We start from the raw sequence: 57,671 nt of genomic DNA, 5'->3' as shown, positions 1-57,671 counted from the left end.
TGCGCTCACAGGACTTGTCTGTCAGAAGCGACGTACCTTGATCTCGTGCTTGCGCAATGCGTAACCGATCTGCCGCGGTGTGATATCGAGGAGCCGCGCGGCTTTCGCCTGCACCCAGCCACAACGCTCCATTGCCCAGACGAGCCGTTCACGCTCGCCCTCCGGCTTGCCGTCACCGCCAGGGAAGTCGAACCGGCCGCCGTTGAGATCGGCGGCGTGGCCGCTTGCCATCGCGTTCGGCGCTTCGCTCGCAGCAAACTCCGACGGGGGACCGGGACGTACGGCATCTTCCCGCTCGATGTGATGCAATACCTTCGTCAGGCACTGGTCGATCTCACAGAGGAAGGAAAGGCGATCTATCGTGTCATGGTGTGTCATCGTCGCGGTGCGCTCAACGCAGTTCTCGAGCTCGCGCACGTTGCCGGGCCAGTAACAGCTCGACAGCACGCGCAACGCTTCGTCGCTGAAGCGCAATGAGCGACCGTTGTCGCGGTTGAAACGATCAAGGAAATACTGCGCCATCACCGGAATGTCCTCGCGACGCTCGCGCAGCGGCGGCAAAAGAATGCTTACGACGTTGATGCGGTAATACAGATCCGCGCGGAACTCGCCGTCCCTCACCATTCGTTCCAGATTGCGATTAGTTGCAACAATCAGCCTCACGTCCACTTTTACCGGTATCGCGCCACCTACCCGTTCGAACTCCCGCTCTTGCAAAACGCGCAAAAGCTTCGCCTGGAAGGTTGGCGAGATATCGCCGATCTCGTCGAGGAAAAGTGTCCCGCCGTGCGCCAGCTCGAAGCGCCCCTTGCGTTGAGATTGCGCCCCAGTGAATGCGCCCTTCTCGTGGCCGAACAACTCGCTTTCAAGCAGCGTTTCAGTGAGCGCCGCGCAGTTCACCGCGATGAATGGTTGCTCCTTGCGCGGGGACAGACGACAGATTGCACGCGCGATTAATTCCTTTCCCGTGCCGCTCTCGCCGCGCAAGAGCACCGTCGTTCTCGCTGGCGCCACTTGATGGACCTGCGCAAATACCTTCTGCATCGACGCCGACCCGCCGACCGTGTTGTCGAGCTGATGCACAGGAATAGTCGTCTTACGCGGCCGACTGATTCGCTCTGTGCAGTCGCGCATGGGCTTCTCGCCGCGATGAAGCAGCAGCGCCTGTGCCATCGGCGCAGCTACAATTTTCATAAGCTGAAGGTCATCGGCGAAAATGCGCTTGCCATCCGGATTCTCGCAGAAAGCCACAAGTACGCCGAGCGGCCGCCCTTCGTGCCGGATCGGAGTCCCGAGCAGAGCGACATGTTCACCGTCGGATCCACCGACGGCTCCGATGTCGTCCGCGAAAAGCGGTTCGTCATGCAGCTCGGGCACAACCACAGCCGCGTCGCTCGTGTGTACCCGTCCTACGATCCCTTCCCCAGACAGAAAGCGCGCACGGTCGCGCCAGCCCTCTGGCAACCCAGTGCTGCACAGACCGCCCAGATGTCCGTCCGGCTCCGTGACGGCGATGAACGCAGAACGCCATCCGAGCGCATATGACAGATAACGCAGCGATCTGTCCAACGTCTGCTCGGCATCACGGGACGAGACTAGCGTCTTTACTACTTCGTACACTACATCGAAATCTCGAGGACTCTCGTTGACATGAAAATGCTGCATGGATTTAAGCTCCGGCGCTAGCACGCCAAGCGCCGCCGGAAACGCGGCTCGACCACAATGGCGATACTGTGCTCGCGTCGGCGATGGCAAATTTGCACGCCACAACTAGGCGCGTGTCGACAACGCCGACAAAACGAACAAAGTCGCAACTGCGATATCGAATAGGTGCGACAAAGACAACAACATGCCTGTATGCGCGCCTAGGATACTAACGGAAAATATCGCAGGTTTTACGACAAATTCACGTCAGCGTCGGATAACTTATCAGCCATACTGATTAATTCCCATCGACGTTCGAAAGAAAGAGGACAGACCTTGTTTTTCGGGAACGCGACAAGCCCGGGTGACGCCATGGTCTGAGAACTGCGCCTCGCTCTGCATTGACGACATCGCTCACTTTTTTCGGCAAAAGGCCATTTTCTCAAGCACCGTGTGTGGCAGACAGTCGACCTTGAGCGCATGGATCAGCCAATTGAGCAGTCGTTTCCCGTTCGACTGCACGATTAACATGAACCGCCTGTATCAGAGAAGATAATGCGATTGCATCTTCGACAAGACTTTTCAATGACATTAGTCAAAGTTCATTCACCGGCTTGTTGGATTCTCGCCGTTGCATCCAGCGAGCTGCCCCGCCCCCGGGCGGTGGCAGCTCAGCGCATTTGTCTCGCGCATATACCGCGAGTTCTAGTGCGTCGAAAGCTCGACCCGTTCGACGCAACCCACCGGAAGACGCGATAACATGGAAACGCGTAGCGGCATGCGGGTACGCCCTTAGTTGAGTGCGCCGTCGTCTGTGGAACCGAGTTGCAACGAGCGAAAGAGGAATCGCTGCAGGGCCGTTGCAGCGGACGTGCTGTCGTTCGAATTCGCGGGACTAAACAGGCCGAACTCCGCCACTGGCGGCATGGGCAGCCCAGCAGAACACGGATCGATTGCGCGCATTGTATCGTGGCGCACATGCCAATCGAGTAGTACGGCAATACCGAGCCCGGCCTCAACGGCCGACTGGATCGCAGACAAACTGGTGCTCGTGCAGGCGACGCGCCACGCGATGCCGGCTTCAAGCAATGTCGCAAAGAAGTTCTCCTGCCATCGACATGCTCCGCCGAATGCGACGATAGGCAGGGGTCCGCCTCGCAGGTCAGCGTTTCGCGTGCGTGCGGTGGCCCAGCGAAGCGGATGCCGCCAGGTCACGAGCGGCTCGGCGTGAATCAGCGCAGGATCGCCAATCGCAAAATCGAGCGTGTTGCTTGCGAGCCGCTGCGATAACACAGGGCTGGCGTCAACGACGATCTCCAATGAGACATCGGGAAACGATGCCGAGAACTGCCGGAGTGCATGGCGGAGGTGACTCATTGCGATGTCTTCCAGAATGCCAATCCTGACGGTACCTGAAACGTCGCCTGCATTGAGTGCGGAGCGGGCGGCAAGCCCAATTTCGAGCAGCTTGTGCGCATACGGCAGTAACACGCTGCCCGCCGAAGTCGGCTTCACGCCGCGCGGCGAACGTTCGAGCAGGCGTTGGCCGACTTCGTCTTCAAGACGACGAAGAGCCATGCTGACGGCAGCCTGGGTGCGATGAAGTGCCATTGCAGCATTGCTCACGCTGCCGGCTTCGACCACCGTCACGAACGTACGCAGCAGCGTGCTGTCGAGATCGCGAATCATCAATTTCCCTCATGCAGACATAAAGATTATCAGCTTATACCACGCATACGCCTGCGGTTAGTATCCTTCCGTCACTCGCGCGGAGAGCATGCGCGAGCGAGAACTTGAACGTAAAACACGTCGAGAACCTTCATTTCGTTCTCGCGCGCCATCGCGCCGATGTCCGCCGTCACGTCCATGCGCAGGGTCCAGCTAGGGACTGCACCACTGCCGGTTATTAGGGTGTACGGCACGATTCGCACAACCTGGCTGCGGCTATGCTCCGAGGCGTTAGCACTCTTTCCATCATGCGGCCGCCAATTTAGAAGGAGTTCCGTGTATGGCTGCGCTACTAGCAGGAAGACCTAGGCAACTCGCTTCAGTCGACAAAAACAAAGATTCGAGGCGAGATAGTTCGCAGAATTCCCGACGAGAATCCTCTCGCAAAGGCCAATCTGATCAAAACATGATCGAGAAGTATTTGAAAGTCTTGCGTCTCACCGTGCAACGACTGCGGCCCGGCATCGAACTCCAAAGAAAAAAGAGCCTCTTAAGTCCCGAGGTACATATTGCTTCCCTCAAAAAGCAGCCGGCGTCTTTGGCTGGTCCCGCCGGCGCATAAAGAGCGGTCTACTGCGCTGTTTTCCCGTTTTTGTTTTTTTATTTTACCTGGAGGTTACATGTCAACAAGCAACGATCGAATTCATCTAGAGCAAGTCGCTGAGCAGGCAATGAAGCAGATGTTTGCCACTTCTCCGGAAACCGCGGCGTTCCACCGGGGCGATTGGATCGACAGTGAATACTATCGCCGGCATCTCATCGAAACCGTGTTGCGGATCCGGCTCAACAACGAAGTCGACGCGTTCGCACTTTACAAAATCAGCTACAAGGACAACATGCTCGCGCAGATTCTCGCGCGATACCTCGCAGAAGAATACGGGCACGATGGGCTATTTTTGCGTGACATCGAGAAATTCGGCCTCTCTGCAGCCGACGTCGACCGCATCGCGCCTTTTCACAGCACCGACAAGCTGATTGGCTACCTCTACCTGAGCATCGGCCGCGACGGGCCGCTACCGACGATGGTGTGGAACTGGTTTGTCGAATGGTATTCGGATCGCTACAACAAGGTCATCACTGAAGCGGCAGCGCGCGCGTTCGGGCACGATCATGTGAAGGGTTCGCTCGGCCACATTCACTACGACGAATCGCACGATCATGATGACCTGATGTGGGCCGCCCTGCAGCGGGCAATCGACGGCTGGGGCGGAACCGAAAAAGCGGAGACCTATTTGCGCCACTTCGTCGAACTGATCCGCGAATACTTCGACGAATTACTTGTGGCAACGGTGCCCCAACCCGAACCCGTTGCTGTATAAGGAGCATCCCATGACCGCCGTCATCGTGATTGAACCGGCATCGTCGGGCACGGCGCTTATCGCCGCCGCTGCGCACCTCGGGGTCGCGGCGCATGTGTTCTCCGCCGACCGTGACGAGCGCGTCGTGCCACCTGCACTGCGCAATGCCGCCGCATCGTTCACCGCGGTGGACACTGCTTCGCCAGATGCGGTCGTCGCCGCCGCGTGCGCCATGCGCGTCGACGCAATCGTGCCCGGGTTCGAATACTCAGTCGGCGTAGCCGCGCAAGCGGCGGCCCGGCTCGGCCTCCCGCATCTGCCACCTGAAGCGGCAGCGCTAACGCGCGACAAGTACCGCAGCCGCTCACGCCTCGCAACTGCGGGACTGGCGGTGCCTCGGTTCGCCCAAATCGCAGATCCCCGCGACATCGCGACGGCTGCGTCACAGGTCGGCTTCCCAGCCGTTCTCAAGCCTGTGGACGGCTGCGGCAGCCAACTCGTGACGCGCGTCAACTCGCTTGCCGAGCTGCAGCTCGCGGTCGAGCGCGCAATGCGCCACGGCGTTGTAGATATGGGCCGCGAGATTGGCAAGGTGTTGCTGCTTGAGCAATATCTCGATGGCCCGGAGTACAGCATCGAAGGTTACATCGACCAGCGCGGACCACGCGTAGTCGCGGTAACCGAAAAGCTGCTGAGCGCCGAGCCGTATTTCGTCGAGATGGGGCACATTGTCGAAGCGGCGCTGATGCCGGAGCACCGAGCAACGCTGGTCGCGTACGTCAAAAAAGTCGCAGGACGAATCGGCCTCACGCTCGGTGTTTTCCATGCGGAGGCACGCATCACGCGCGACGGTCCGGTGCTCATCGAGATTGGTGCACGGCTCGGAGGGGACCGCATCTACCGCCTAGTTGAACTCAGCAAGTCAATCTCGTTGCCGGAAGTGATGATACGCAGCCATCTCGGCGATGCCAATCCAGCGCCCGGCTACGACACAGAGGTTGCAACGTGCGTGAGCGGTGTGCGGTTCTTCGCGCCTGTATCGGGCCCCTTCGCCGGTGCCGCCGCGGTCGAACGCGTGCGCGCAATGCCCGGCTTCCAGGAGATCGAAATCCATTCGCACATCGGCGGTACCGTGTCACAACTGACGGATTTTCGCGGCCGCGTCGGACATGTGCTGTTTACCGCCGCCGATCGCCCGACGCTTGACTTCCGACTCGCCGAAGCGCTAAGCACGCTCAGATTTGAGCACGCCCATAAAGATACCTGAACAAAATTTCCAACGTGACAATCGACCCATCTTCCAAGGCTAGACGCATCGTCGTGCTCAATCGTTGGTCCGACGACTTCGCCGCCTATCATCGCTACATTGACCATGCCGTGCACAACGTAGCATACGTCTGCACGCCGAACGGTGCGGCAGCGCTGCGCGCGCCGTGCACCACGCACATCGTACCCGATTTCCTCGATGAAGATGCGCTGCATGCAGCCGTGCGCGCCTGCGGCGCGACGCTCGGCGGCATCGACAGGCTCGTCGCGCTGTCCGAATTCGATCTTATGGCGGCCGCGCGGCTTCGCAATTCGTTCAGTATTCCTGGTGACCTGCCCGATCAAGTCGTGCGGTTTCGCGACAAGGCCGTCATGAAGTATGACATCGCGGCAGCCGGCCTACGTGTGCCGCGCTTCGCAGCGCTGGAAGATCTGGGCTTTCCCGATGCGGAGGAGATCAATGCGATGCGTTTTCCGGTCATCGTGAAGCCACGCACCGGTGCCGCAAGCGTAGGTGTACGGCGCGTCGACACGCGTGCGCAGTTCGATGCGCTGTGGCCGACGCTACCAATCGCTGGGTACGAATGCGAGGAGTACATCGAGGGAACGATTTATCACGTTGATGGCTTCGTTCTTGACGGCGCATTTGTGATCGCCCGCGCGTCGCGCTATGTCAACACTTGCCTCGAGTTCGCGCAGGGCAAACCGCTCGGCTCCGTGATGCTTGATCCAGGACCGCTGAATGATGCGCTGCTCACCTTTGCAGATGCCAGCCTACGCGCGCTCGCGTTGGTCAATGGACCGTTCCATCTTGAGATCATTCGAGGTCGCGACGGCCTGTATTTCCTCGAGATCGGTGCGCGCGTGGGCGGGGGAGAGATTCCTTTCCTGTTTCGCGATCTGTACGGCGTTGACCTGTTCGCCTTGTGGGTCGCACAGCAGTCAGGTGACGAGGCACGTTTCACCGCGCAAACGCAAGCCGCGTTCGCTGCATCGACGTCGTGTGCGCGCGGCGGATTCCTGATGCTGCCGGAGCCAATCGGCAAGGTGTTCGTCGATGCGCAATTGCCGCAAGGAATCGCAGCGCTCTACGAAACCGTCTTGCCAAAGCAACATCATCTCTTCGACGGTGCCGGCGGCTACGATACGATCCTCGCGCGCTTTCGCTACCGGGGTGCATCGGAGCACGAAATCGCCGTGGCAATTCACGCGACGCTGCGCGATTTTCGCTTCACACTCGCGGAGCTCGCAACGCTCGCGATCTTTGAAAAAGAGACTCTGGCCGCCCCGCATTCGCCGTGAGGCCATCGATACTAGTCTCCGCCCGCCGTACCCAGGCGGCGGGCGGGGCCCCGAGCACGCCTAGTCAAGGCTTTGCGCCTCCTGTAATAGAAGCTCGCGCATCCAGATGCTTGCAGGGTCACCGTTATGCAGCGCAGGCCATTGGATCGTTTGAGTGAACGAGGCAAGGGGCAGTGGTACCTGAACGATCCGAAGGGGAACCACTTCCGCGAAATGCCTGGCCAGCCTCAAAGGGATCGTTGCTATACGGTTGGTACGCGATAGCATGGACGGAACCAGACCAAAGGTCGGTACCACAACCTCTTCGCGCCTCTTGAGACCGAGATCGAGTAGGAAAAACTCCTCGATCGAGGGCCTGCGCGCCCGCCCGAACCTCACTGTCACGTGTCCCATTGACATGTACTTCTCCAACGGGAGCCGCCGCGACAACTGTTTGTTCGTCGGACATCCGACACATACGAGCTTTTCCTCAAAGAGCGGCGCTTTGGGATGGGTATCCGCCAGCAACAGCTCCGGCAGGATCAGAAAATCGGCGTCACCTCGCCGAAGCAACTCACCAGGGTCGTCGTCAGGAAAAAGCAATTCGAAACTCACCGAGGGAGCTTCGCGCGCGACGCGTTTTACGACCTTCTGGAAATAGATAAGCGTCATGAAATCGGAAAGGCAGACCCTAAAGCAGCGATTCGACTTGGCCGGTTGGAATACGTCGCGCGAAATGATCGAAAGCTGGATGTGTGACAGAGCCTCCCGAACCGGACCGGCAAGCTCCATCGCCCGAGCTGTCGGGACAAACTCGCGGCCCCGCATCACGAACAGGTCGTCATGAAAATAGTCTCGTAACCGCCCGACGGCTGCACTCATGGCAGGTTGACTCAGATTGATGTTTTGCGCCGCGATCGTCAGATTGCGTTGCGTCATCAGCGCATCCAGCGCAACAAGAAGATTGAGATCGAGGCCTTTGAAGCGCATGTTCAAGTATCCGCTTTATGGATGTGACGTATCGAAACAATCGATTGTACAAATTAATTGCCGTCCCGCAAAGTCACGACAACCGAGATGAAAGACGCAAGAAGTCGAATGACGCTTCTCTTCGAATTACTGACCGATCTTTTCCGTCAACTCCCACATTGTGAGTTATACGCAGCATTTCGCCGCACCACCGGGACATTTTCGGCACACCACTATGAATAGTCGATGGCTGATCAGATGAAGGATGACATACCACAACGGGACGGCGCGAGTGTGAAGCGGTTCGATTACCTGTCGGAAGTGTCGTGCAAATTTGGTCGACACCACCAACCTCGTAAGGTTTACCTTACTTTTGACGACGGTCCAGATTTAATCTGGACACCAAAGATACTTGACGTATTAGCGCGGCACCGGGTCCCGGCAACGTTCTGCGTCCTTGGCGCTTACGCGGCGAGTCATCCACAGTTGATAGAACGGATCATCGTTGAAGGTCACGAGATCGCCAATCACACGATGACGCATCGGGATCTATCAAAATGCGAACCGGAACAGACACGACTTGAAATATTGGAAGCGAACGCGATAATCAAGAGGACGTGCCCTGCCGCAGCGGTGCGTTATGTGCGTGCGCCGTACGGAATATGGACGAAAGAAGTAATTGCCGAATCGGCAAAGGCAGGGCTGACGGCACTTCACTGGTCGATAGACCCGCGAGATTGGTCTCGCCCCGGTGTCGACGCGATTGTCCACGCTGTGCTGGCGTCCGTCCGGCCAGGCTCGATTGTTCTGTTACACGATGGAAGCCCCCCTAGAGAGTGGGACCCGAATGCTGACGCCACATCGCGCGAGCAGACCGTTATGGCGCTTTCGCGCCTGATTCCAGCATTGAAGGAACGCAAGTTTGTGATCAGTTCACTGCCGCAATGTCGACCGACAAACTGAACCGATGACCACCACTGGAAAAACCAGCACCAGCTATTGAGCCGGTGCGCCTCATTACAAGAGGTTTCTCCAATCAGGCGCATTAAATCGTGAACGGCTTCGACACGGAACAATCAACGGTGAGCGCGTCAGGAAATCCTGACGCAATAAACAGGAATTACTGACCAAGCTTTCTGCTTCGGCCGATGGATGCGTTATTGGCCACCTCGCTATCATGGCTGTGCGCTGGGCCGAGGATTCGAGCGACGAGAGAACGCCAAGATTCCGCGAACTCGCCAAGAAGTGGCGAGACTCCACATATGTAGGCGGATTGGAGAGACACCGTTGCCCACTACCGACAGGAACTTAGCAAGCAAATCTCTTGGTATTTTTCCGTCTGTTCCTTCTCTGGATCACGGCAGGCCTGTAATCAGATCATTTCTTAACACCACTTAGCAAACTGACCTCGATGAACATCCCTGCCACAATCAATACGACCTCTATTTTATTATACGCATTGCTTTCGACCATTTATAAAAGCGCGCAGGTTTTGCACGCCCTGCCGGCTAGCGGGCCGCCTGTGAGAAGCAACTCGTCCGACTCCAACTCTCTGCCCGACGTCGATGTTATTGTGCCGTGCTTCAACGAAAAGCCGGACACGCTGCGGGCGTGCCTCGCTTCCATCTCGACTCAGGAGTATGCCGGATCCTTCAAAGTCCACGTGGTCGATGACGGTTCAGCCAACCGCGATGCGTTGAGAAAGGTGTACCGCGAGTACGAGCACGACCCAAGATTCAATTTTGTTCTCCTTCCCCGGAACGTGGGAAAACGCAAGGCACAAATCGCTGCGATCCGTTCTTCGTCCGCGGAACTGATACTTAACGTCGACTCAGATACGACCCTAGCGCCCGACGTCGTGAAGAAACTCGTACTAACAATGAGCGACACGGCGATCGGGGCCGCCATGGGTCAATTGACGGCAAGCAATCGCAGCGCCACATGGTTGACCCGTCTAATCGATATGGAATACTGGCTCGCCTGCAACGAAGAGCGTGCCGCTCAAGCCCGTTTCGGTGCCGTTATGTGCTGCTGCGGTCCATGTGCCATCTATCGGCGCTCCGCGCTTCTTTTGCTGCTGAACCAGTACGAGACTCAGATGTTCCGCGGAAAACGCAGTGACTTTGGCGAAGATCGCCATTTGACAATTCTTATGCTGGCGGCTGGTTACCGAACGGAGTATGTTCCAGACGCGATCGCAGCTACGGTTGTACCAGACAAGCTGTGGCCATATCTGCGTCAACAACTACGTTGGGCGCGCAGCACTTATCGCGACACGCTGCTTGCGCTACGCCTCCTGCCTCGTCTCGATCGCTACCTTACGCTGGACGTGATCGGGCAAAACGTAGGGTCGTTTTTGCTTGCCGTGTCAATGCTTGCCGGGTTCCTGCAGATCGTTCTGACGGCCTCGGCACCTTGGCAGGCATGCTTCCTGATCGCCTCAATGACTATGATCCGCTGTTCCGTGGCCGCAGTTCGGTCTCGCGAACTTCGATTTCTCGGATTTTCCGCGCACACATTCATCAACCTTTTGTTCTTGCTTCCCGTAAAAGCCTACGCGTTGTGTACGTTGAGTAACAGCAACTGGCTTTCCCGAGGCTCGGCTGCCGACGACTGTGGCGAACACGTCGATCCGCCAGGACACGCCGCGACAACAGACGCTGCTACATCGACGGGTACAGATGCTCAGTGCGACCGGCAGTGCAAGGCACGTCATTCAGAACGTCCGACACAATGTAGTCCGCAGTGAGTGATGCGTAAGATCTCGCGCGCGGAACGGGATCTTCTTTTAACGAAGCCACATTTTGACTTCTCATTCAATGGCTGCTGCAACGATAACGCTTACTAGCGTCAGAAAGTCATATAACGGCAAACAAGTCGTTAACGGACTTTCATTTCGCGTCGAGCACGGTGAGTGCTTTGGCCTACTGGGACCCAACGGCGCAGGCAAGAGCACGACCGCGCGCATGGTCCTCGGTATGGCCTCGCCTGACGCAGGTACGATCACTGTTCTTGGAGAGCCCGTGCCCGTACGCGCGCGCCTGGCACGGCGGCGTATCGGCGTAGTTCCGCAATTCGACAACCTTGAACCCGGGTTTACGGTGCGCGAGAACCTGCAGATATTCGGGCGCTACTTTGGCATGAGCGCCGGCGAGGTTGAAGCGGTGATTCCGTCGCTGCTCGAATTCGCGCACCTGGAGAGCAAGGCTCACGCGCGCGTCGCAGAATTATCCGGCGGCATGAAGCGTCGGTTAACCATCGCCCGGGCGCTTATCAACGACCCACAACTGCTGGTAATGGACGAGCCCGCGACCGGTCTTGATCCGCATGCGCGCCGCCTCGTCTGGGATCGCTTGCGCTCTCTGCTTGCACGCGGGAAGACAATTCTTCTAACTACTCACTTCATGGAAGAGGCCGAGCGATTGTGCGATCGACTCTGCGTGATTGACAAAGGACGCAGCATTGCGGAAGGTGCCCCTCATGCGCTAATCCAAGAACAAATTGGGAGCCACGTGCTGGAGATATACGGCGGCGATTCGCACGAACTGCGAGCATTGCTCGAGCCCTACGCGCAGCGCACGGAGGTGAGCGGCGAGACGCTGTTTTGCTATGCAGCCGATCTGGAACAAGTGCGCATGCAGTTGTGCAAGCGAACCGGTCTGCGCGTTCTGCAACGCCCCGCAAACCTGGAAGACGTGTTTCTGCGATTGACTGGACGAGATATGAAGGACTAAATGATGCGTGAAGTATTCGTGATGGCTATGCCCACCCACACTTGGAACTGGCGCATGGTATGGCGCCGAAATTATCTGGCGTGGAGAAAAACTGCACTTGTTTCGCTTATCGGGAACCTTGCGGATCCGATGATGTATCTGTTCGGATTAGGTTTCGGCGTAGGAATAATGATAGGCCGCATCGAAGGCACTTCTTACGTAGCCTTTTTGGCAGCTGGAATGGTCGCGACAAGCGCAATGACTTCTGCGACGTTCGAAACGATTTATGCGACTTTCGCTCGCATGCACATTCAGCGCATGTGGGAAGCAGTCCTGTGTACCCAACTCACGATCGGCGACGTCGTTCTCGGTGAGTTGGCTTGGGCAGCAACAAAAGCCCTTTTGGCCGGCACGGCTGTTACGATGGTTGCCGCGACGCTCGGCTATGCGGCGTTTCAAAGTATTCTTTATGTCATTCCCGTCGTTATCCTAACTGGCCTCGCCTTCGCGAGTATTGCGATGGTGCTCATCGCGATCGCGCCAAGTTACGATTACTTTATCTTCTATCAAACACTTGTTCTGACGCCCATGCTCTTTCTGAGCGGTGTCGTCTTCCCGGTCGCCCATCTTCCAAGCGCCTTTCGACAGCTTGCGCGATTTTTGCCGCTCACACATTCCGTTGAACTCATCCGCCCGGCGATGCTTGCACGCCCACCCGCCGGAATCGGTCTGCATGTGACTGCGCTTTGCGTCTACACAGTACTGCCATTCTTTCTGTCGGCAGCACTGTTTCGCCGACGTCTCTTATCTTGACGCAGATGATTGCAAACCGATCAGGATCCTTGTAACGAACTACGCAGGAAGCAGCTTTCGAACCATCGCTTTCGATTCTGTTAAAGATACGCCATGACCCACTCCATGCCGACAATTGAGCCATTTGTGATCCTCGGGATGCCCAGGACGGGCACACATTACCTTGAAGAATTGCTGAATGAGCATCCGAACGTATCAAGCAATGGCGAGTTGCTCAATCCTTACGACGCGATCTGGCACAATCGCAAGCGCCTGCTACTTAGTGATCACGAACTTCTCGAGCTCGCCTATCTGCACTACCCCGCCAGAGCCGGAAAGAAAGCGGTCACACACGTCGGTTGCAAGATCAACCAACCTCAGTTTCAGGAACGTCTGGAGTTCTTTGACGAGTTGGCCAGATGGCCACGCCTCAAGGTGATGCTTATGATTCGCAGAAATACGTTGGAATCACTACGATCCTTGGTGCAGGCAAGGCAAAGTGGTCAATGGTTAAAGTTTGGCGCAGGCAACGACTCCGGTCCGCCTCCTCAAGTAACCTTGAAAATTCAAGACTGCGAGGACTATCTCAAAGCTGCTGACGATTTCCACCGACTGGTGATGGACTCATTCGCGCCAACGAACATTCTTACCGTCGAGTATGAAAGTCTGCTGGACAATCCCGCTTCATGCCTACATGCAGTTTGGGCTTTCCTCGAAATTTCAGCGCGTCCATGCTCTGGCAGCACAGTCCTTCAGCGTCAGGAAGTGCGGCCACTGGAACAAACGATACTAAATTTTGAGGAGTTGAAGCGTCACTTCACAGGCGGGCGGTACGAGAGCTTCTTTGAAGCTGGGAAGATCGGATCTTCGCCACCCCCTGCAAATAACGCGACGGTATAAACCACCTTTTGATAGATCATCTTACAGATATCGTCGTGTCTCTAGGCGCGAGCTGTTCAGCTAACGAATGATCGGTTTGATTAATCCATGCGTTCCCTTATAGCCATAAAAAGCTGATGCGCACCATTCGGTATGTCTGGCCGCTCGCGCAGCAGGCGATGAACGCGTCAAAATGAGGTGACTGTGCATGTCCTCAAAAGTGCAGTGGAGATTGTGCTGGGAAAATGAGCTGGATCTCTCCGATCACGTTGAATTGGCCCGGTTCTTCCGAACGACGTATGGGCCTACCGGGGCTTTCAACGCAAAGCCGTTCGAGGGTGGTCGAAGTTGGGCCGGTGCGCGGCCCGAACTCCGCGCCATTGCCTACGATTCGAAAGGTGTTGCAGCTCACATGGGATCGCTCCGTCGTTTCATCAAGGTAGGCTCGGTCGATGTGCTTGTAGCCGAATTGGGACTGTATGGGGTGCGTCCGGATCTCGAAGGATTCGGAATCGGTCATTCAATCCGCGCGATGTATCCAGTGCTGCAAGAGCTCCGCGTCCCATTCGCGTTTGGCACAGTCCGGCACGCCTTAAAGAATCACTTTTCCAGATTGTTCCGGAATGGAATGGGGACGATCTTGCATGGGGTGCGCGTGCGATCAACGCTCCCAAACGTTCACCTTGACTTACCTCCTACGCGCATTGAAGACGTGCTCGCTGTGATTTTGCCGATCGCCAGCCCGCTGAGCGAGTGGCCGGACGGCGCCGCCATCGAGCGCAACGGACCCGAGCTGTGACGCACGCCGGGTTCTGTCCGGAAAGCGACGCGTCCCGCATGGCGCGTCGTACAACGACGTTGTAGCGGACTACTAGTAAGGTAGACCAAATTGAGAAATGTAACGAATTTCGAATTACTGCGTCGAGAATTGGACGCGGACGACCCGTGGCAACTCGACAGTAATCCCTTCGAATTCCAACGCCATGAGCAAATGCTTCGAATGTCACTCGTCGACGGATCTGTCTCCAACGCGTTAGAAGTCGGATGCGCGGGAGGAGCGTTTACGGAAAGATTGGCACCTCACTGCCAACGGCTCACCATCATCGACGTCATGCCACAAGCGATCGCGAAAACACGCGAACGTCTGAAGGCGCCACCGAACACGGTCTGGATTGTTTCAGACGTGCAGCATTTTTCGATCCACGACAAGTTCGATCTGATCGTAGTGGCGGAAGTTCTTTATTACCTCAGCAACATCGCGGAGGTGCGCGCCGCTATCCGCAATCTGGGACGGATGCTTGTACCTGCTGGCCGGTTGATATTCGGGTCGGCGCGTGACGCCAGTTGCCGGCGATGGGGGCACCTTGCTGGTGCGGAAACGGTCTTGGAAATTCTGAAAGAAGAACTGACCGAAGTCGAGCGCGTGGAGTGCGTCGGTGAGTCGCCCAATGAAGATTGTCTGCTCGCGCGCTTCCGGAACCCGGCTTTCCTTTCACCTCAACCCAATTACCCTGTTTGAGTAGGGGATACTATGCGCATTTGTGGCCTCAAGCTGACACACGACGGGGCAATCGCCGTTGTCGAGGATGGAAAACTGGTTTTTTGCATCGAACAGGAGAAGCGGGAAAACAACCCGCGATATCAGGAAATCGAGAACCTGGACGCAGTTGCGGCCGCATTGAGCGAAGGCGGCTTGCGTGTCGAAGATATAGACCAGTTTGTTGTCGACGGCTGGGACGGCGAAGTGGAGTCACAGTTTCGGATGGTCAGTGGCTCCACGCTGGTCAGCCTAAATGGCGCTCCCTATACCGAACGCAAAGCGGACCATCTTCTTGCTTCGGTCGACGGCACCGGGCTGCTAGTCGGTGGAGAGTCACGTCCGTATAAGAGCTATCCTCATGTGTCAGGCCATGTTGCCTCCGCGTACTGCACCAGCCCGTTCGCGCGAAGCGAGCAGCCCGCGTTCTGCCTGGTCTGGGATGGTGGAATGGTGCCGAGGCTGTACCACGTACAACGCCACGGAGCGCGCCTCGTTGACTGCCTGTTTCCGGTCATCGGCCAAATATACGCTGCGGCGGGTCATCATTTTGGGCCCTATAAGAAGTCGGGCGGCGCGGAGTGGGATCTGGGCGTGGCCGGCAAGCTTATGGCATATATCGCGCTCGGGTCCCCCGATGAAGACATCGTCGCTGAGTTTCGTCGGCTTTACCAGGAACGCTTTGCCGGCGATACGGAACTTGCGCGAAACTACCGCGAAAATGTCCATATTCCGGAAACATCGCTCGCAGCTGTACGCGACTTCTTCGAAGCAAGCCTGCCACAACTAGAGACCAAGCCTCACGAAGATGTACTCGCCTCCTTTCATGCATTCCTTGAGCGTCTTCTCGTTCACGAAATGGGAATAGCGCTCCAGCGCCATTCGATTCCGGGGCCGCGAAATTTGTGTATCTCTGGCGGATGCGCACTCAACATCAAATGGAATAGCGCATTACGTGCGAGTGGCTTGTTCGACGCAATCTGGGTCCCGCCCTTTCCGAACGATAGTGGATCGGCGATTGGCGCCGCTTGTTGCGCGATGGCAGCGGACAAAGGCTTCGTACCGTTGGAATGGTCGGTCTATAGCGGACCAGCCGTGAAAACTGGCGACGTGCCGGCCGGATGGACGGCGTCTCCTTGTTCCATCGCGGAACTCGCCCGGATACTCGCGGATAATGAACCCGTCGTTTTTCTTGCCGGCCGCGCCGAGCTGGGGCCTCGGGCATTGGGTGCCAGAAGCATCCTGGCCGCTGCGACTTCGCCCGCAATGAAGGCTATTCTCAACGACATCAAGCATCGCGAGCATTTCCGTCCGGTGGCACCAATCTGTCTCGAAGACCGTGCTCCTGCCGTATTTTGCCCCGGCACTCCAGACCCCTACATGCTGTTCGATCATCAGACGCGCGCGGAATGGCAGGACAAGATTCCTGCCGTTGTGCACCTCGACGGGTCGGCTCGATTGCAGACTATCGCAAGAACTTCCGGGCATCCGGTAGCCCAACTGCTGATCGAATACGAAAAGCTCACAAGTCTTCCATTGCTCTGCAACACCAGCGCCAATCATCACGGGCGAGGCTTCTTCCCGGACGCTGCTTCAGCATGTAAATGGGGACGCGTCGAACATGTATGGTGCGACGGTCTTCTATTGAGCAAGGCATGCGGGACCGGCCTGCCATCGTCAACCGACGAACCCGCGTGCTATGCACCAGTATGAGTGGGAGACGACTGCACCGCTCGGAATATTCCGATTCGCTGCGCTGCGGCCTTGACTGATAGGCGGCAACCTGCCGCGTCGACGGGAGATCCGTGGATGTCTATTTCCTGATCTTCCACGCAAAACTGCCGTCACGCTGCCGCAATGCTTGAGCGCGCGTACCCGAATTCCAGCAACCATCCCAACCCGCTTACGTAGGCGTGTATGACGAACGAGGCATCGACTTCACATCTTTACGCACACGACTTTCGCATTGATCCTGAGTCGAGACGACGGTTGCTACGACAAACGCCCGCCATTCTGTGGTTCACCGGTCTATCCGGGTCCGGAAAATCGGCTATCGCCGACAGGGTTGAGGCACGTCTTCATGCGTCCGGCCGCCTCACCTACACTCTCGATGGCGACTCCGTCAGGCTCGGTCTTTGCAAGGACCTCGGCTTTAGCGATGAGGATCGACACGAAAACGTACGGCGCGTTTCGGAAGTTGCAAAATTGATGGCTGACGCCGGCATCGTGGTGCTGGTGTGCCTCATCTCACCCTTCCGCTCCGACCGAGAACTCGCCAAGTCCATCGCAGGGAAGCATAGCTTTGCTGAAATTCATGTCCACGCATCTTTGGCAGTAGCCGAGGCTCGCGATCCCAAAGGGCTGTATCGGCTCGCGAGACGTGGCGCAATCCAGCATTTCACCGGCGTCGACTCGCCATATGAACAGCCGACGGCACCAGACGTCTTCATCGACACTTGTTTGCTGTCCATTAATGAGGGCGTCGAAATTGTGTTGAACTGGCTTGACAGGCATTGACCATGCGAGGCGGATGTTCGTAACCTGTTGATATCAGATCCGCGCGCCTGAAGTTCCGCTACGGAAGCGAGCCAAATCTCGCTCCAAATCATTCATGCCTTACATTGGCCTCCTCACAGGTAGACCGGAGCAGCGGGGGACAGGTAAGTTCTGCATCCGCAATTTTGATAACACGCCGCTCACGCAAACTAAGGTGGATAGGTGTTCGATGACGTCAACCGCAGTTGGTCGCAGCCGTTTGCATCGGCCGTTTAGTGGCGCATTTCGGCGCCGCATAGCGCATCACGTTTGCGCGCGCGCCGCACTGATTACAGTCATGCTTCCACAGTTTTGTTCGCTGTCGGGTTGCGTGGTCGGCCCCGATTACCAAACGCCCGCGCCGCCCGCCGCCGACACCTACACGCCCACGCCGCTGCCCGGTCAAACGGCGTCGTCGCCGGGCACATCGGGCGTTACGCAACAGTTCGTGGCCGGCGAGGACATCCCCGCGCAGTGGTGGACGCTCTTTCATTGCGAGCCGCTCGACGCGCTGATCCGCGAAGCGCTCGCCAACAGTCCCAACGTCGCCGCGGCGCAAGCGGCGCTCAGACAGGCCGGCGAGAATCTACGCGCGCAAATGGGCACGACGCTGTATCCGTCCGTCGATGCAAAGGCCAATGCAACACGCGAGAAATTCAATGGCGTCACGTTCGGTCAGCCTAGCCTACATAGAATATTGAATCTGTACAACGCATCGGTAAACGTATCGTACAACCTCGATGTGTTCGGCGGCGCAAGGCGCGAACTCGAATCGCTGCGCTCGCAGGTCGATTACGAGGGCTTTCAGTTGCAAGCTGCGTATCTCGCCTTATCGGCGAACATCGTGACGGCGGCCGTCAAGGAAGCCTCGCTGCGCGAGCAGATCGAAGCGACCGAGCGCATCGCCACCGACGAAGACGCGCAGCTCGGCGTGTTGCGCAAGCAGTTCGAGCTTGGCGGCGTGAACCGCGCCGCCGTGCTCTCGCAGGAAACGCTCGTCGCGCAGACGCGCGCGACGTTGCCACCGCTGCGCCAGTCGCTCGATCAGACGCGTCATCAGCTCGCCGTGCTTGCGGGCAAGCCGCCGAGCGACACGGGCGTGCCCGAGTTCACGCTGTCGATGTTCACGCTGCCGCAGACGTTGCCCGTCAGCGTGCCGTCGTCGCTCGTGCAGCAGCGGCCCGACATCCTCGCCGCCGACGCCACGCTGCATCGTGCGAGCGCGCAGGTGGGCGTGGCGACGGCGAACACGTATCCGCAGCTCACGCTGTCGGCGAGCTACGGCCCGCAGGCGCTGACGCCCGCTGGCCTTCTCAAGTACGCCGACATGATCTGGAGCATCGGCGCGGGCGTCACGCAGCCGATCTTTCACGGCGGACAGCTGAGCGCGCAAAAGCGCGCAGCCGAAGCCGCCTTCGATCAGGCCAACGCGCAATATCGGCAGACGGTGCTGCTCGCGTTCCAGAACGTCGCCGATACGTTGCGCGCGCTCGAACACGATGCAACCGGCCTGCGCGCGCAAACGGAAGCATGGCGCGCGGCCCGCGATTCGCTCGATCTGACGCGCGGCCAGTTTCGCATCGGCGGCGTCAGCTATCTGGCGTTGCTCGATACGCAGCGTCAGTACCAGCAGACCGTCGTGAATCTCGCGCTGGCTCAGGCCGCGCGCTATGCGGACACGGCGGCGCTGTTCCAGGCGCTCGGCGGCGGCTGGTGGAACGACACGGCGACGAGCCAGGCAGCTCAGGCCACGCCGGCGGCCGCTTCGGCGTCTGCCTCGCCGCAGTGAATCCGCCGTGAATCTTTACGCAACAGCCGCGCGTCGCATGCGATCAGACGGCAGCGCCGCCGGACGAGTTTGTGCTTCATCAGTTTGCCGTGCAAGGACGAGACGATGACAACGAAAAGACCGATGACCAGGCGGATGATCATCATGCTGATCTGCGTGGGCGTACTGCTCGGCGCGCTCGTCGGCTTCAATCTGTTCAGGGCGCACATGCTCAAGAAGTTCATGGCGAGCAATGCCGTGCCGCCCGCGACCGTCACGGCCGCTGTCGCAAGCTATCAGACGTGGCAGCCGCAGCTTGCCGCCGTGGGCAGCCTGCGTGCGGTGCGCGGCGTCGACGTGACGACGGAAGTGGCCGGGCTCGTGCGGGACATCGCGTTCAGCTCGGGCCAGGAAGTGAAGGCAGGCCAGGTGCTCGTGCGCCTGAACGACGATTCGGACCGCGCGCAGCTTGTGTCGCTGCAAGCCGCAGCGGAACTCGCGCAAACCGTGTACAAGCGCGACAAGGCGCAGTACGACATTCAGGCGATTGCGAAGGCACAGCTCGACGCCGATGCCGCCGACCTGAAGAGCAAGAAAGCCCAGGTCGACCAGCAGGCCGCGCTCGTCGAAAAGAAAACGATACGCGCGCCCTTCGCGGGCCGCGTCGGCATCACGACGGTCAACCCCGGCCAGTACATCAATCCGGGCGATGCGATCGTCACGCTGCAAGCCATCGATCCGATCTACGCCGACTTCTACCTGCCGCAACAGCAGCTCGGACAATTGCAGGTCGGCCAGGCGATCGTCGTCGATACCAATGCGCTCAGCAACCGCACCTTCGACGGCAAGATCCGCTCGATCAATCCGCGCGTGGACGCCGCGACGCGCAACGTGCAGATCGAAGCGGCCGTCGACAACCGCGAGCGCAAGCTGCTGCCCGGCATGTACGCGAACGTGAAGATCGACGCGGGCGGCGTGCAGCGCTATCTGACCTTGCCGCAAACGGCGATCACCTATAACCCGTACGGCGCGACCGTGTTCGTCGTGAAGCCCGGCGCGCAAAAGAATGCGCAAGGCAAGGTCATGCCCGTCGCGCAGCAGGTGTTCGTCACGCCGGGGCCGACGCGCGGCGATCAGGTCGCGATTCTCAAGGGCATCGGCGAAGGCACGCAGGTCGTGACGAGCGGACAGCTGAAGCTGAAGAACGGCACGCCGCTCGTGATCGACAACCGCGTGCTGCCTGCGGACAACCCGAACCCGACGCCTCAGGAACAATAAGAGGCCACGCGATGAAATTCACCGACACCTTCATTGAACGCCCGGTGCTCGCCTCGGTGGTGAGTCTGCTGATACTCGTGCTCGGCTTGCGGTCGCTATCCGCGCTGAAGGTCGGCGAATATCCGCAGACCGAAAACGGCGTGGTGACGATCATGACGTCGTATTACGGCGCGAGCGCCGACACGATGGCCGGCTTCATCACGCAGCCGCTCGAAGCCGCGATTGCGCAGGCCCAGGGCATCGACTACGTGTCGTCGACGAGCAGCACGGGCGTTTCGACGATCACCGCGACGCTGCGCCTGAACTACGACTCGAATCGCGCGCTGACGGAGATCAACACGCAGATCGCATCGGTGCGCAACCAGTTGCCGCCGCAGGCGCAGCAGCCGGTGCTGACCGTGCAGGTGGGCCAGACCACCGACGCCATGTACATGGGCTTCTACAGCGACGTGCTGCCGAGCAACAACGTCACCGACTATCTGCTGCGCGTCGTGAAGCCGAAGCTCGATTCGATCCAGGGCGTGCAGACGGCGGAAATTCTCGGCGGGCGCCAGTTCGCGCTGCGCGCCTGGCTCGATTCGAACCGGCTCGCCGCGCACAACGTCACGGCCGCCGACGTCTTCACGGCTCTCGGCAGCAACAACTATCTGGCGACGCTCGGCACGACCAAAGGCCAGATGATCAGCGTCGATCTGAATGCGGGCACGGACCTGCATTCCGTCGACGACTTCAGGAAGCTCGTCGTCAAGCAGAAGAACGGCGCGATCGTGCGCCTCGAAGATGTCGCGAACGTCGTGCTCGGCGCGGACAACTACGATTTCAACGTCGCGTTCAGCGGCAAGCGTTCGGTGTTCATCGGCATCAAGGTGGCGCCCGATGCGAACGTGCTCGACGTCGCGAAGCGCGTGAAAACGATCTTTCCGGACCTGCAGAAGCAGTTCCCCACAGGCATGACGGGCGACATCGTCTACGACGCGACCGACTTCATCAACACGGCCATCGATGAAGTGGTGAAGACGCTCGTCGAAGCGCTGCTGATCGTGACGGTCGTGATCTTCCTGTTCCTCGGCAGTTTCCGCGCGGTGATCGTGCCCGTGATCGCGATGCCGCTCTCGCTGATCGGCACGTTCTTCGTGATGCAGCTGCTCGGCTATTCGATCAATCTGCTGACACTGCTTGCGCTCGTGCTCGCGATCGGGCTCGTCGTCGACGATGCGATCATCGTGGTCGAGAACGTCGACCGGCATATGAAGGAGGAAGGCAAGCAGCCCTTCGAAGCCGCGCTGATCGCCGCGCGCGAACTCGGCGGACCGATTCTCGCGATGACGGTCGTGCTGGTTGCCGTGTACTTGCCGATCGGTTTTCAGGGTGGACTGACGGGCGCGCTCTTCACCGAGTTCGCATTCACGCTGGCGGGCGCCGTGACCGTATCGGGCGTGATTGCGCTGTCTCTATCGCCGATGATGTGCTCGCGTTTTTTCCGCATGGACCAGGAGTCGGGCCGCTTCGCGCGCTTCGTCGACCGGCAGTTCGAGCGCGTGCATCGCGGCTATGGGCGTCTTCTGCATGCGATGCTCGACACGTGGCCCGTGTTCATCGTGATGGGCGCGCTGCTTTTGTGCGGCACCGTGTATCTCTTCATGACATCGCAATCGGAGCTTGCGCCGCAGGAGGACCAGGGCATCGTGCTGTCGCAGATCCAGGGGCCGCCGAATGCGACGATCCAGCAGATGCAGACTTACGCAGACCAGGTCTTCGACATCTCGAAGCAGTTGCCCGAGTACTCGCAGATGTTCCAACTGACGGGCGCGCCGACGCTGAACCAGGGCTTCGGCGGCGTGCTCTTCAAGACGTGGGACAAACGCAAGAAAGGCGCGACGCAATTGCAGCGGGAATTGCAGCAGCAGTGGGACGGCATTGCGGGCGCGCGCGTCGCCGCGTTCCAGTTTCCGCCGCTGCCGGGCGCGCAAGGGTTGCCCGTGCAGTTCGTCATCAGCACGACGGAGCCGTTCGAGAACCTCAACGAAGTGTCGCAAGCCGTGCTGCAGAAAGCGCGCGAAAGCGGCATGTTCCTCTTCGTCGACAGCAATCTGAAGATCGACAAGCCCGAAACCGTCGTGATGGTGGACCGCGACAAGGTCGCTTCGCTCGGCCTGTCGCAAAGCGATGTCGGGCACACGCTGGGCGCGGCGCTGGGCGGCAACTACGTCAATTACTTTTCGATTGCGGGCCGCTCGTACAAGGTGATTCCGCAGGTGCTGCAAACGGACCGGCTGAACCCGTCGCAAGTGCTCGACTACTATTTGCGCACGCCCGATGGCAGCGTGATTCCCGCATCGACGGTCACGCGTCTGAAGCAGACCATCGTGCCCGAGTCGATCAATCACTTCCAGCAGCTCAATTCAGCGACGATTTCCGGCGTGCTCGCGCCGGGCATCTCGCAAGGCGAAGTGCTCGACTTCCTGCGCAAGGCCACCACCGACGTCGCGCCGACAGGCTATACGGCCGACTACTCGGGCCTGTCGCGCCAGTTCGTGCAGGAGTCCGGCGGCTTCGTGATCACGCTGCTGTTCGCGACGATCATCGTGTTTCTCGCGCTCGCCGCGCAGTTCGAAAGCTTCCGCGATCCTGTCGTGATTCTCGTGTCGGTGCCGATGGCGCTGTTCGGTGCGCTCATCTTCATCAACATGGGACTCTCGACGCTCAACATCTACACGCAGGTGGGTCTCGTCACGCTGATGGGCCTCATCAGCAAGCACGGCATTCTGATCGTGCAGTTCGCAAACGAGCTGCAACGCGCGGGACGCGGCAAGCGCGAGGCGCTCGAAGAAGCGGCCGGCGCGCGCTTGCGGCCGATCCTGATGACGACGGCGGCAATGGTGCTGGGCGTGCTCCCGCTCGTGATCGCGTCCGGTGCGGGCGCGGCGGGCCGCAATGCGATGGGGCTCGTGATCTTCACGGGGCTGTCGATCGGCACGCTGTTCACGCTCTTCGTCGTGCCCGCAATGTATATGTTGCTGGGTGCAAACCATCACCCGAAGTCGAACCAAACGGGTGCAGTTTGATCCGACGATCTGCACACGTGGGAACGATTCGCGCACAATCCGATGCTGGACATCGATCCTTACTGGTACGAGCCGCTCGATACAGATGTATTGCAGGACCAGGCCTTCCGCGCCCCCTGAGTCTTCGCCGCCCCGAACGGCGGCGGCTGGCACATGGTGTTCACTGCGCAAGAGACTGCGGGCCCAGCGATCGGACGCGGCGTGCTTGGGCATGCGGTATCGCGCGATCTCGAAGACTGGTCGCTGCCCCGCCGCTGTTCCGCTCGAAGGTGTTCGGGCAACTGGAAGTACCGCAGGTCTTCGAACATCAGGGCCGCTGGTACTGCCTGTTCTGCACCGCGAAGGACCATAGCGAGCCGATGTATTGCCGCAAGCGCATGTCCGCGCCCATGAAGGGCACGCACTATCTGATTACCGATTATCCGCTTGGCGAACGGAAGCTGGTCGAGGAAGACTTTCTAGTCGGCGATGCAGCGGATCGCTCTATTCCGGCCGGGTGTTGCACGCACCGGACCGTACGTTGCGCTTCATGGCACTCCTGAAATTCGGCAAGGACGGCCAGTTCATCGAGGAGATCTCTGACCCGATGCCCGTCCATGTACTTGACGATGGCAGGTTGCAGGTTGACGCGTCGCGCTACGGGGTCGGTGGCCCCGACAGGTTGGCGGGGCAGCGGCAAGACCGGGACACACGATGAAACTGAAAGATCTTGCGCACAAGCTTGGGATGTCGCGGACCACGGTCAGCCGTGCGCTCAACGGCCACCCGGAAGTGAGTGAGCGCACCCGTGAGCGAGTCATTGCGGTTGCGGCTAGCGTCGGCTACCGCCCCAATACGATCGCGCGGCACCTGGCAACCGGGCGCGCCGATGCTATCGGCATCATCTGTCCGCTCACGGCGCATGATCTTGGAGATCCATACTTCCTCGAAGTCGTGTCCGGCATGACTAAGGCCATCGAGCGCACCGACAAGGATCTGATCATTGCCTCGTCCTCTAACGTCGACGAACTCCGTACCTACGAGCGGATGACTGAAGGGCGCCGCGTCGACGGCATGATCGTCACGCGTACCAAACTGAATGATCCCCGGCTGCAGTATCTTGTGAAAAAGTGCATTCCGTTCGTTGCGTACGGCCGCAGCATCCTTCCGGGCCCGTACTCCTGGTTTGATTTCGACACCGAAGCCGGAGTGCGCCAGGCAGTCGAGCGGCTGGTAAACCTTGGCCACCGCCGGATCGCGTTGCTCAACGGACCATTGGAGTTGCATCTCACAACACAGGCGCGTAAGGGCTACATTGACGCGATGGCCGCCGCCGGTCTGCCCGTAGACGCGCGCTACATGATCGAAGGTACGCTCAGCCGCGCCGGCAGCTACGAAGCAATGACGTGTATTCTTTCATGCAATCCGCGACCGACTGCCGTGATCGTGGACAACCCTCCATACGGCGCCGGCGCAGTGCGTGCGCTTGTTGACGCCGGGGTTACGATCGGCAGCGCAATGTCGATCATCGTCAATGGTGGCCTTCCTCCAGACACGCTCATGGGTTACAACTTCACGACCCTGCAATCGGCCGCTCCGCATGATGTTGGTGTGACGATCATTGAGTTAATGCTCGCAGTGCTCAACGGCGAGCCACCCGAGAAGCTGCACGTTCTTTGGCAGCCTAGCCTCGAGATCGGCAATTCGGACGGGCCCTGCATCGACTAGATATAGGTATTCGCAAGGTTGGGGACACAGAAATTACTCGGATTCGTCCATTATCTGGTGCTCGAGGTGATTCTGTAGCATCTGCCCGAGAATGGGTCCGCTACTGCAACGATCTTCCTTACCTCGCTCAACGTCACGAACGATACTCCTGCGCCGCCGGACACCTTCGGCACGGCGATGGCCCACGGGCCTGAACGAGAAAACAATTCGATCTTATTGTGCGGCAGGCGTTGTTCGCGGTCGCGTAGCACGGCTTCCTCAGCGACGCGCCTCGCAAGCTCCGGCGATTGTCCTCGATGACACTTGCCGTGCCAGCGGCCTGGTGTCTGCTCCCGCAGTACGGTGGATTCATAGAAGTGCTGTCATCCATTACTTCACTTTCCAACAATCAATCTGCATTCCGAAATCAAACAAAGCGACGCTTTGAACAACGACAACGTTACTACTTCGAATACTAATCTGACAGATTGATCGCTTATCCGCCAAACCAACGATGGTTACTACCATCGGTTCTGTACCGGCTCACCCAGGCATGTGCGGCGTGCCTGGGTGAGCCGGTAGACCTTCGGCGGTCTCTGCCGTCGCCGGCCCCATATGCCGGCGGCGTCATCAGCTTCCGCCCCCTTCCTTGGCAAGCCGAATATCGTGGCATTCATAGAACTTCTCGCAAGCCAGCGTTGGCGCCAAAATCGACGCAGCGATCGCGGATGATCGAAATTGCACGATCGGCAACCGCGGTGTCCAGTCGGTTGCTGCCGGGTTTCGGGCGCCGCTGCGACACGAGGTCCTGCGGACCCCGCTCACGCGGATTGGCAACCAGCTGGCGAATCCGTTGTGTCGTCAACCCGCACGCTGTCGCCCAGCATCTCGATGGGTGAGATAGCGCACTTCAAGGACACAGCTCGCCCTTCTCGCCGACCGCCTCAACGTTACCGTCGGGATCGACGCGAATTCAGGTTCGGCTGCACGCGGCCACCCGTTGTCACCCGCTTGACGAGCGGGTCGTTGGTGCAGTTCTGGAACGATACCGGGGAGGTCTCGGTCATCCTGTACGTGAACGTCACCTCGCGGAGATGCATCTGCGACACGACGCGCTTCATCGTCTCGACCGGGCATTGTTCGAACCCAAGCGCGCCATGAAGCACTGTCGGAAATCGCGCTCGAAGCCGAGGCGACATTGTGTCGCAAATGGATGGTTTTTGGTGGCGATTATGATTCATATTCACAAATTGCTTTAGGGTGATTCGGAATGTGTCATAAAGATATGCATGCCGGGGCCATATTTATATCATTTGACGCTGTCGCCGTATCAGGCATCACAGTTGAAGCGTCAAAAATGGCCAAAATTCTTGCGCAGAATCAAATCAAGTCTTATCTCGACCTGGGCTACGACATAAAAATAGATAAAGGAAAATTCGGCAAACCTTACGATCACGAGAAGGAGATTTATAGGGATATATTCGATCTGGTTCGTATTGATGATATCGATTCTATTCCCCACTACAGCGTCGATTTCCTAGCGCACTCGCACAATGTTCTGATGGGTCGAGTTCCATCCGCTTTTTCCAGAGAGCAGGAAGAACTCCTGCTTGCAATTAGCGAATCTTCTCTGCGACTGGCACATCGAATCGTTCAGCTATGGGAAAAGCTGAGTATCAGTTATGTGATTGTTGAGAATGGAACGCTTCCGGAAAATCTTACCTATACCAAGGCGCTGTATATGGCGATTGAAGATTACGGGAAACGTCATTGCCTAGGCAATTTCGTCATCTGGCGCGATCACGATCTAATGTGGAACAGTGAAAAAAATGTGATGAAATACGGCGCAGCGCCTTATCCTCATGCCATTAAGCCTGTTAAATCCAGGTATATAACATACGTCACACTCAATAATCACCTAAAGAATGAGCTCGAAAAGTGGTGTGATTACGAAGTGGAAGTCAAGGTTAAAAAGAATACCTATAATTTCACCGGACATGGCAAATATACAAGTATCAGGGAGAACCTCCTTATCCGCGACAGCGACATTTTGATCGCCCGCACCACCCGCATTATTCCGCAAAAGCGTTTGGACAGGGATGTTTATCTGGTCCATCGGCTGAACCAACTTTTCAGTCAGAACGATATCGACCGGAAGGTTTTTTTGGTTGTGGCAGGCGATCCTGATGAAAACCATCCTTACCATCAGGAACTGAATGCATTGGCCAAAAAATTAAACGTCGAGTCATTCATCAAATTTATTGGCCCACTTCGGCACGAATACATGCTTTCATGGGAAGAGGCGATTACTATTGAGGATTTATACTACTCCTGCGATCTGGTCTCTTTTCTTACTTCGTGGGATTATGACAGCTATGGGAATCCTGTTGGAGAAGCGATTAGCAGCCAGCGCTGCTACATCACTACCAGCTACGAATATTATTGGGAGGTCTATGGTCAATATGGATTTGAAGCGCCGGTTATGAAGATATCAGAAGAGCAGGATGGTTTGCCTGATGAAGTATTTGTTGGGGACTTGTACAAACTCCTTAATAATAAACAGTTGATGAATGACGTTGCTCGGAGGAATTTTTCTATTGGCAAGCGATTACTTTCTGATAATGCAACTTGCATCCTCGACTTGAATTGCTCCGGAGGAAATATGCGCGATACTGTTTTTATATCAGTTGTGCTGCCAGTTTATAACGAAAGCGATCGTATCCGCGAGGTATTGCTCTCCCTATTTAACCAAAAAACACATAACAACTTGATTACTCGTGACGGTTATGAGCTTATTTTTGTGGATAATAATTCCACGGACGACTCCGTTGAAAAAATTAACACCTTCAAAGCCCAAAATCCATCCATGGATATTCATACTCTCCATGAGACCACTCAGGGCGTCTCGTCCGCCAGAAAACGCGGCATGGATTACGCTTCTGTGCGTTCAAAATCCCGCGACAGCCGTCTAGAAGTTCAGAAAAAACACTATATTGTTTCCGCCGATGCGGACTGCACCGTAGACCCTTACTGGCTGCACGCGCTGATTAAAAAAATGGTGGAGGCAAATGGGGATATTGGCACCTGCAATTACTACTACAACGAAGAAGCGTTCCGCAATCGCCCCAACCTGTTCCGGGAAATCCAAAAAACCCTGCGCTGCCGTGATGTGTCGTTTTCGCTCTTCGGCGGCTTTCCAGACGGCAAAGGTTTTGCCGTTGAGCGCACTCTGTATGACAAAGTGGGAGGTATCGAAATTTTCTACCAGCTGAACAATGGCCGCTTTGTAGAACACCTCTCCGACGACTGGGACTTTGGAATCCGGGTAATCGCCGGAGGCGGCAAGCCGGTTTACGCCCGGGATTCCCGTGTGGAAATTAACAGCCGTCGCGTGGATACCATCCTAGAGGAAGTGATCAGCGGTACTGCCTATGGACAGGATGGCATCATCATCATGAAAGACGTACGCCCGGATGAGGAAAAGCAAAGGCCAACGCTGTACGACACCACTCCCGCACAGTCGCAGCAGGCCTGGTGCTACTCGATTAAAGACTACGTTCCCAAAAACATCGTGTTGCCGGCGCTGCTCAACCCACAGATTTTGCTGGAGAACATCGCCGTGCGTGAATTTTTTACCGGACCAGTGGCTGACCGTCTGTATCAGCGTATCCATGAAATTAAGCACGATTCCAGAATTATCGACTTCAAACCGATCCATGCTTACAAAACCCCGGCCTATCGGCTTTATTTCGAGTTTCGTGATGAAATTTTCAGTGCCATGCGCCGCGCCGTTGGTGAGGATATCGGTTTTCCGCCGCCGTTGCCGGAGTGCTTCGATGTGGTCAAACCGGAAGATCTCGAGCGCTTTATCTACTATTTCTGTGAAGACCGTGAGTCCGGCGAAGCGCATAACTACTTCGCTAACGGCGGGGTATTCTGATGAATAGCGAAACTCTGAACTCACTGAGCGATATCGATACGAATTATCCGGTGCCGCGAGTATATGATTTTCTCTCCCGCCCGGAGAACATCGCATTTCTGGAGTATGTTTTTAAAGATCCGTTCGGTTGCCACGTTTTCCCTGGCGATATCTGCGGTTATCCACTCGTCGCTTTCTTTGATGACATGGAGCGTGATATCAAACAGGCAAAACAGATCCATCTTTGGTCATATATCCCCACCTGCCGCTACCGCTGCCATTTCTGCCAGTACCCGACGCTTATTCTGAATCCACAGGTCACTTCGTCACAGGCAGTGTTCCGGGATCTGGTGGATTACAACATCAAAGAGGCCGCTATGTGGCTTCAGAACGTTCCGTGTCTCGCCCAGGCCGAAGTCGGCGAATTCAACATCTTCGGCGGCACGCCATCGCTGCTTCCTGAGCCTGAGCTGCGGCGCCTGATGGATTTTTACCAAGGCCATTTTAACTTTTCTGCTGCTACCATGCGCTTTGAGGGCGAGCCGGGTACCCTGACCAAACAATACCTTGGACTGTTAAAAGAGTTGGGCTTTACCAAAATCAGCTTCGGTGCCCAGGCCTTCGACGACCGCATTATCTCGGCCTGCGGACGTATGCACTCCGCCGAACAGTGCTTGGATGCAATTTTTAACGCGCGCGAAACCGGCTTCGACTGGGTCAGCGTCGACCTTATCTACGGCATGCTCGGCCAGAGCGTGGACGATGTGAAATATGACATAGAGAAAATCCTCGAACTGAAACTTTCTCACGTGGTCTGCACCAAGCTGCACATGGAAAAGTTTCTGAAAAAGCGTACCGGTGTTTCCGGAGAGCGAGAAAGTCTGTGGCAGAAAAAAGGGCTTATTAACATTAATAACATGAACTTCCCGGGGCTGGGTAAACAGTATCAGATGCGCGAACTGATCGGGCAGTACCTCTCGTCCGGATATCTCGAACATCCGACTACGTACTTTCACCAGAACCATCAGCATCCCGAGAAATGGAAAGGGCTAGTGACCGACCTCGATAAGCAGTACCCGGAAGTGGCGATTGGTCTCGGCGGCAGCTCGAAATGTACCCGGGCCGAGGCCGTCAACATCACCGGCTACAGAAAATACAAGGAAGCTCTGGATGAAAACCGTCTGCCCATTGAGGAAAGCCGAGGAGTCTCCTCACTTCAGCGCGAAGTGAACGCTTTCAAAATGGCTCTCTCCACACTGGTTCCGGTGAATGACAACGTGTTCAGACAGCGTTTTGATAGCAGAAGCTTCTTCGACAACCCGATTATCCGCCCCACGCTCAGAACGCTGGTTGATAAAGCGCTGGTCATAATCGATAGGGATGTGGTAACCCTCACCCCCAACGGAGTTACGCTGGTCGAAGCCGTCATTAACACCCAATTCGTGACACCCGAAGTCTGAGGAGCGCACTGGAATCGCCCCTGTGGTACCGGGCACCGCCTCACACCAAGGTTGATGAATTGGTCCTGCGTCGGAACTTGCGTGGCGATCGGTATTGCCAAGCGCTGCGCGGATATGCCACTCGTTGCAATTTGTCAAACGCGATGGCCGGGTTTCGCGTAAGCACGCAGAAATCGACGTCTTGCGCTGTGTGATCTACCCGGGCAGGCTATGTCCACTGTATTCGGAATGCCCCCTCTTCGGTAAAGATACTTTTATCGGTACCGGGTGGTCCCGGCAATCGGATGCGCGATCATCTGGGAGATCGACCACCACATCGAAGTGCCAGTAGCCGCAAAGCCGCAGACTGGCCGTCCGCCGCGGCCGATCTCCGCCTACCAATACCGCAGTGTATTGATCTGTGTCAGTCCTTCTTGGCGCGTGCGCCTGGTAACATTTGAATTGTACCGGTCGCGCTGCGGCCCTATCGATCACGCCGACAAGGGCTGCGTTCACCGTTTGGTTCAGACAGTCTGTACCTGACCATTCCCACGGAGCATGTCATGCCGGACTCACTTTCTGTATGGCACGCCGAGCACGTTAATTTTGCCCGGCTACTCGATCTTCTCGAAGAACAGGTAGCTGTGCTCCATCGAGGCGAGAGTCCGAATTACGGGCTTATGAACGACATCCTTTACTACATGCGGAATTTTTCCGATCGTGTTCATCATCCGCGCGAGGATGTCGCGTACGCTCTGCTTGCTAAACGCGATCCCGGGATTCAAGTCGTCGTGAACCGACTTCTGCAGGAGCATCGCGTGATTGCCGCGGCCGGCGATGAACTCCTGAATCGCATCAATGAAGCCGCTGGAGATGTCATCGTCCCCCGCACGGCTCTGGAGGCGGCCACGGCCGCGTACCTTGTGTACTATCGTCACCACCTTTCTACTGAGGAGCGAGATTTGATGCCTCGCGCCGCGCAGGTGTTGACGGAACAGGACTGGGCAGCGGTCGATGCCGTCGTTTCTGCTAGCCCCGATCCGCATTTCGGAGAACAGGTACTTGAGCGTTTCGAGGCGCTTCGCAAACAGATCGCCATAGATGCGCGGATGCAACACACATGAGCCAGCCGCCGGTCGCTCCTTGAGCAACTCGTACTGCAGGCAACCGGTCAATGGCTCTCCTTTCGCACTACCATTCTGCCATGGTAGAACGGTCACGCATACGTGATGGCCGATCGATGATCGACAGGAGCCCATCCATTCAGACATCAAGGCCGTCGTGAACGCTTGGCGAATGGTTCGCCTGCCGAAGTTCGAGAGTCGGAACGAGACCTCGTCGCCCGACATCACTTGCCGCACACGGTATTATTACGTGCGGCGGGCTGTGAACGTTGCAAAGCAGAGCTGGGCCGCGAGCCCGATGAGCCGGGCACGGACCAGTAACCCGTAAGTTGCTCGGGTATAATCGTGCAGAAGTCAAATGCACCGACGCCCGACTCCTTAGAAATCAGGCAAAGACGATTGCCTCCATTAACACGCAGGCCCCGGCAGCCCGAAAACCAACTGGCTCTTTCGCGACAAGGAAATCGAGGTGAGAAAGCTCCGAGATGAAAATAGGAGCTTACATAACGAGTGAGTTGGAACTGCTCCGCGGTGGTTCTGGCGATATCATCGTCTTGCAACTGCCCTTGCGGACCATATGCATCAGTTCGATGCCGGCAAGAACGATGCGCGCACACGGGCTACTCTTGAAGCCCATCGTCGGTTTGATGAGCCTTTGATCGCGCGCGATTCTGCTCGATGATGTTATTCAGCTCCTTGATCGGCACTGGCCTTCGGCGTTAAGCGCTTCGAGCGCTCCAGCTCTTGCGCACTAGTCACTTTTGTCGACGAAACGCCTTTTCGAACAGGGGCACGAGTTTGATAACCCAGCGATGCACGCTTGAATGATCGACCTCGAAACTCCGCAGCTCTCAGGATAGATACCTGCGCCGCTGGCTCACGGTGTCGCAAGAAATGCGAGACGGTATATCTCTGTCGCAGTTCCACGGAATAACGCATCGCGCTCCTGCGCGCTCGCCTGCTCAGTCAAGAGCTTGAAAGCATTCCAGCCATTGCTGTAAGGATACGAGCCTTTATCGACGGGAAAATTGCTTTCGAACATACAGCGGTCCGCGCCGAAGGCCTCGATACACGTGTACATCCACGGTTTCCATGTCTCGGCGAGTTGAGCCGATGAAGGCGGCCGCTCGCCTCTCTCAAAGTCAAACGCGTTGATGCGCATGCCCAGGCCGCCCACCTTCACATAAACATTGGGCAACTGCGCCAGTTCGCGCATCGAGCGTGACCATGCGTCGAACACTTCCTTGCCTTTGTCTGCATAGCTGGCGATACGCACGACACCGCCACAATGGTTGACGATGAACGGAGTGTCGGGATAATTCTTCGCCAGATCGAACAGTTCCGGTAATTGAGGGAAGAAGAGCCACGCATCGTACGAGAGGCCCAGTGCCCCGAGTTGCGCAACGCCTGCGCGGTAGTCCGGATCGAGCAGCAGTCCACGCGGCGCGGCCGACAATGGATTCACGAGCGTTGGGTCTGGGTCCCACGTAACAAGGTGCCGCACGCCCCGCAAGCGGCCATCGCCGGCCTGAAGCTCCGCTTCAAGAACCTCGCGTACCTCGGCACCATGACGAAGGTCCGCGTATCCTACGATACCCTTTGCGACCTGCGGCTTGCCGTTCTGCAACGGCGCGGTCACATGCGTCACATATTCGATTTCGCCAACCGGGCGCAATTGGTCGGGGCCGGATTGCCGGTAACGGGTTAGCGCCTGCATGTACACCGACGCGGTAATGTTGTGCCCCGATCTCGCATCCTCGAGATATTCATCGAGCAGGTACGTCCATCCCGTGCGCTCATAGAAATGATGATGCGCGTCGATGATCGGCATGTCCGGTTCGAGCGCGGCTTCAGTGCCCGAGGCGAGCCACGCCGCGCGAACGGGAAGATAGTTGCTGGTCGTGCTCATGCTGCGCGTTTCCTGTTTTGCGAATCCCTGCCGCGCAGTGACGGCGGGAATCGTGATCGATGCCGCCGCCGCGCCGAGGAGTCGGCGTCGCAGGGGCGAACGAAGCTGTGTCATCCTCACTTCTCCGTGTTGAAGGCGTAGAGCGAGAGGGTCAGCACGGTCGTGATGAGCAGCACGACCGACAGACCGATCATTCCGGCCGTGAACGTACCGAAGCTGTCCTTGAGGTAGCCCACGAGGTACGGTCCCGCAAAACCGCCAAGCGCGCCAACCGAATTGATCAGCGCCAGGCCGCCGGCGGCGGCCTCTCCCGAGAGAAACCTGTTCGGCAACGTATAAAAAATCGTGCGGCCCGCGATCGTACCAATGAGCGCCAGTGTGATGCCGGTCATGGCGGGCACCAGTTGATGGAAATGGGTCGATACGCCGAGCGCCACGGCTCCGATCAAAAGACCCCCGGCCAGGTTCGCGACGGGTCCGCCGCGCCGATCGACCCGCTTGGCCCACCAGAGCAATGCAATGGTTGCAAAGAAATACGGCACCGCTGACACCCAGCCGGTCTGCGTCACGCTCATGCCGTGAGCCTTGAGCATCTGCGGCAGCCAGATGCCAATACCGTAGGAACCCATCGTGAAGCCGAATGAGATCATCGCCAGGATGTACGTGCGCGCATCCTTCAACGCGGCACCGAAATCCTTCTTCTGACTGGCTGCAGCCTCGCGGTCGAAGGCGCTCTGCAGCGCCTGCCGCTCCTGCGGCGACAGCCACGTGGCATCGGCGGGGTTGTCCGCGAGCATCTTCAGCACGAGGAAGCCGAGCACGCACGCGGGCAATCCCTCGACAATGAACATCCATTTCCAGCCCGCCAGCCCAAGGAAGCCGTCCATCTTGAGCAGCCGGGTCGAAAGCGGACCGCCGACGAGTGACGAGAGCGGCGTGGAGACGGTGAACCACGCGAGCACGCGAGTGCGATAGCTCGCCGGAAACCAGACTGCGAGGAAGAAGATCACGCCCGGGAAAAAGCCCGCTTCGCCTATACCCAGCAAGAGCCGGATTGCGTAGAAGCTGTTGGGTCCCACCGCAAGCGCCGTGGCCGCCGCGAAGAAGCCCCACGTGATCATGATCCGCGCCAGCCAGCGCCGCGCGCCGAAGTGGTACAGCGCAAGGTTGCTCGGTACTTCGCAAAGGCAGTACCCCGCGAACATGATGCCGGCACCCCAGCCGAACTGCGTGGCGGTCAGACCAAGGTCGTGGTTCATCGTCAGCGCAGCGAAGCCAACGCTGGTGCGATCCAGGTAATTGAAGAAGTATGCAAGTGCGAGAAGCGGAATAAAGCGCCACGCGGCCTTTTTCACCGCCTGCTGTTCAAGAGTGGAGGCGGCAGGACTGTCGGTTGCAAGATTCGAGAAAATAGATGCCATGTATCGTCTCCTGTCGAATCACGGGCCGGGCTGGACCATGCCACCCACGCGCGGCGCAGTGATTCTTCGTGTACGGTTCGAATGTCAGGCGCTGGCGAGTTCGTAAGCCGACGGGCTTGCCGCATCGCCAGGCTGCCGATCCTGACACCTGACGATGCCCGCTTCGGTCAGGTGCCTGAGGTCCTCTGACGTGTAACCGAGCTGCATGAGAACCGCTCGCGTGTCCTGGCCGAGCGAAGGCGGTGCTGCACGCAGTTGCAGCCGTTCTCCGCCAAGCGTCAGGGGCAGCAATGCTGTCCTGGTGGATACGGGTTGGCCGGCGCCACTAGCGTCGGAAGGCAACGTCACATCGGCAAGCCCGCCGGTTTCAAGCAGATGGGGATCGTCAAACAGATCTTGAGGCTTGGTAATTGGCGCGTACGGCAATCCGCAGCCTTCGAAGATCGCGCTGATCTCAGCTGCGGTGAATGCTTCCATGTGCTTGCGAAGCTGCGGCAATAGCCAGTCGCGCGCCTGCACCCGCTGATTATTGGTCGCGATGCGCTCGTCCGCCTTCAGTTCCGATAGACCAAACGCGTCACAGAAGATCGCCCACTGTCTATCGGAAACGACCGCCAGGAAGATCTGTTCGCCGTTCCTGACTGAAAACACATCGTAGACCGCCCAGGCGGAGATTCGGCTCGGCATCGGTGCTGCGGCTTTTCCGGTCACGGCGAACTGCATCATGTGCTGCGCGACGAGAAACACGTTATTCTCGAACAGCGCGCTTTGGACCTCTTGGCCGTGTCCCGTGCGCCCGCGTTGAGCGAGCGCCGCCATCGCGCCGATTGCGCCGAACATGCCGCCCATGATGTCGTTGACACTCGTGCCGGCCCGCAACGGACACCCTTCCGGTCCCGTCATGTAGGCGAGGCCACCCATCATCTGCACGACCTCGTCGAGCGCGGTACGGTGATCGTACGGACCGGGCAGGAATCCTTTGTGTGACACATAGATGAGACGCGGATTGAGCCTGGAAAGTGCTGCATAACCGAGGCCCAGTTTGTCCATCGTGCCGCTTTTAAAGTTTTCGCTGAAGACGTCCGCACCCGCAAGAAGCTTGTGCACGATCTCGATACCGCGCTCATCCTTCACATCGACGGCGATGCTCTTCTTGTTCCGGTTAAAGGTACTGAAGAAGCCCGCTCCGGAACCGCGAAGTGCGCGCGTGCTGTCACCAGCGATCGGTTCAACCTTGATCACTTCCGCGCCCAGATCAGCCAGGACCATGCCGCATGTCGGTCCCATCACCATGTGCGTCATCTCGACAACACGCACGCCGTTGTACGGCAGAGATTGATTCGCTGGCACTTCGCTCATTGCGCAACTCCCAACAGACAGCCTTCCGGTTGCGGCGCGCTCGGTACACGCCCGTCTGAGTACCTGAATCCCCTTGGCATCCCGGCATCGTGCACATGCCCGTACAAAGTTTCTCCCGGTAGCGCTTCGGCCAGAATCGCGCGCGCAGCGATCAGCTTGTCGATGTCCACGCCCGTGTCATAGCCCATGGCTTCCAGCAGGAAAGCAAGGTCCTCCGTGACGATGTTTCCCGTAGCGCCCGGCGCATACGGACAGCCACCAAGGCCAGCCTGGCTCGAATCGATCGTTGTGACGCCAACGTCAAGTGCAGCGATCACATTGGCCAGTCCCTGACCGCGTGTGTTATGAAAGTGCGCCCCGCCCGCCTTGTCCGCGAGTTCAGATTGCAGTCGGCGGAACAGGCGACGAACCTGCGCAGGGTTGGCGTATCCGCTGGTATCGGAAAGACCAATCTCGTCCACGCCGCACTCGGCCATCGCAAGGCACATACGCATCGTTTCATCGTCGGTGACCGTGCCGGCGATCGTGCAGCCAAATGCGACCGACACCCCCGCTTCGATCCGCACGCCAGGAAAGAGCTCGTTGCGCAATGCGACGATGTTGCGCACCTCTTCGATCATCTGCACTGTCGTCTTGCGTATATTGGCCATCGAGTGCTCGTTGGTCACCGAGACGGGCAGAGTTACCTTGTGCACACCGGCCTCAAACGCGCCTTGCGAACCACGCAGATTCGGCGTGAGGACCGCGACATGAAGGCCCGGGATCGACAGCGCATGCGCCACGACCTCACGGATGTCGGCCATTTGCGGCAGCAGCTTCGGGGGCACGAACGAGCCCACCTCAATCTCCTTCAACCCAGCGGCCGCCAACGCGGAGATCCATCGCAGTTTGGCCGCTGTCGGCATGACGCTCCTGATGCTTTGCAGGCCGTCGCGCGGCCCGACTTCGCTGATCAACACCCTAGGATTGGATGTACACATCATTGGATCCCATGTTCTATCTGTCAGACCTTAGTTCTACTGGAAAGAACTATATGCGCGTATTCGATGTTGGTTAAGACGGGTAAACCCCGAATTTTCTCAAATAACAGAACTTGAGTTCCACCAGACGGAACTGTAAAGTGATAGTGATGAGCAAGGAGAAAAAACGTGTCTATCAATGCATTTTCGACGACGCAGTCATCGGTCGACGCGTCTGAAACGTCGAGTGGCGTTGCGGTCCTGGATCGAGCATTCGCGATTCTCAACGCCTTTGGACCGACTGATGATCAGTTGACGCTAACCGAACTTTCGCGCCGGACCGGCTTGTACAAGAGCACGGTTTTGCGACTGCTCGGTGCTTTGGAGCACGGCGGATTCATACGGAAACTGAATGACGGGCAGTACGCAATCGGCCATCAACCACTGCGCCTCGCAACGCTCTATCAACGGTCGTTTCAAGTCGGTCCTGTTGTCGAACCCATCCTTCAGCACTTGAGTCGAGACCTTGGCGAGACGGCATCTTTCTACGTGAGGCAGGGTGACCATCGGTTAGTGCTGTACCGCGTAGAGCCGTCAAGAAGCGTACGGGTCTCGATACGCGTTGGTGAGGAATTTGCGATCGACAAGGGCGCGTCGGGCAAAGTACTACTCGCATTCACCGAATCGCTGGACCCGCGCTGGAGTGAGGTGCGCGAACAACTCTGGGCGGTGTCATACGGCGAACGCGATCCTGAAACAACATCAGCATCGGTGCCGGTGTTCGATTCGACTGGTCAACTGGTGGGCGCGCTGACGCTATCCGGACCCAAGGGCAGATTCGACGTTCCAGACATCATCAAGCTTGCGCTGAAGGCGTTGCTTGACAGCGCAAAGCGTGCGACGGTCAGCCTGGGGGGTACGGGAGCGAGATACGATGTGAGCATCGCCAGATTCGCTCATGAAGACTTCGTTGAGCGCAGTTAGAGCATCGCGGGGGCCAATCGACGCGCAGCTACCGATGCCGGCGGCCTGGAAAGCAATGTCAACAACCGGAACAAGCCGCTGTTCCGTCATTCCACCGGGCGACAGCCTTACTCGAAATACGTATGGAGCGCCTGATGCGTCTCACCGATCAGGTAAAGCCGATCAGCTATCTCAATCGCGAAAATGCGCAGATCACCAAAAATCTGACGGAATCAGGCGAGCCGATCATCATCACCCAGAACGGCGAAGCAAGACTCGTTGCGAGCCTATGAAGCCACGCAACAGACGATAGCCCTCCTGAAGATACTGGCCATAAGCCAGAAACAGATCGAGCGCGCACATCACCTCTACGGTGACGAGTTCTTTGCCGAACTTGACGAACTCGACCGCCAGGAAAAGCTTCGCTGATGCGAATCCCGTTTGCGTATCGCACGCTGCTTACCGCTCGAATCGGCATCGATGAGTAAGCCGAAGTCTGCCGACAGGCAGAACGTTCGCGAAACTCGGTGGAAGTTGCCGCGAAGCTGCTTGAAATCACGGGAGAAACGTGCCGGGCCTGTCCAGCGGCACTGCTTTGCAATACTGTCGATCGACGAGGTTGTTTGTACGAGCAATCGCGAAGCCAAGTCGAGTCTCGCTTGAATCGGCGCGGGAAGTTTCGCTCACTCATGGCTGCAACGCGCATCGCCTCACGAAAGGGAACGGCATGATCGCAGTATCGCCTCATCCACTGGGAAGCCGCCCTGACCCTTCCCAATTGCTCCTTCAACGCAAGCCGGGGTAGAGAACCAAGAAAATTCCATCCAGTCCATCCCCGCCGAACGGTTGAATCCTTACAGCAACATCATGCGCAGCTTCGTCACCGATGTCTCGCCCAACCATCCCGAGAGCGCTATCTGCGGGCCCGACATTGTCTGGCGGGTCGTAAAGCAAGCCAGCTTGAGCTTTAAGCTGCATGGTATTGACCGACGGCCATATGCCCGCCCCGTATGTCACCCACTGCGGCCTCGGACGGCAGCTTCCAACAGTAGCCTTCCGTCGCCGATAGGCGCTATCATGACATCTTGCGAGACCGCCTCCGATAGCCAGTCAACGACTCGGCTGTCGAGGCGCGCGGCCGCTACGCCAGGGCCGTCTGCTATGAATACGGCATCCAATCTACGAACATCACCAGGATCGCATGCGCGTGTCCATACATCGATTGATGACGAGCATCGAGTTTTTTCGCCTTTCCCTGAATAGAAATTGATGTTATACGGCCTGTGACTGCTGTTTTTATATATTTCATTTGCTTGCTGAAATATCTCCGTAATAGCATTGGTCGAGAGGAGAGAGAATCCATCAAATAAGAGAATACCAATCTGGCGGACAGCCCTTCGCAATTCACTTTTTTCTTCAACATTGCAATTTCCTGTGATGCTACTTTTCATAATGTCCTCAATCGCTCGTGGGTCAAGCAGAGCATCATCTAACGCAAGAAACATGCATGAGATGAATATAGAATGTTAGCGACTATACGCAAATCTATGCTTTGCTAAGCCGCGAGTTGCACGGTTAGCGTTTCTTATCGACTAGCGCCTGGAACTTGAACTTCTTCGCCGCAGCCCAATTGACGCAGGCCATTCAAGTACCCGTCGGGCGAGCAGCGAATCTACGCAGTTCGTCATTTCGTCTCTGCTCACATTGACGCTTTCTTCATGCGTCTGACCGAATCCAGAGCTGCGCCCGACGCCGAGGTCGATGAATCTGCCCGCGCACCGCCCCAGCGTGACTCTTAGTAAGCACAGATCGAACCAACGATAAGCGCCTAAAAATCGGCACAGTAATGGCAAACCGGCATGTCGCACATCCGACATTGTCGGGTGTGCGACATAGCGAAAGACTGAAATAGATCTTATAAAATAAGTCACAATTTTTAATGACCACATTTAATGACCACGCTGACACAATAACATTCACACGGAACACGGACATAATATCTAGCATCGGCCTCAATACAACTTACTTCATCTTCATGCTATCTATTGGTGTTGGCTCAACTATTGCGTCATGTCGCGCGAAGGAAAAAAGACAGGATGATGGAAAGACGGAAAGCGGCTCTCTAGAGTACTTGCGTACCGACTCCGTCCGAAACGAGGCAAAAACGGCTTCCCTTTTAAACCATACATGCGAGGAGCTTTGAAGGCTCTGTGGCGCAAGTTCCCGTACACCAGGCGTACGCTCTTCGCTACGCGCAAACTTCCGAGTAGGATCGTCCGCGCGTTATCAACCAGGGGCGTAGTCGACTTCCTCGGAGGACTGCCGGACCATGCGTTTGGGGCCCGCGGCGACTTGGACCACCGCTCGACACCTTACCTACAGAAGTAAGGTGATCCAGCCTCATCGCGTGGTCTTATCCACATGCAGCACGACGAACGATTTATCTCACAGGAATCTCGTCAACGCGCCGTCATTCACAGATCTGAGGCGGATTGAGTCCAACCCGCAGAAGCTCCAAGGCCTGCTCTACAAACAAAGAGTCACGCAACTGAACAAAGTCAAAAATGGTTAGCTCGAGTGTTGGCCAGAAATCCCTGATCGCGCCGATGATCGTCGCGTGCGCCATGTTCATGGAAAGTGTCGACGAGAACGTGATCCTCACGGCTCTGCCGACGATGGCACGCGATTTCGGGCACGATGTGGTGACGCTAAAAGTTGCAGTAACGAGCTACGCCGTTGGACTTGGCGCGTTTATACCTGCTTGTGGCTGGCTCGCAGACCGCTTCGGCGCGCGCACGGTGTTTCGCTCAGCGATCGGCATCTTCGTGGTCGGCTCTCTCCTCTGCGCGGCGGCAAATTCCCTCATCACCTTCGCGCTCGCACGCTTCGTGCAAGGCGTCGGAGGTGCGATGATGGTGCCGGTGGGCCGGATCATCATTTTTCGCGTTGTGCAAAGAGCCGATATCATACGCGCGATGAATTATCTCACCATTCCCGCGATCGTCGGTCCAGCCGCAGGTCCACTACTCGGGGGCCTTATCACAACCTACTCGCATTGGCGCCTGGTTTTCCTTGTCAACGTGCCTATCAGCATTCTCGGCATCTGCTTGACGAATAGACACATAGCAAACACCTGCGAACCGCATCCCGGCCGCCTCGACTGGACCGGCTTTTTTCTGTCGGGGGCGGGTGCCGCGCTACTTCTGCTTGGCTTGTCCCTTATCGGTTGTGAAATCGTTTCGAACCGCGATGCTTTCTGCATGGGCGTGATGGGCGCCGTATTGCTCGCCGGATACGTTGTGCATGAACGGCGTGTACCGCTGCCTCTCCTCGATTTGCACTTTTTCCACATACCGACGTTTCGCGCGAGCGTCCTCGGCGGATCACTGTTCCGCATCGGCCTTGGCGCGCTGCCGTTCCTGCTGTCTCTGATGCTGCAGGAAGGATACGGCATGAGTGCCTTTGAGTCCGGCCTCGTCACCTGCGCGTCTGCTTTCGGCGCCGTGTTCACACGCACTGTCGCCCCGCGCATGCTGCGACGCTACGGCTTCCGTTCGGTGCTGGTGGCGAATGCGGCGCTCTCGGGTGTTTCGGTCGCGGCTCACGGACTATTTTTCCCGTGCACGCCAACATGGATCATCTGGGTAGTTGTGCTGCTTGGCGGCTTCTTTCCGGCGCTGCAATTAACGACTCTCAACTCGTTAACCTATGCAGAAATTGCGAGTCGCGACGTTGGACGGGCAACGAGCCTCGGCAGTGCCGTGCACCGGATGTCGCTCAGTCTAAGCGTCACGATCGGCGGCATCATCCTGCAAATTTCCCGCGCAGCGAACGGGCACGCGTCGCTCATGTGGTCGGATTTCTGGCCCGCGTTTCTGCTGGTGGGCTTGTGCTCGCTGGCGTCGATTCCCATCACGCTGCGCTTGCCGCGTCAGGCAGGAGAGGAAATTACGCGTGCCGGCCGTATCTGACCTTCAAGCGAATTCTCGCCGCCCGTCGAATCACACACTTTACGATAACCACTGGTGACTGAAACTGGGTCGTACAGGTGGCCGACGAGCCCGATGAAATCCTGTCACGGGCCGCGCTGCAAAAGATTTGGACGCCCCTGGCAGAATGCTCGCAATACTCACTTATTCCTGAATTCCGCGGCATCGCTCTACCCGACGATCAATCCGTGCCGGATCGCGTACCGGATCACCTCGGCATTGTTGGAAAGCCCAAGTTTCTGCATCAGTCGCATCTTGTGTGTACTGATCGTTTTCGCGCTGAGCGCGCACGCGTCGGCGATTTCGTTGATGCTCCTGCCCGCCGCGAGCATCTGCAGCACCTGAAATTCGCGGTCCGACAGCACTTCATGCGGCGGCACGTCGCCGCGCTGTGTTTCGAAGACCATTGCATCGACGAGTTTCGGATCGATGAAACGGCCACCGTCCGCGAGCTTGCGGATCGCCGCGAGCAGCACGTCCGGGTCGCTGTCCTTGGTCAGATAGCCCGTCGCGCCCGCGCGCAATGCGCGCGACGCCACCTGCGCCTCGTCGTGAATGCTCAGCACGAGTACGGGCAGCGAAGGCTGCTCCGCCCGTACTCTGCGGATCAGATCGACACCGCTGATGCCGGGCATCGTCATGTCGAGCAGCAGCAGATCGACGACGCAACTGCGCAGCTTGTCGACCACTTCTGCCCCTTGCGCCGCTTCCGCCGCGACGACGATATCGCTCGTGGTTGCGATGATCTGCCTGAGTCCGCCACGGACGATCGCGTGATCGTCTGCAATGAGTATCCTGATCATGTTCGAGGTCCGCCATCGAGCGGAATGTGAATCGAAACCGTGGTGCCCGCGCCCGGCGTGCTGCCGATCGAAAGCGATCCGCCGATCAGCCGCGCGCGCTCGTTCATGCCGAGCAGGCCATATGAATAATTGCGCCTCACCACTTGCTGGTCGAAGCCGCGGCCGTCGTCGCGCACATGCAGTTCGAGCTTCTCCGTCGTCGAGATCAGTGTCACGTCCACGCGCGTCGCGTCGGCATGACGTGTGACGTTCGTCAGCGAGGCCTGCACGATGCGAAAGACAGCCGTCGCGTGTGCATCCGACAGCGCGGGCTCGCCACCGACAATGCGCAACTCGCAAGGAATCGGATTGCGGCGGTTGAACTCGTCGACAAGCCATTCGAGCGCCGACACGATGCCGAAATTGAGTGCAGCCGGCCGCAAATGACTCGCGACGTTGCGCACCATCCAGATCGTGCCTTCGACCAGTTCGCGCATGTCGTCGGCTTTTTTGATTGCTTCCGGATCGTGCGTGAGGCGCATCTTGAGCAGCGACACGTCCATCTTGAGCGCAGTCAGCAACTGGCCAAGTTCGTCGTGAATCTCCATCGCAATGCGCTTTCTCTCCTCTTCGCGGATCGCCTCCATGTACGCGGACAGCTCGCGCTGCTGCTCGCGTGATTCGACGAGCTCCTGTTCCATCTGCTTGCGCCCCGTGATGTCGTTAAGGCCGACATAGATCGCAGGAGAATCGTCGTAGGTCGCGACGCGCGCCGTCGCCATCGCCCAGAACTGCGTGCCGTCGGGCCGCCGGAACTGCACCTCCGCATTTCGCACGCTGCCCTCCGTCCTCAGATGCTGGATCAGATGGTCGCGCTCGCCTGGATCGGCGTAGAAATCCGCGATATTGGCCGACATGCCTTCGTCCATGCCGAAGAGTTCGCGCAGCGGCTCGTTCGTGTAGAGGATGTGTCCATCCGGCATCGACGTGATGCACAACGGCACCGGACTCGTTTCGACAATCGCGCGAAAGCGCGCCTCGCTTGCCTGCAAGCGCGCCTCCGCGCGCCGCCGCTCGTCGATCTGCGCTTGCAGGTTCGCGTTGGCGCGCGCCAGTTCTTCGGTGCGCAACGTGACGCGCCGTTCGAGATCGTCGCGCGCCTGCCATAGCGCAGCCTCCGTTTCCTTGCGCACGGCCACTTCGGCGAGCAGCTGCCGGTTCTGTGCGAGAAGCTGCTTGTGCATCGCGCGCAGTTCGAGATGCACGCCGACGCGCGCCAGCGTCTCGTCGACGCGCAACGGCTTGGTCACGTAATCGACTCCGCCCGCCGAAAAGCCCTCGACGCGATCCTCGTTGCCTGTCAGCGAGGTCATGAAGATAACGGCGATATCGCGCGTGCGTTCGTCGCGCTTCAGACGGCGACACGTCTCGAAGCCGTCGATGCCCGGCATCTTCACGTCGAGCAGGATCACGTCGGGCTGCGAGAAGGCTGCGCGCTCCAGCGCTTCGATGCCGTCGAGCGCCACCAGCACGCGGATGCCGCGCGCTTCGAGACTGTCGACGACCACGCCGAGATTCGCGGGCGTATCGTCGACGATCAGGACCGTGCCCGTATGTGCGACCGAGGCGGCGAGAGGGCTCATGATGCGGTGTTCCCTTCCAGGTACCGCTCAACGAGTTGCAGGATCGCCTTCGACTGATACGCGCGCGCCAGTTGATGCAGCCGCGCGGCGAACGCCGCATGCGCCGGATCGCTTGCCGCGATGCGCTCCGCCCACTGAACGATGCGCATGTTGCCGTCGCGCGCGAGCTGATGAAGTTCCGAGGATCTGCGCATAACCAAGGATGCGGTTAAGCGGCATGCTTCGCGCTCGATGGACGCCTCGCGCTCGTCGAGGTACGCACGATGCAGGCGCGTACCCATCGCGTTGAACGCCGACACCACGCGGTCGAGTTCATCCGCCTCGCGCGGCGGCTCGTGAAGATCGCAATCGTTCACAGTGCGCGCGATCGTCGCGAGATGCCGCGTGACGAACCGCCACAGAATATAGAACGTGAAGAGCGCGACCAGAAACGTATTCGCGCCCTGGCTCACCAGGATCACGAGCGCGGTGCGCGCAAGCTCGTGATAGAGATTGGCGAGCGTCGCCTCCACATACAGGGTGCCGATGCGTTCCACCTTGGCCTGCACGCGGTACAGGATCGGAAACTCCCGCGCGACCGTCATCTCCGTCATGCGCTCGCGCGCGGCCACGACCATCGCTGTGCCGGCCGACGGCGACTCGCGCACCTCGGCCGCGCGAATATCCGCGAGGCGAAGCATGCCTTGCAGTTCCAGCTTCAGTTGCGGCTGATCGAGCCGCCATAGCGCTTCGCCGAGACTGTCGCGATAGCTGCGATCGATATCGACGAGACGATTCTGAATCTGCGCGATGCCGCGCTCGTAGTCGCGATAGAGCTGCACCGCCGTCAGGATCAGCGTGATCGCGCAGCTAAAGACGAGCACCGTCGCGAGCAGCCGCAGCACCACGCTGCGCCGCACGTAACGGAGCCCGCTCCACCATGCGTCGAACCTGTCGAGAGCCATATCTTCCCGCGAGTGCCGCCGTTGTGTGTGTCCTGTTCTGCACTCGATGCCAAAGCCCGGTCTACCGCGCCCCACCCGGGTTTCAAACGTCCGATGAAACAACGCGCGCCGCCGTCCGCAGCCACTGCGCCCTGCCCCATGTCTTTGCGCGTTGCCTGCGTTGTCCGTTTGCTATTCCGGCACCTCGCCCACCGCCATCAGCCGGACCGTGCGCGCCGGACGTTCTACCAGTTCGTCGATCAGATCGGCCATTTCGCACTGCGCGTGAAAGCCGTACGCGTCGAGCTGGTCCGCGTGACGGCGCCGCAAATCGCGCATCGATTCACCCACCCGCCGCAGAGCAGCCGGCGTGCTGTCGGTCATCGGCCAGCAATGCAACAGATATGCGAGCGGCGTCACACTGCGCGTCTCACACCAGGTGTCGAACAGCCGCAGACAGAGCGAATCGACCTGCTCGACAACGTTCTCCCGCTCGGACAGATATGCCATCATGATGCATCGGTTGAGATCGCGTTTCGATGGCTCATCATCTGCGATCAGAACTTGTGTCGCAGTCAGCGCACGCGCAAAGACGGTCGTGTGACATCCTGATTCGCGTGTCGGGAAATCCTTAACGCCCATTCATGCAGAAAGCTCCGGCGCCGGTGAAAACCCTTATATGCCGTTGCTTCACGCTGTTCCGGTTCAGGAAATCCTGACGGCTGAAATCAGCGCTTCCTGAGACGACATTCCGCCGCCGCCGATTGGGCGCGCGCACCGATCCCCCGTAGCATCGATTCATCGTGCATCGCGGGGAAAGTCATGGCGGGCAACAGATCGCTGCGCTCTCAGGTCGAAAAGCTGGTCGGCTCGACACGTAGCCGGGCAGCGCGCGTGCGCCTGCTGGAACGCTCACGCTCGGGCGGAACGTGTCGCGTGTGCATTCAGATCGACCGGCCGACCGGCTCGTTCTCCCTCTTCTTCTTTCGCCATGCCGACGGCACATGGCATGTGTTTCCGCCGGACAGGCGCCGACCGGAGATGGGGATAGGCCGCAAGGCAGCCTGATCGTACTGCAAGCCAGGGAGACGCACATGCACGACGACGCTTCGAATGCATTGCCGCAATATGTGATCGAACTGCGCGCGTGGCTCAGCGACTGGTACGACCATGCGTTCAATGTGGGCTACATCCAGCCGCCCTTCACACTCGACGAAGCGATTGCGGACCGGCTCGAGGGTTACTTCAAGGCGGGCCTGACGCCGGCCGAAGGCGCGATGGCGTTCTTCGGCTTCGTGCATTGAAAGGCGAGCGATGAGGTTTGAAGAGTTCGATGCCCGCTTGTCGCGCCTGCTGGTCTTGATGCCCGCCGGGCCGAGTAACGCGCTGTGCGCAACAACGCGGCGCGCAGCGTGCACACTTTGCCGATGTCCTTGTCGTGCTCGATCCATTTTCGACCTACGAAGCCTTTGCGTTCTTCCAATAGGGACTCTGCTAGAAATGCAAGGACTGATCGACCGAGGATGTACTGCAATTCTTTGGCATCGCGTTCGACCAGAAGGTTGCGAATGTCAGCCGCCTGCAAATCCTCAGACGCTTCTCGCCTCTTCCAATATCTTCGGCAACGGAAGCCGTGCCGCATGACAATGCGGCGACCCTCCTCACCGTCTGTCAAGGCCCGTCGCAACAAGACTGCAACAATTTCGTCGTGTCCCCGCCCGCGGCGGAGACCGTAGGATGTCGACGGACACCAGCGCGTCTCTCTCGACAATCTGCGAGCATCGTTGCCGACATGTCGCACCGCTTGGCCCTGAGTGCCGCCATGCACATCGTCGTCTGCGTCAAGCAGGCTCCTGTTTCGGCGCCGCAGGACCGCTTCGGCACTAAGGTCACGTTGCTCTGCACGGAACCGCCCTAGCGAATCATGGCGCCGACGACGCCGCGCTCGTCACCGATCGCGCGTTCGTCGGTGCAATCACGCTTGTGACCCCGTATGCGTTCGCCACCGGCATTCTGCAGATCGCAAAAGAACAGGCAGTCGATATCGCCTGCACCTAGGATCATTACCATTGACGAGATTTCCTGCAATTACAGTAACTGCTGCGCGCGGTCTTCGTTCTCACTCGTCTATTTCTTCGGCCAAAGTAAAACAGGAGTATGATCTGATACCAACTGCCCTATTAGGCTCGGCGTAAATAAGTTGCAATCAAAATTAGGGCCGCCTGATGGATTGTTCAGCCGTCCGGCAATCCCATAATCTAGATTGCGGCCGCTTGTTCTATGGGTTGGCCGATCCTCATACTGGAAAGTCACGTTTCTATGTTCTTGCGGATAGCTTCTCCGAAGGAGCTCGCGCAATTGATTGGGCTCGCGATTAAAATCACCAGCAATCAACCATTGGTCCGATATCTGATTTTGATTAAAATACTCCCAAACTCGAGCAACGATTGCTCCGGAATCCGTTCCGCCGTTTGCCAAGGCATGAATCCCGAAATAATAGTCAGATCCGAGTCTGATTCCCAGTATTGGCCTTGCTCCACTCCAAGCCCGCGGTCTAAGCAAGATTACTTGAGCAGCCTTTTCTTTACTGAGAATAGCCAGATTTACTCGGTTGGCACCAGTATCGACTCGCAAAAAATAAACGTAGTAATCGATTGGCCTTCTTGAGGTACCCAAATTCCAGACATATTCGTTTATAGGCGCGGCAACTAGATCCGGGTTCACTAACCGGCCATCCAATGGAAGTGGAGGATTAATCGTGATTGATGCAGGTAATGATCCAGCCTCCTGTATCATCATAACATCAATACGCCTTGAATCGGATGTCGCTCCATCATCTCGATTTCCAACTAGCACCATCCGAATATTTGAATTCCATTTACTCTCGGTGCTTGCGCTGGAGCCTTGGAGATTCCAAGTCGCTACGCGGCGATCGTTGACTGCCGTCCACGCATTACTAGGAAAATAGATTATCAGAAGAATAAAAATCGACAAAGCTCTCATCGGTACACCTTCTTTTTTCACAAATGCAATTCAATGGAATTACCACATCCAAGTATCAGGCGCCGTGCTGGTAGGTAAAATCCTATGCCACGCCCAAACCGAAACTACATATCAATCTGAATCGTAGCAATTCAACGGATATCTCGTACTGCGTGCCCATCGCGAGCGCCACGGCGGACGGCCTAGGCGAGCCGCTCATGTTCGTGCGTGATGCGATTCTCCATCCCGCACGGGCGCGTTCGTCCACACGAGCACGGCAGAATGCCTGGACGGGAGCATCGGCGGCGCTTGGGCAGGGTGACGCATGCCCTCGATCAGCTTGAGCGCCGTGGGCTTGGACTTTCTTCCTCGGACCGGCATGATGATGCTACCTGATGTTGATGAACTTATTCGTCTGCAACGAGACGCGCCAGCCGTAGCGGTGCGCCGCCTTCATGCAGATGCCCGTGGCGCGGGACGACAGACTCAGCGGCTGCAACCAGATCGGGGTGCCGCGCGCGCGCTGGATCGGGTCAAGTCTCTCGAGCACGATATCAATGTCGCGCTGCTTGCCGACCGGATACTTGATCTCGTTGGCACGCGCCAGCGCCTCATCGAGCACCGGGCGTCCACTTGGCATTCCGTACTTCGGGCTCGCGGTGACGAAGGTGCTGGGCGTGACGAGCGGCACGTAAGTGCCCGAGGTTTCGACCTGGACACGGTGATGCCACGCTTCGAGCTTCGCGATCAGCGGGCGCAGGTCGTACATGCACGGTTCGCCGCCCGTGATGACCACGTGCTCAGCGTCTGCCGCCCGCACAATGTTCGCGAGCGTCGGCACGTCACACCACGCATAGCTGTCGCACGGCCGCCCGGTTTTCTCGCCCATCGCCCCGACACTGATTTCTCGCTCCGGCATCACCTGCCACGTGTGCTTGCTGTCACACCACGCGCAACCCACCGGACACCCTTGCAGACGGACGAACACTGAAGGTGTGCCGGTGAAGCTGCCTTCGCCCTGTAACGACTCAAAAATCTCGTTGACGGGATAGCTGCCAACGGGTGGCACGGCTACAGACGGTACGTCGCACTGCATTTGCGTGTCTCCTAAATTCGAAGTTCCACCAACCGCACGTCGGTGGCTTCCAGCACTTCGAGTGCCGAGCACGGTCACCAGCCACTGCGCCATGTTCTCGGCGGTTGGATTGAACGGGACACCCTGACCACCGACGTATCGATGCCGCGCACGTAGGCATAGAACGGCTCGTCGGTCCACCGCAACATGCGGTGATCCTAGTAGTCCTTGAAATAGCGGCGTCTTGATCACGCCAAACTCGATGACGCGCCCGACGCCATCAAGGGGGGCAGCTTCGAACACAAAGTGGATGCGGCCGTAGTTGTGCGATGCAGGCTCTGGCACTTGCCTTCATGCCCACAACCATGCACATGGGGCAAATCAAATTCGACGACACAGATCGAATAGTTGTCCGCAGTTCTATTCGCTGGTGATTTAGGTAATCGTCATCGTAATGTGCTTAATCATCCTGATTCCACTATTGCGACGCAGTCAGTTGATGCCGATTTGCGGCTTCCGCCGCAGACGTGGGAAGGGGGAAGTGCCTTCGATTCTCTAACATCGCGCTCCGTCAGATGTCGAGAGACGGCCTGGCGTAGTACTGCTCGTCGGTAACCGGTTTTAGCCAATCGACACATTTGCTGTCATGCTCCTTGTGGAGCGCAATCAGCCTCACGGAGGTCCATGGTGACGCACCGTGCCAATGCTTTCGGTTCCGCGCAATGCAGACCATATCTCCAGGATGCATCGCCACGATCGGTTCGCCTTCACACTGCATCCACCCACATCCCGCGGTCACGAACAATCGTTGGCCTAACGGGTGAATATGCCAGTGTGTTCGGGCACTGGGCTCAAATGAGACTATCGTGCATGACAATCCGACCGGTAATGGCACACCGCGTGGGAGACGGAAATGTATGGTACCGGTACCCATATCAGCGAGGCTACGCATCGGCGGTGGCGGGTTCGGTCGATCACAATGCATGTTCTTCAACTCCTTTGTTATCAGCCAGGAACAGCGATTTAGGCTTTGCGCGGTCGCGTCTTCAGCAGATATCCGAGAACTCCATACACCGTTAGTTGTCCGGCAACGCTTTCGTTCGAGCCAGCCGATCCGGTCCTTAAGGTTGACCTCCCATCCGCCGCTGGCTGACATCATCGTCGACGAGGTTGATCAGCGGACAACGAGTTGTCGCGTGCTGTCGAGTTCTCACTGTCCGGAGCGTGCCCGTGCAAACAGCGTTCTTGCAGGTTTCGTGCCATGCGCGCCCGCATTCTATACAGCGCTTTTCATTTCTATTTATCCCACTGCATTCGTTGTGTACACATCGGATATCGTCATGTCATCTTTGCGACAAAGCATCCGCGATCGTGTAACAAAAGCACTACGATCGCCTTTGGTGTTGGGACGACACGAGCTTGATGCACGCCCATCCGAGAAATGCGCTCTGTTCCGTTGTTAGCCGGTATGTATTCGCGGACATGCCTATGGTGCGACCGAAGGCGGAACGGGTACTGAGCGAAGACAAGCGCTCGCAATTTTCACTTCGTTAGTGCGTTCACGTTCGATTTCGGGGGGCCGGTCGCGCATGCGCGCATCGTACGGCTCTGGCGCGTTACCGAAGTCAAGTAGAATATTTCGAATCGAAAGGTACGGCAAGCGCCATGGCAAAGACGAAGAAACCGCGGAGGACGTTACTCGCCGGTATTGACAGAGTGGCAAAGCGGCTCCATTTTCAGCTGCACGTGATCCTGCTATGAGGACGCTCGTACGTGGCGCTCTCGCTGAGTCTGCCGAACGGTGTATCGAGGTCGACCACTCGAGCATACACCACTGGTTGATCAAGCTCATACCACGTTTCGCCGCGGTTCTTGTCGCGCCGCTTCTGAAGAAGGAATGTCGGGTTCGACGCCGTCTTGGTCGACCACACGCTACAGCAGCCATGGTTCGCCGCGCGGCGTCACGAGTACCTCGTCGAGGTACCATGTTGCGCCCGGTTTGCGTCGAGCAGCTTTAACGCGATGTGCAAAGCCTGCGCCGAATTTATCGCACCAACGCCGGATCGTTTCATAACTGACCACGGCGCCGCGCTCGAACAGCAACTCTGCGATGTCACGCAAACTCAGCTGAAACCGGAAGTACCAACTCACCGCGCAGCTAACGACTGCCGCAGGGAACCGGTGACCGTGATAGAGCGATCTCGTCTTTGTCACATCTGATCATGATGTCCGGGCTTGAGACCCCACGTATGCATGGCCGAAGGATTGACGTACTGTTCGTTGCATACCTCCCACCCGGAACCGGTTCGGCAGCACGGCTTTTGACTGGCACCCGGCAAACGATATGTTTCACTGTTTCCACTTCCGTCTCTGGAATATCGCTAGCTGAGTAGCGCGGCGCCGCGTGCGAACCTGAGCAGCGAGTTCAGCTTGATAATGCGGTCCATTCGGGCGGGGCCGCCGAATTTCAGATAGTCGGCTCGGCCAGCAAGGGCAAGGTGCGTGATCGAATCGTCGTCGTTTTCTCCACTTCGCTGCGACACGACAGTCAGCAGGCCATGACCTTTTCCCATTGCCAGTGCCTCCATCGCGCCTGTTAATGTGCCGACCTGATTCGGTTTAACGAGTACGCCTTGTATGAGTCCCTCCGTGCAAGCACTGTCGATACGCCACGAATTGGAGGCACACAAATCATCGGCGACCATGCGAGCCTGTCCGCGATGCTTCTGGAACGATCTCCAGCCGCGAACGTCCCGTTCCGCGAATCCATCCTCGATGAACGAGATATGAAAGGCCGATATCAACCGGCTGTATTCGTCGCACAAGGCATCCAGGTTTTCGCCTGATGCGCCCTCGTTGCCATTGTCCAGTGCCGGCCACGGATACGTGTAGCGTCCATCCCCGTCGAAATAATCCGAAGCAGCCAGGTCCAAGCCAAGCGTAAAATCCGTCCCCACTGAGTAGCCTGCCCCTGAAGCCGCCTCCAGTATCAAGGCCAGCGGAAACTCGCAGTCCGCTGACGCGAGCAGCAGCGCTCCCTGCGGACTATCTCCAGCCACGATTCCTTGACGGGCAAGCAAGCTTCGCATGGCATTGCGAACGTCGATTCCCATTTGCACCGCGCGCGGAACGTCCAGACCGTTTTCGGGAATCAGCAGAAATTCGACACCGCCGATACCAGATCCTTCGATCGACGCTCCGTCAATTATGTTGAACATCGGCAATGGCAGGTGCGTGATTTCGTCATCGGTCAGCGTCCGGTACAGAGGGATTCTCCTGCTCGCGGCCAGACCTTTGGCGAACGCAAGAGACGCGGCAATCGCAACGTTTCCGCCAAGCTTGCGAAACCGCGGCGACGAGTCTATTTCCCGCAATGCAGCGTCGAATTCCTTCAATGTCCGAAACTCTCTTCCGATCAAGGCCGACGGTAGCAGCAAACTCGCGGACTCGATTGCCGGTCTCGCCGACTCCAACCCTGACCGCCGCTCGTCCTCGAAGAACGTCGCTTCAAAGTCGCCGGTGGTTGAGCCTCGCGGCGCAATCGCGCTGCCACGAAGATGATTGCGCTCGAAGCCGAGACAGATTTCCACGGCGCCGCGTCCATTGCTGTCTAGAACTGCAGCGCACTCTATCGAACTGATCTTCACATTGGCTCCTTGACATCTCTCGCCTCGACGGCGTGCACGATGCTGCCGGCAATGTCGGCAGCGCGAAGGTTTAGGCCGGACAACAGTTCATCGTAGGTACCGCTCTGGGTGAACATGTCTTCAATACCGTATCGCAACACCGGCTTCCCCTTGTGCCCGACTGCTTCCGCGATGGCGCCCCCGAGACCACCGACTACGTTGTGGTCCTCGATCGTCACGATTAGCGACCAACGATCCGACGCCAAGGCCTCTGAAAGCTCATGAGGCAGCGGTTTTAGGCGCTGCAAGGCGACGACGGATGTCACGACGCCGAGCGAATTCAATTGAGCGGCAGTCTGGACCGCTACATCCAGCATGACGCCGATGCTGACAATGACGATCCCGCCGTCACTGCGAGTTTGCTGGTAGCCGTCGCGGATGACCCAGCTCACATCCGGCCGCACGGGCACCGGATTGCGCGCGAGGCGCAGGTACACTGGCCCAGTGATGTCCAGCGCCTGCCGTAGGCAGCTCTCGACTTCGCCATCGTCGGCCGGGCACAGAATCGTCATATTCGGGATGGACCGAACAAGCGCGAGATCGGCGATCGAGTGATGCGGCGCGCCTTCGGAGGACGCGGTGACGCCAGCATAGTGGCCGACGAGCTTCACATTGGTGCCGGCATAAGCGAGCGACTGGACCAGTTGGTCCGCCGCCCGGTGCACCATAATCGCGGCGAATCCGCAAACGATCGGCACCAGCCCAGCCTTTGCCATACCCGCCGCCATGCCGACCATGTTCTGTTCGGCGATCCCGGCATTGATGAACCGTTGCGGGTAGGCGTCCTGGAATCGATAGGTTCGCGTCGAGTGCGAACAGTCACCATCGAGCACTACGAGATCCTGACGTTCCGCCCCCAGTCTGATCAACGAGTTCGAGAAGGCTTCACGCATTGAGTATCCCCGCGGAGAAATCGCGCTTTAGACGGTCGGCGTCAGCTACCGAATGCCATTGCCAGTTGCCTTCCATATACCCAACGCCCTTGCCCTTGATCGTGTGAGCAATGATCGCCGTCGGGCGCGGGTCGGGCGAGTGTGACAGAGCCTGTTCGAGCTGCCGGAAATCGTGGCCGTCTACTTCAAGGACCCGCCATCCAAAAGCATTCCACTTGTCAACGAACGGTTCGAGCGGAACGATGCACTCAATCGCACCGTCATGCTGAATCTTGTTGTAATCGACGATGGCGTACAGATTTCTCGCACTATGTGCCGAGGCGAGCAGCGCCGCTTCCCAAACTTGCCCTTCCTGACATTCTCCGTCGCCAAGAATCACGAACGCACGCCTGTCAGAACCTTTCATTCTGGTGCCAAGGACATAGCCCAGGCCGATCGACAGGCCCTGCCCAAGTGAACCTGTACTGACATCGATGCCTGTGGTGAAACGCGTATCCGGATGTCCCTGAAACTGACATCCATATGCTCTCAACCGGTCGTTGGGCTTTCTGGTGAGAATCCCGAGATCCAGCAGGATCGAGTATAGCGCTGGTACCGCATGACCTTTCGACAACACGACCATATCCCTTTTTGCAAGCGGACTTTCCGGATTAACATTCTGAGTTCCGTAGTAAAGCGAAACAAGAATCTCAACGCAAGACAACGAACTGGCGGGATGCCCCGTCCCTGCTTCGGCAATCAATTGCAACAACGACGTCCGGATCAAGGACGCTCGATGTTTCAGGAAAGCCGTGTCTAGTTTATCTGCCATCGCTATACCTCCATCAGGATCGGAATGAGCGTGTCGTCTTGCATCGCAACGCTCGCGAGATCATCCGGTATCCCGGCGTCAGACCCGCCAAGCTCGTGCGGAAAAAGCACCGCGTCGATGAGGCGAAAATCCGCGCCGATCCAACCAAGGTAGCTTGTATGCACGAGTTCCGACAGATGAAGTGGCCTCGCGATCGTCCGATATCCGCACGCGGCGACACGCCTCTCCGTGATCCGTGCGAGGACTGGTCGCGATACTGCCAGGCAATGAGTTCCGTATTTAGTCACACCTACTAGCACTCCCCTGTCCGAGCGGCACACAAAACCATCACTGTCGAAATGTACTGGTACTTCATATATCATCCTATCTATTTCAAGCGTCACGAGTCGAACAGTTCGTGTAGACCGCCTGCGTGACCGGCGAGTTGGGATCACAAATATACGAACTGCCCAGTGCGCTGGAAATCTCGACGACTCTCCTGGAATCGCCTGTTCGATGGGCCGACAGTACGATTTTTTGTTCGTGGCGTCCCCGCCCGATATCGTTGACGAGGTTTCTCGCAATTGCCATGGTCATGCCGTCCCTGGAATCAGGCGCAGGATCTCCTCGATCGAGAAAAGCTGACCCTCTACCTCGTATGAACGACCACTCTTCAGAATGTCCGCAGCGACCTTGGTCATCGCAGGATAAGCAGCCCGCAACAAGTGATTGGCGTAAATTACAACGTTGAAGCCGGCCTGCTCCAGCTCACCGAACTTAATTCGGTTGTATGTTGTGGGGATACAAACCAGCGGGGTATCTCCGTCTCGGGCTCTAAACAGAGAGGCAAATTCGAGTACTTCGTCCGGCTTCGCGCTTTTGCTGTGAATCATGATTCCGTCGGCACCCGCGTCGACATATCGCTGAGCCCGGGAGGTCGCATCCGACATACCTTTTTCCAAAACGAGACTTTCGATCCTAGCGATAATCATGAATTCATCGCTATGTCTCGCCTTGCATGCGCACTCGATTTTTGCACTGAACTTTTCTGGATCTTCCTGAATCTGAGGAAAACGATTTCCGATCAACGAGTTCTTCTTTAGACCGGTCTTATCCTCGATGATCGCCGCAGACACGCCCGCATTTTCGAGCATCACTACGTTCATCGCGAAGTGCTCGGATTTCCCGCCCGTATCGGCGTCGATAATCAGGGGCTTGCAGGTGCTTTCGAATATTTCATTGATATTGGTGATTCGGCTTCGCATGTCGAGAATTTCAATATCCGGTTTTCCCCGCATAGTCGAGTCGGTCAGGGAACTCGACCAGAAGCCGTCGTACTCGAGTTCCGCTCCCGCCTCATCAATGACCCGGCTTGTCTCGACCACCAGAGCAGCAAGCGGACTTATCGCTTCCATAACGCGCAGGCACCGCTTCCGTTCCAGCGCATTTCTTAGCGCCCCGACGCGGGTGCTCCTTAATTTTGCGTCAAGCGACACAGAATAAGTCATGATTGCCCGCCTTTAATATTTCCGCAATAAACGAAGGCCGTGTCATTGAGTTCCTTCTGGGTTAGAGTATCCGTCATGATCTACTCCGTGGTTTTATATCCTCGAGAGCAGCTGCGACGCAGAAAAGCGCAGCAGAACATTTTGCCGTAGTTACGCATCCCATCCGCATCTCGATAAAACTTGAATCAGTGCGCCGCACAGCACCCGGGTTGCCGTTGTATAGCGTATGCATGAAGGAGCCAAGCATCGAGCTCGGGGGGCGCCTTCGGAAACGCCGCATGGCAGTTGCGCAGCCACCCTATTTCGCCGTTCGGCCGAAGAGCGTCTCGAACCGCCAACTATCCGCACAGGTACGGAAACCAGCACCTCGATTCTCCGGCGTTACTTCAAGGTCACGCATCGCCCAATGCGGGGCGGTGTCAACAGAGCGATCGAGATCGAATTCATGTCCTTAAGTCCGCAACAACTGTACCAGCGACGGAAACGGCTAAGCGCGTGGCTGAATAGGATGCAGAAGACTCACGGGAACCGGCGCGTTTCCAGTGTTGCTGCGACAAAATATGTGCGGTTTGTCGGGAAGCTGACGTCGCGCATGTTAGTCGGCGCGATTTCGGGAGATTGAGCCTCCCCCAAATTTCGTCTATCAGCAGGTCGCGTATAAATTCGACACAAAGGAAGAAAGGAGAGATGCTTGAGGGCGTTGTCATGCTGGCAATGGCGATCGAGTCAAGATGACCAGATGACGAAGACGAAATCGCTCTCCAGGCTTTGTCCCAATAAGGACCTGCTATGCTGAAGCCTCTGAAGAACAACGATCGTTCACGCGTGCAGCCGCTTTGACGAAAATGTGGGTTACCTGAGCGAGTTC

Annotated in this window: 45 protein-coding genes and 7 pseudogenes (1 of these 52 cut by a window edge); 29 read left to right on the top strand and 23 right to left on the bottom strand. The window is 57.7% G+C overall.

Going from position 1 to position 57,671, the window contains the following annotated elements; all coding sequences use genetic code 11:
- Window positions 1-21: 21 nt before the first annotated feature.
- Window positions 22-1,665 carry a nif-specific transcriptional activator NifA gene (nifA, locus tag GCT13_RS18395; protein WP_087740383.1) on the bottom strand — a complete coding sequence of 548 codons (1,644 nt, stop codon included), beginning with the start codon at window positions 1,663-1,665 and terminating at the stop codon, window positions 22-24.
- A 771-nt stretch (window positions 1,666-2,436) separates the two neighbouring features.
- On the bottom strand, window positions 2,437-3,333 hold the full coding sequence (locus tag GCT13_RS18390) for a LysR family transcriptional regulator (protein ID WP_087740382.1): 897 nt from the start codon (window positions 3,331-3,333) through the stop codon (window positions 2,437-2,439).
- A gap of 659 nt (window positions 3,334-3,992) precedes the next feature.
- Between GCT13_RS18390 and GCT13_RS18385 the strand changes: the two genes are divergently transcribed.
- From GCT13_RS18385 to GCT13_RS18375, 3 genes are all read left to right on the top strand, one after another.
- Window positions 3,993-4,691 carry a hypothetical protein gene (locus tag GCT13_RS18385; RefSeq protein WP_087740381.1) on the top strand — a complete coding sequence of 233 codons (699 nt, stop codon included), beginning with the start codon at window positions 3,993-3,995 and terminating at the stop codon, window positions 4,689-4,691.
- A 10-nt stretch (window positions 4,692-4,701) separates the two neighbouring features.
- Window positions 4,702-5,937 (top strand): ATP-grasp domain-containing protein, encoded by a 1,236-nt coding sequence (locus GCT13_RS18380; protein ID WP_087740393.1) that lies wholly within the window; start codon window positions 4,702-4,704, stop codon window positions 5,935-5,937.
- A gap of 287 nt (window positions 5,938-6,224) precedes the next feature.
- Window positions 6,225-7,238, top strand: a complete 1,014-nt coding sequence (locus GCT13_RS18375) for an ATP-grasp domain-containing protein (RefSeq protein WP_227746896.1) — start codon at window positions 6,225-6,227, stop codon at window positions 7,236-7,238.
- Between the two features lie 60 nt (window positions 7,239-7,298).
- Here GCT13_RS18375 and GCT13_RS18370 read toward each other — a convergent pair whose 3' ends face one another.
- A complete protein-coding gene (locus GCT13_RS18370; RefSeq protein ID WP_087740379.1) occupies window positions 7,299-8,207 on the bottom strand; it encodes a LysR family transcriptional regulator in 909 nt (302 codons plus the stop codon).
- A gap of 225 nt (window positions 8,208-8,432) precedes the next feature.
- Here GCT13_RS18370 and nodB point away from each other — a divergent pair, with 225 nt between their 5' ends.
- From nodB to GCT13_RS18320, 10 genes are all read left to right on the top strand, one after another.
- Complete coding sequence (nodB, locus tag GCT13_RS18365) at window positions 8,433-9,149, top strand: chitooligosaccharide deacetylase NodB (protein WP_087740378.1); 717 nt, start codon at window positions 8,433-8,435, stop codon at window positions 9,147-9,149.
- Between the two features lie 448 nt (window positions 9,150-9,597).
- Complete coding sequence (gene nodC / locus GCT13_RS18360) at window positions 9,598-10,935, top strand: chitooligosaccharide synthase NodC (RefSeq protein WP_087740377.1); 1,338 nt, start codon at window positions 9,598-9,600, stop codon at window positions 10,933-10,935.
- A gap of 70 nt (window positions 10,936-11,005) precedes the next feature.
- Complete coding sequence (gene nodI / locus GCT13_RS18355) at window positions 11,006-11,920, top strand: nodulation factor ABC transporter ATP-binding protein NodI (RefSeq protein WP_087740376.1); 915 nt, start codon at window positions 11,006-11,008, stop codon at window positions 11,918-11,920.
- On the top strand, window positions 11,921-12,712 hold the full coding sequence (locus GCT13_RS18350; RefSeq protein ID WP_152760308.1) for an ABC transporter permease: 792 nt from the start codon (window positions 11,921-11,923) through the stop codon (window positions 12,710-12,712).
- Between the two features lie 93 nt (window positions 12,713-12,805).
- A complete protein-coding gene (locus GCT13_RS18345) occupies window positions 12,806-13,591 on the top strand; it encodes a sulfotransferase (RefSeq protein WP_087740374.1) in 786 nt (261 codons plus the stop codon).
- Between the two features lie 187 nt (window positions 13,592-13,778).
- Entirely contained in the window at window positions 13,779-14,369 is a 591-nt protein-coding gene (locus tag GCT13_RS18340; protein WP_087740373.1) for a NodA family N-acyltransferase, read from the top strand.
- 90 nt (window positions 14,370-14,459) lie between these two features.
- Complete coding sequence (nodS, locus tag GCT13_RS18335; protein WP_087740372.1) at window positions 14,460-15,089, top strand: nodulation methyltransferase NodS; 630 nt, start codon at window positions 14,460-14,462, stop codon at window positions 15,087-15,089.
- 12 nt (window positions 15,090-15,101) lie between these two features.
- Complete coding sequence (gene nodU / locus GCT13_RS18330; RefSeq protein ID WP_087740371.1) at window positions 15,102-16,820, top strand: nodulation protein NodU; 1,719 nt, start codon at window positions 15,102-15,104, stop codon at window positions 16,818-16,820.
- A 204-nt stretch (window positions 16,821-17,024) separates the two neighbouring features.
- The gene (gene cysC, locus GCT13_RS18325; protein WP_087740370.1) at window positions 17,025-17,624 is read left to right on the top strand and encodes an adenylyl-sulfate kinase; all 600 of its coding nucleotides are present in this window, start codon (window positions 17,025-17,027) and stop codon (window positions 17,622-17,624) included.
- A 316-nt stretch (window positions 17,625-17,940) separates the two neighbouring features.
- A complete protein-coding gene (locus GCT13_RS18320) occupies window positions 17,941-19,431 on the top strand; it encodes an efflux transporter outer membrane subunit (protein WP_227746895.1) in 1,491 nt (496 codons plus the stop codon).
- On the opposite strand, the gene GCT13_RS48420 is transcribed toward GCT13_RS18320, so the two are convergent.
- Window positions 19,386-19,577, bottom strand: coding sequence for a hypothetical protein (locus tag GCT13_RS48420; protein ID WP_193727691.1), 192 nt, complete (start codon window positions 19,575-19,577; stop codon window positions 19,386-19,388). The genes GCT13_RS18320 and GCT13_RS48420 overlap by 46 nt on opposite strands.
- On the opposite strand from GCT13_RS48420, the gene GCT13_RS18315 reads away from it, so the two are divergent.
- The 4 genes from GCT13_RS18315 (at window position 19,537) to GCT13_RS18300 (ending at window position 25,460) form a co-directional block, all read left to right on the top strand.
- Window positions 19,537-20,688, top strand: coding sequence for an efflux RND transporter periplasmic adaptor subunit (locus GCT13_RS18315; RefSeq protein WP_152760304.1), 1,152 nt, complete (start codon window positions 19,537-19,539; stop codon window positions 20,686-20,688). The genes GCT13_RS48420 and GCT13_RS18315 overlap by 41 nt on opposite strands.
- An 11-nt stretch (window positions 20,689-20,699) precedes the next feature.
- A complete protein-coding gene (locus GCT13_RS18310) occupies window positions 20,700-23,753 on the top strand; it encodes an efflux RND transporter permease subunit (protein WP_152760302.1) in 3,054 nt (1,017 codons plus the stop codon).
- Between the two features lie 269 nt (window positions 23,754-24,022).
- Window positions 24,023-24,295: a glycoside hydrolase family protein gene (locus GCT13_RS49365; RefSeq protein ID WP_227746894.1), complete on the top strand. Its 273-nt coding sequence runs from the start codon at window positions 24,023-24,025 to the stop codon at window positions 24,293-24,295.
- A 151-nt stretch (window positions 24,296-24,446) separates the two neighbouring features.
- Window positions 24,447-25,460, top strand: coding sequence for a substrate-binding domain-containing protein (locus GCT13_RS18300; RefSeq protein WP_087740276.1), 1,014 nt, complete (start codon window positions 24,447-24,449; stop codon window positions 25,458-25,460).
- Window positions 25,461-26,355: 895 nt separating this feature from the next.
- On the opposite strand, the pseudogene GCT13_RS49355 reads toward GCT13_RS18300, so the two are convergent.
- Window positions 26,356-26,575 (bottom strand): annotated as a pseudogene (locus tag GCT13_RS49355) (AMP-binding protein); the annotation flags it as partial.
- Between the two features lie 134 nt (window positions 26,576-26,709).
- Here GCT13_RS49355 and GCT13_RS18285 point away from each other — a divergent pair.
- The 3 genes from GCT13_RS18285 to GCT13_RS18275 all read left to right on the top strand — a co-directional run bounded on the left by GCT13_RS18285 (window position 26,710) and on the right by GCT13_RS18275 (window position 31,921).
- Window positions 26,710-29,379, top strand: coding sequence for a glycosyltransferase (locus tag GCT13_RS18285; RefSeq protein WP_087740279.1), 2,670 nt, complete (start codon window positions 26,710-26,712; stop codon window positions 29,377-29,379).
- Window positions 29,379-30,818, top strand: a complete 1,440-nt coding sequence (locus GCT13_RS18280) for a radical SAM protein (RefSeq protein ID WP_087740280.1) — start codon at window positions 29,379-29,381, stop codon at window positions 30,816-30,818. Before GCT13_RS18285 ends, GCT13_RS18280 begins: the two co-directional genes overlap by 1 nt.
- Window positions 30,819-31,360: 542 nt before the next feature.
- Window positions 31,361-31,921 carry a hemerythrin domain-containing protein gene (locus GCT13_RS18275; RefSeq protein ID WP_087740281.1) on the top strand — a complete coding sequence of 187 codons (561 nt, stop codon included), beginning with the start codon at window positions 31,361-31,363 and terminating at the stop codon, window positions 31,919-31,921.
- A 758-nt stretch (window positions 31,922-32,679) separates the two neighbouring features.
- Here GCT13_RS18275 and GCT13_RS51220 read toward each other — a convergent pair.
- From GCT13_RS51220 to GCT13_RS18255, 5 genes and pseudogenes are all read right to left on the bottom strand, one after another.
- A pseudogene (locus GCT13_RS51220) lies at window positions 32,680-32,766 on the bottom strand (IS6 family transposase); the annotation flags it as partial.
- 32 nt (window positions 32,767-32,798) lie between these two features.
- Window positions 32,799-33,944 (bottom strand): amidohydrolase family protein, encoded by a 1,146-nt coding sequence (locus tag GCT13_RS18270; RefSeq protein ID WP_087740282.1) that lies wholly within the window; start codon window positions 33,942-33,944, stop codon window positions 32,799-32,801.
- A 2-nt stretch (window positions 33,945-33,946) separates the two neighbouring features.
- The gene (locus GCT13_RS18265) at window positions 33,947-35,251 is read right to left on the bottom strand and encodes an MFS transporter (RefSeq protein ID WP_087740283.1); all 1,305 of its coding nucleotides are present in this window, start codon (window positions 35,249-35,251) and stop codon (window positions 33,947-33,949) included.
- Between the two features lie 84 nt (window positions 35,252-35,335).
- The gene (locus tag GCT13_RS18260; RefSeq protein WP_087740284.1) at window positions 35,336-36,610 is read right to left on the bottom strand and encodes a CaiB/BaiF CoA transferase family protein; all 1,275 of its coding nucleotides are present in this window, start codon (window positions 36,608-36,610) and stop codon (window positions 35,336-35,338) included.
- Window positions 36,607-37,590, bottom strand: a complete 984-nt coding sequence (locus GCT13_RS18255; RefSeq protein WP_087740287.1) for a hydroxymethylglutaryl-CoA lyase — start codon at window positions 37,588-37,590, stop codon at window positions 36,607-36,609. The genes GCT13_RS18260 and GCT13_RS18255 overlap by 4 nt, the downstream gene beginning before the upstream one ends.
- A 168-nt stretch (window positions 37,591-37,758) precedes the next feature.
- Here GCT13_RS18255 and GCT13_RS18250 point away from each other — a divergent pair, with 168 nt between their 5' ends.
- From GCT13_RS18250 to GCT13_RS50880, 3 genes are all read left to right on the top strand, one after another.
- On the top strand, window positions 37,759-38,553 hold the full coding sequence (locus GCT13_RS18250) for an IclR family transcriptional regulator (RefSeq protein WP_087740285.1): 795 nt from the start codon (window positions 37,759-37,761) through the stop codon (window positions 38,551-38,553).
- A 122-nt stretch (window positions 38,554-38,675) separates the two neighbouring features.
- The gene (locus GCT13_RS50885; RefSeq protein ID WP_321574443.1) at window positions 38,676-38,825 is read left to right on the top strand and encodes a hypothetical protein; all 150 of its coding nucleotides are present in this window, start codon (window positions 38,676-38,678) and stop codon (window positions 38,823-38,825) included.
- Window positions 38,812-38,961, top strand: a complete 150-nt coding sequence (locus GCT13_RS50880; RefSeq protein WP_321574442.1) for a hypothetical protein — start codon at window positions 38,812-38,814, stop codon at window positions 38,959-38,961. The genes GCT13_RS50885 and GCT13_RS50880 overlap by 14 nt, the downstream gene beginning before the upstream one ends.
- Before the next feature lie 730 nt (window positions 38,962-39,691).
- On the opposite strand, the gene GCT13_RS18240 is transcribed toward GCT13_RS50880, so the two are convergent.
- Window positions 39,692-39,955 (bottom strand): hypothetical protein, encoded by a 264-nt coding sequence (locus GCT13_RS18240; RefSeq protein WP_152760300.1) that lies wholly within the window; start codon window positions 39,953-39,955, stop codon window positions 39,692-39,694.
- Window positions 39,956-41,096: 1,141 nt separating this feature from the next.
- Between GCT13_RS18240 and GCT13_RS18235 the strand changes: the two genes are divergently transcribed.
- Window positions 41,097-42,503, top strand: a complete 1,407-nt coding sequence (locus tag GCT13_RS18235; RefSeq protein WP_227746893.1) for an MFS transporter — start codon at window positions 41,097-41,099, stop codon at window positions 42,501-42,503.
- 188 nt (window positions 42,504-42,691) lie between these two features.
- On the opposite strand, the gene GCT13_RS18230 is transcribed toward GCT13_RS18235, so the two are convergent.
- From GCT13_RS18230 to GCT13_RS18215, 4 genes are all read right to left on the bottom strand, one after another.
- Window positions 42,692-43,324 carry a response regulator gene (locus GCT13_RS18230; protein ID WP_152760298.1) on the bottom strand — a complete coding sequence of 211 codons (633 nt, stop codon included), beginning with the start codon at window positions 43,322-43,324 and terminating at the stop codon, window positions 42,692-42,694.
- Window positions 43,321-44,946 (bottom strand): hybrid sensor histidine kinase/response regulator, encoded by a 1,626-nt coding sequence (locus GCT13_RS18225; RefSeq protein ID WP_152760296.1) that lies wholly within the window; start codon window positions 44,944-44,946, stop codon window positions 43,321-43,323. The genes GCT13_RS18230 and GCT13_RS18225 overlap by 4 nt, the downstream gene beginning before the upstream one ends.
- On the bottom strand, window positions 44,943-45,890 hold the full coding sequence (locus GCT13_RS18220) for a hypothetical protein (RefSeq protein ID WP_152760294.1): 948 nt from the start codon (window positions 45,888-45,890) through the stop codon (window positions 44,943-44,945). Before GCT13_RS18220 ends, GCT13_RS18225 begins: the two co-directional genes overlap by 4 nt.
- Window positions 45,891-46,061: 171 nt before the next feature.
- On the bottom strand, window positions 46,062-46,382 hold the full coding sequence (locus GCT13_RS18215; protein WP_087740364.1) for a hypothetical protein: 321 nt from the start codon (window positions 46,380-46,382) through the stop codon (window positions 46,062-46,064).
- 309 nt (window positions 46,383-46,691) lie between these two features.
- Between GCT13_RS18215 and GCT13_RS18210 the strand changes: the two genes are divergently transcribed.
- The 4 genes and pseudogenes from GCT13_RS18210 to GCT13_RS49345 form a co-directional block, all read left to right on the top strand.
- Window positions 46,692-46,937: a hypothetical protein gene (locus tag GCT13_RS18210; RefSeq protein WP_152760291.1), complete on the top strand. Its 246-nt coding sequence runs from the start codon at window positions 46,692-46,694 to the stop codon at window positions 46,935-46,937.
- Between the two features lie 26 nt (window positions 46,938-46,963).
- On the top strand, window positions 46,964-47,173 hold the full coding sequence (locus GCT13_RS18205) for a hypothetical protein (RefSeq protein WP_087737880.1): 210 nt from the start codon (window positions 46,964-46,966) through the stop codon (window positions 47,171-47,173).
- Window positions 47,174-47,397: 224 nt separating this feature from the next.
- Window positions 47,398-47,544 (top strand): annotated as a pseudogene (locus tag GCT13_RS18200) (nitrogenase-stabilizing/protective protein NifW); the annotation flags it as partial.
- Between the two features lie 147 nt (window positions 47,545-47,691).
- A pseudogene (locus tag GCT13_RS49345) lies at window positions 47,692-47,924 on the top strand (nitrogen fixation protein FixA); the annotation flags it as partial.
- A 72-nt stretch (window positions 47,925-47,996) separates the two neighbouring features.
- Here the strand turns inward: GCT13_RS49345 and GCT13_RS18190 are convergent.
- Both GCT13_RS18190 and queE read right to left on the bottom strand, forming a co-directional pair.
- The gene (locus tag GCT13_RS18190) at window positions 47,997-48,893 is read right to left on the bottom strand and encodes a cytolethal distending toxin subunit B family protein (protein WP_235851026.1); all 897 of its coding nucleotides are present in this window, start codon (window positions 48,891-48,893) and stop codon (window positions 47,997-47,999) included.
- A gap of 346 nt (window positions 48,894-49,239) precedes the next feature.
- The gene (queE, locus tag GCT13_RS18185) at window positions 49,240-50,271 is read right to left on the bottom strand and encodes a 7-carboxy-7-deazaguanine synthase QueE (protein ID WP_235851027.1); all 1,032 of its coding nucleotides are present in this window, start codon (window positions 50,269-50,271) and stop codon (window positions 49,240-49,242) included.
- A gap of 1,320 nt (window positions 50,272-51,591) precedes the next feature.
- Here queE and GCT13_RS18175 point away from each other — a divergent pair.
- Window positions 51,592-51,788: pseudogene (locus GCT13_RS18175) on the top strand (IS6 family transposase); the annotation flags it as partial.
- On the opposite strand, the pseudogene GCT13_RS18170 reads toward GCT13_RS18175, so the two are convergent.
- From GCT13_RS18170 to GCT13_RS18145, 6 genes and pseudogenes are all read right to left on the bottom strand, one after another.
- A pseudogene (locus GCT13_RS18170) lies at window positions 51,774-52,140 on the bottom strand (IS6 family transposase); the annotation flags it as partial. The pseudogenes GCT13_RS18175 and GCT13_RS18170 overlap by 15 nt on opposite strands.
- 167 nt (window positions 52,141-52,307) lie before the next feature.
- Complete coding sequence (locus GCT13_RS18165) at window positions 52,308-53,573, bottom strand: enolase-like domain-containing protein (RefSeq protein WP_087737883.1); 1,266 nt, start codon at window positions 53,571-53,573, stop codon at window positions 52,308-52,310.
- Window positions 53,570-54,505: a transketolase family protein gene (locus GCT13_RS18160; protein WP_087737884.1), complete on the bottom strand. Its 936-nt coding sequence runs from the start codon at window positions 54,503-54,505 to the stop codon at window positions 53,570-53,572. Before GCT13_RS18160 ends, GCT13_RS18165 begins: the two co-directional genes overlap by 4 nt.
- Window positions 54,498-55,316, bottom strand: a complete 819-nt coding sequence (locus GCT13_RS18155) for a transketolase (RefSeq protein WP_087737885.1) — start codon at window positions 55,314-55,316, stop codon at window positions 54,498-54,500. Before GCT13_RS18155 ends, GCT13_RS18160 begins: the two co-directional genes overlap by 8 nt.
- A gap of 572 nt (window positions 55,317-55,888) precedes the next feature.
- On the bottom strand, window positions 55,889-56,803 hold the full coding sequence (gene aepX, locus GCT13_RS18150; RefSeq protein ID WP_087737886.1) for a phosphoenolpyruvate mutase: 915 nt from the start codon (window positions 56,801-56,803) through the stop codon (window positions 55,889-55,891).
- A gap of 802 nt (window positions 56,804-57,605) precedes the next feature.
- Window positions 57,606-57,671, bottom strand: a pseudogene (locus tag GCT13_RS18145) (DDE-type integrase/transposase/recombinase) (its annotated part continues 291 nt past the right edge of the window); the annotation flags it as partial.

The sequence above is a fragment of the Paraburkholderia franconis genome (genome assembly GCF_009362735.1).
Lineage (GTDB): Bacteria > Pseudomonadota > Gammaproteobacteria > Burkholderiales > Burkholderiaceae > Paraburkholderia > Paraburkholderia franconis.
This window is presented reverse-complemented; position numbering and strand designations above follow the sequence as displayed.

Bases quoted from the DNA above. Each gene is read 5' to 3' on its own strand.
- nifA (WP_087740383.1), bottom strand. From the start codon at position 1,665: ATGCAGCATTTTCATGTCAACGAGAGTCCTCGAGATTTCGATGTAGTG.
- GCT13_RS18390 (WP_087740382.1), bottom strand. From the start codon at position 3,333: ATGATTCGCGATCTCGACAGCACGCTGCTGCGTACGTTCGTGACGGTG.
- GCT13_RS18385 (WP_087740381.1), top strand. From the start codon at position 3,993: ATGTCAACAAGCAACGATCGAATTCATCTAGAGCAAGTCGCTGAGCAG.
- GCT13_RS18380 (WP_087740393.1), top strand. From the start codon at position 4,702: ATGACCGCCGTCATCGTGATTGAACCGGCATCGTCGGGCACGGCGCTT.
- GCT13_RS18375 (WP_227746896.1), top strand. From the start codon at position 6,225: ATGGCGGCCGCGCGGCTTCGCAATTCGTTCAGTATTCCTGGTGACCTG.
- GCT13_RS18370 (WP_087740379.1), bottom strand. From the start codon at position 8,207: ATGCGCTTCAAAGGCCTCGATCTCAATCTTCTTGTTGCGCTGGATGCG.
- nodB (WP_087740378.1), top strand. From the start codon at position 8,433: ATGGCTGATCAGATGAAGGATGACATACCACAACGGGACGGCGCGAGT.
- nodC (WP_087740377.1), top strand. From the start codon at position 9,598: ATGAACATCCCTGCCACAATCAATACGACCTCTATTTTATTATACGCA.
- nodI (WP_087740376.1), top strand. From the start codon at position 11,006: ATGGCTGCTGCAACGATAACGCTTACTAGCGTCAGAAAGTCATATAAC.
- GCT13_RS18350 (WP_152760308.1), top strand. From the start codon at position 11,921: ATGATGCGTGAAGTATTCGTGATGGCTATGCCCACCCACACTTGGAAC.
- GCT13_RS18345 (WP_087740374.1), top strand. From the start codon at position 12,806: ATGACCCACTCCATGCCGACAATTGAGCCATTTGTGATCCTCGGGATG.
- GCT13_RS18340 (WP_087740373.1), top strand. From the start codon at position 13,779: ATGTCCTCAAAAGTGCAGTGGAGATTGTGCTGGGAAAATGAGCTGGAT.
- nodU (WP_087740371.1), top strand. From the start codon at position 15,102: ATGCGCATTTGTGGCCTCAAGCTGACACACGACGGGGCAATCGCCGTT.
- cysC (WP_087740370.1), top strand. From the start codon at position 17,025: ATGACGAACGAGGCATCGACTTCACATCTTTACGCACACGACTTTCGC.
- GCT13_RS18320 (WP_227746895.1), top strand. From the start codon at position 17,941: ATGCTTCCACAGTTTTGTTCGCTGTCGGGTTGCGTGGTCGGCCCCGAT.
- GCT13_RS18315 (WP_152760304.1), top strand. From the start codon at position 19,537: ATGACAACGAAAAGACCGATGACCAGGCGGATGATCATCATGCTGATC.
- GCT13_RS48420 (WP_193727691.1), bottom strand. From the start codon at position 19,577: ATGATGATCATCCGCCTGGTCATCGGTCTTTTCGTTGTCATCGTCTCG.
- GCT13_RS18310 (WP_152760302.1), top strand. From the start codon at position 20,700: ATGAAATTCACCGACACCTTCATTGAACGCCCGGTGCTCGCCTCGGTG.
- GCT13_RS18300 (WP_087740276.1), top strand. From the start codon at position 24,447: ATGAAACTGAAAGATCTTGCGCACAAGCTTGGGATGTCGCGGACCACG.
- GCT13_RS18285 (WP_087740279.1), top strand. From the start codon at position 26,710: ATGTGTCATAAAGATATGCATGCCGGGGCCATATTTATATCATTTGAC.
- GCT13_RS18280 (WP_087740280.1), top strand. From the start codon at position 29,379: ATGAATAGCGAAACTCTGAACTCACTGAGCGATATCGATACGAATTAT.
- GCT13_RS18275 (WP_087740281.1), top strand. From the start codon at position 31,361: ATGCCGGACTCACTTTCTGTATGGCACGCCGAGCACGTTAATTTTGCC.
- GCT13_RS18270 (WP_087740282.1), bottom strand. From the start codon at position 33,944: ATGACACAGCTTCGTTCGCCCCTGCGACGCCGACTCCTCGGCGCGGCG.
- GCT13_RS18265 (WP_087740283.1), bottom strand. From the start codon at position 35,251: ATGGCATCTATTTTCTCGAATCTTGCAACCGACAGTCCTGCCGCCTCC.
- GCT13_RS18260 (WP_087740284.1), bottom strand. From the start codon at position 36,610: ATGAGCGAAGTGCCAGCGAATCAATCTCTGCCGTACAACGGCGTGCGT.
- GCT13_RS18255 (WP_087740287.1), bottom strand. From the start codon at position 37,590: ATGTGTACATCCAATCCTAGGGTGTTGATCAGCGAAGTCGGGCCGCGC.
- GCT13_RS50885 (WP_321574443.1), top strand. From the start codon at position 38,676: ATGGAGCGCCTGATGCGTCTCACCGATCAGGTAAAGCCGATCAGCTAT.
- GCT13_RS18240 (WP_152760300.1), bottom strand. From the start codon at position 39,955: ATGTTGAAGAAAAAAGTGAATTGCGAAGGGCTGTCCGCCAGATTGGTA.
- GCT13_RS18235 (WP_227746893.1), top strand. From the start codon at position 41,097: ATGGTTAGCTCGAGTGTTGGCCAGAAATCCCTGATCGCGCCGATGATC.
- GCT13_RS18230 (WP_152760298.1), bottom strand. From the start codon at position 43,324: ATGATCAGGATACTCATTGCAGACGATCACGCGATCGTCCGTGGCGGA.
- GCT13_RS18225 (WP_152760296.1), bottom strand. From the start codon at position 44,946: ATGAGCCCTCTCGCCGCCTCGGTCGCACATACGGGCACGGTCCTGATC.
- GCT13_RS18220 (WP_152760294.1), bottom strand. From the start codon at position 45,890: ATGGCTCTCGACAGGTTCGACGCATGGTGGAGCGGGCTCCGTTACGTG.
- GCT13_RS18215 (WP_087740364.1), bottom strand. From the start codon at position 46,382: ATGATGGCATATCTGTCCGAGCGGGAGAACGTTGTCGAGCAGGTCGAT.
- GCT13_RS18210 (WP_152760291.1), top strand. From the start codon at position 46,692: ATGGCGGGCAACAGATCGCTGCGCTCTCAGGTCGAAAAGCTGGTCGGC.
- GCT13_RS18205 (WP_087737880.1), top strand. From the start codon at position 46,964: ATGCACGACGACGCTTCGAATGCATTGCCGCAATATGTGATCGAACTG.
- GCT13_RS18160 (WP_087737884.1), bottom strand. From the start codon at position 54,505: ATGCGTGAAGCCTTCTCGAACTCGTTGATCAGACTGGGGGCGGAACGT.
- GCT13_RS18155 (WP_087737885.1), bottom strand. From the start codon at position 55,316: ATGGCAGATAAACTAGACACGGCTTTCCTGAAACATCGAGCGTCCTTG.
- aepX (WP_087737886.1), bottom strand. From the start codon at position 56,803: ATGACTTATTCTGTGTCGCTTGACGCAAAATTAAGGAGCACCCGCGTC.